This window comes from Ruminococcus sp. RTP21358st1_G6_RTP21358_211008, from assembly GCF_040908885.1.
Classification (GTDB): domain Bacteria; phylum Bacillota; class Clostridia; order Lachnospirales; family Lachnospiraceae; genus Blautia_A; species Blautia_A faecis.
In genome coordinates this window covers 1-57,671 of sequence record NZ_JBDGDM010000004.1, presented here as the reverse complement: position 1 = coordinate 57,671, position 57,671 = coordinate 1, and the positions used below count along the sequence as shown (strand labels likewise).

50 protein-coding genes and 1 riboswitch (1 of these 51 running past the window's edge) are annotated in these 57,671 nt (G+C 44.3%); of the genes, 45 read left to right on the top strand and 5 right to left on the bottom strand.

Annotated elements, in window-relative coordinates; translation table 11 throughout:
- The 3 genes from AB5Z12_RS02580 to AB5Z12_RS02570 form a co-directional block, all read right to left on the bottom strand.
- A protein-coding gene (locus AB5Z12_RS02580) for a type II secretion system F family protein (protein ID WP_173716505.1) crosses the window boundary here: on the bottom strand, positions 1-731 show its 5' portion. The gene continues 313 nt to the left of window position 1, outside the view; the window shows 731 of its 1,044 coding nt (coding positions 1-731); the start codon lies at positions 729-731; its stop codon lies off the left edge, out of view.
- 74 nt (positions 732-805) lie between these two features.
- A complete protein-coding gene (locus AB5Z12_RS02575; RefSeq protein WP_195589643.1) occupies positions 806-1,738 on the bottom strand; it encodes a transglutaminase family protein in 933 nt (310 codons plus the stop codon).
- Positions 1,739-1,773: 35 nt separating this feature from the next.
- Positions 1,774-2,547: a GntR family transcriptional regulator gene (locus tag AB5Z12_RS02570; protein WP_368356747.1), complete on the bottom strand. Its 774-nt coding sequence runs from the start codon at positions 2,545-2,547 to the stop codon at positions 1,774-1,776.
- A 229-nt stretch (positions 2,548-2,776) separates the two neighbouring features.
- Here AB5Z12_RS02570 and AB5Z12_RS02565 point away from each other — a divergent pair, with 229 nt between their 5' ends.
- From AB5Z12_RS02565 to AB5Z12_RS02480, 18 genes are all read left to right on the top strand, one after another.
- Positions 2,777-4,123 (top strand): glycosyl hydrolase family 28 protein, encoded by a 1,347-nt coding sequence (locus tag AB5Z12_RS02565; RefSeq protein ID WP_173736024.1) that lies wholly within the window; start codon positions 2,777-2,779, stop codon positions 4,121-4,123.
- A 30-nt stretch (positions 4,124-4,153) separates the two neighbouring features.
- Positions 4,154-5,197, top strand: a complete 1,044-nt coding sequence (locus AB5Z12_RS02560; RefSeq protein ID WP_215660332.1) for a beta-propeller fold lactonase family protein — start codon at positions 4,154-4,156, stop codon at positions 5,195-5,197.
- Between the two features lie 15 nt (positions 5,198-5,212).
- Positions 5,213-6,025: an SDR family NAD(P)-dependent oxidoreductase gene (locus AB5Z12_RS02555; RefSeq protein WP_207739504.1), complete on the top strand. Its 813-nt coding sequence runs from the start codon at positions 5,213-5,215 to the stop codon at positions 6,023-6,025.
- Positions 6,022-7,251, top strand: a complete 1,230-nt coding sequence (locus AB5Z12_RS02550) for an enolase C-terminal domain-like protein (protein ID WP_148461068.1) — start codon at positions 6,022-6,024, stop codon at positions 7,249-7,251. The genes AB5Z12_RS02555 and AB5Z12_RS02550 overlap by 4 nt, the downstream gene beginning before the upstream one ends.
- A 281-nt stretch (positions 7,252-7,532) precedes the next feature.
- Entirely contained in the window at positions 7,533-8,789 is a 1,257-nt protein-coding gene (locus AB5Z12_RS02545; RefSeq protein ID WP_256144590.1) for an ABC transporter substrate-binding protein, read from the top strand.
- A gap of 90 nt (positions 8,790-8,879) precedes the next feature.
- Positions 8,880-9,797: a carbohydrate ABC transporter permease gene (locus tag AB5Z12_RS02540; RefSeq protein ID WP_272111225.1), complete on the top strand. Its 918-nt coding sequence runs from the start codon at positions 8,880-8,882 to the stop codon at positions 9,795-9,797.
- Positions 9,797-10,615 (top strand): carbohydrate ABC transporter permease, encoded by an 819-nt coding sequence (locus tag AB5Z12_RS02535; protein ID WP_148461071.1) that lies wholly within the window; start codon positions 9,797-9,799, stop codon positions 10,613-10,615. Before AB5Z12_RS02540 ends, AB5Z12_RS02535 begins: the two co-directional genes overlap by 1 nt.
- A gap of 22 nt (positions 10,616-10,637) precedes the next feature.
- Entirely contained in the window at positions 10,638-11,465 is an 828-nt protein-coding gene (locus AB5Z12_RS02530) for an MBL fold metallo-hydrolase (protein WP_148461072.1), read from the top strand.
- Between the two features lie 98 nt (positions 11,466-11,563).
- Positions 11,564-12,595, top strand: coding sequence for a LacI family DNA-binding transcriptional regulator (locus tag AB5Z12_RS02525; protein WP_368356748.1), 1,032 nt, complete (start codon positions 11,564-11,566; stop codon positions 12,593-12,595).
- 188 nt (positions 12,596-12,783) lie between these two features.
- Positions 12,784-12,867: riboswitch (cyclic di-GMP riboswitch) on the top strand.
- A gap of 170 nt (positions 12,868-13,037) precedes the next feature.
- On the top strand, positions 13,038-14,054 hold the full coding sequence (locus AB5Z12_RS02520; protein ID WP_368356749.1) for a hypothetical protein: 1,017 nt from the start codon (positions 13,038-13,040) through the stop codon (positions 14,052-14,054).
- A gap of 645 nt (positions 14,055-14,699) precedes the next feature.
- Positions 14,700-16,367, top strand: a complete 1,668-nt coding sequence (rho, locus tag AB5Z12_RS02515; protein WP_368356750.1) for a transcription termination factor Rho — start codon at positions 14,700-14,702, stop codon at positions 16,365-16,367.
- Between the two features lie 168 nt (positions 16,368-16,535).
- Positions 16,536-16,739 carry a 50S ribosomal protein L31 gene (gene rpmE, locus AB5Z12_RS02510; protein WP_148461074.1) on the top strand — a complete coding sequence of 68 codons (204 nt, stop codon included), beginning with the start codon at positions 16,536-16,538 and terminating at the stop codon, positions 16,737-16,739.
- Between the two features lie 69 nt (positions 16,740-16,808).
- On the top strand, positions 16,809-17,879 hold the full coding sequence (locus AB5Z12_RS02505; RefSeq protein WP_148461075.1) for a DUF1385 domain-containing protein: 1,071 nt from the start codon (positions 16,809-16,811) through the stop codon (positions 17,877-17,879).
- Positions 17,876-18,745, top strand: coding sequence for a peptide chain release factor N(5)-glutamine methyltransferase (gene prmC, locus AB5Z12_RS02500; protein WP_368356751.1), 870 nt, complete (start codon positions 17,876-17,878; stop codon positions 18,743-18,745). The genes AB5Z12_RS02505 and prmC overlap by 4 nt, the downstream gene beginning before the upstream one ends.
- Positions 18,746-18,786: 41 nt before the next feature.
- The gene (gene prfA, locus AB5Z12_RS02495) at positions 18,787-19,860 is read left to right on the top strand and encodes a peptide chain release factor 1 (protein WP_118578120.1); all 1,074 of its coding nucleotides are present in this window, start codon (positions 18,787-18,789) and stop codon (positions 19,858-19,860) included.
- Between the two features lie 65 nt (positions 19,861-19,925).
- Positions 19,926-20,843 carry a sugar phosphate nucleotidyltransferase gene (locus AB5Z12_RS02490; protein ID WP_195699527.1) on the top strand — a complete coding sequence of 306 codons (918 nt, stop codon included), beginning with the start codon at positions 19,926-19,928 and terminating at the stop codon, positions 20,841-20,843.
- A 112-nt stretch (positions 20,844-20,955) separates the two neighbouring features.
- Positions 20,956-22,302 (top strand): phosphoglucosamine mutase, encoded by a 1,347-nt coding sequence (glmM, locus tag AB5Z12_RS02485; RefSeq protein ID WP_148461077.1) that lies wholly within the window; start codon positions 20,956-20,958, stop codon positions 22,300-22,302.
- Positions 22,303-22,304: 2 nt separating this feature from the next.
- Complete coding sequence (locus AB5Z12_RS02480) at positions 22,305-23,390, top strand: lipopolysaccharide assembly protein LapB (RefSeq protein ID WP_270413419.1); 1,086 nt, start codon at positions 22,305-22,307, stop codon at positions 23,388-23,390.
- Between the two features lie 102 nt (positions 23,391-23,492).
- Here the strand turns inward: AB5Z12_RS02480 and AB5Z12_RS02475 are convergent, their stop codons facing one another.
- Positions 23,493-24,377: a transglutaminase domain-containing protein gene (locus tag AB5Z12_RS02475; RefSeq protein WP_368356752.1), complete on the bottom strand. Its 885-nt coding sequence runs from the start codon at positions 24,375-24,377 to the stop codon at positions 23,493-23,495.
- A gap of 338 nt (positions 24,378-24,715) precedes the next feature.
- Between AB5Z12_RS02475 and hflX the strand changes: the two genes are divergently transcribed.
- From hflX to AB5Z12_RS02350, 25 genes are all read left to right on the top strand, one after another.
- Positions 24,716-25,951 (top strand): GTPase HflX, encoded by a 1,236-nt coding sequence (gene hflX, locus AB5Z12_RS02470; protein ID WP_195380137.1) that lies wholly within the window; start codon positions 24,716-24,718, stop codon positions 25,949-25,951.
- Positions 25,952-26,338: 387 nt separating this feature from the next.
- Positions 26,339-27,370, top strand: coding sequence for a M42 family metallopeptidase (locus AB5Z12_RS02465; RefSeq protein ID WP_173716016.1), 1,032 nt, complete (start codon positions 26,339-26,341; stop codon positions 27,368-27,370).
- A gap of 103 nt (positions 27,371-27,473) precedes the next feature.
- A complete protein-coding gene (locus AB5Z12_RS02460) occupies positions 27,474-28,142 on the top strand; it encodes a response regulator transcription factor (protein ID WP_118578126.1) in 669 nt (222 codons plus the stop codon).
- The gene (locus tag AB5Z12_RS02455; RefSeq protein ID WP_294432593.1) at positions 28,139-29,122 is read left to right on the top strand and encodes a sensor histidine kinase; all 984 of its coding nucleotides are present in this window, start codon (positions 28,139-28,141) and stop codon (positions 29,120-29,122) included. The genes AB5Z12_RS02460 and AB5Z12_RS02455 overlap by 4 nt, the downstream gene beginning before the upstream one ends.
- A gap of 113 nt (positions 29,123-29,235) precedes the next feature.
- Positions 29,236-30,306, top strand: a complete 1,071-nt coding sequence (locus AB5Z12_RS02450; RefSeq protein WP_368356753.1) for a PTS transporter subunit IIC — start codon at positions 29,236-29,238, stop codon at positions 30,304-30,306.
- Positions 30,307-30,373: 67 nt separating this feature from the next.
- The gene (locus AB5Z12_RS02445; protein ID WP_368368542.1) at positions 30,374-30,601 is read left to right on the top strand and encodes a FeoB-associated Cys-rich membrane protein; all 228 of its coding nucleotides are present in this window, start codon (positions 30,374-30,376) and stop codon (positions 30,599-30,601) included.
- 317 nt (positions 30,602-30,918) lie between these two features.
- Positions 30,919-31,863: a hypothetical protein gene (locus AB5Z12_RS02440; protein ID WP_368356754.1), complete on the top strand. Its 945-nt coding sequence runs from the start codon at positions 30,919-30,921 to the stop codon at positions 31,861-31,863.
- Positions 31,864-32,113: 250 nt separating this feature from the next.
- Positions 32,114-34,639 (top strand): glycyl radical protein, encoded by a 2,526-nt coding sequence (locus AB5Z12_RS02435; protein ID WP_195391965.1) that lies wholly within the window; start codon positions 32,114-32,116, stop codon positions 34,637-34,639.
- 173 nt (positions 34,640-34,812) lie between these two features.
- Positions 34,813-35,604 carry a glycyl-radical enzyme activating protein gene (locus tag AB5Z12_RS02430; RefSeq protein WP_173716021.1) on the top strand — a complete coding sequence of 264 codons (792 nt, stop codon included), beginning with the start codon at positions 34,813-34,815 and terminating at the stop codon, positions 35,602-35,604.
- A 363-nt stretch (positions 35,605-35,967) separates the two neighbouring features.
- A complete protein-coding gene (locus AB5Z12_RS02425; protein ID WP_148461086.1) occupies positions 35,968-37,479 on the top strand; it encodes a 4Fe-4S dicluster domain-containing protein in 1,512 nt (503 codons plus the stop codon).
- A gap of 57 nt (positions 37,480-37,536) precedes the next feature.
- Entirely contained in the window at positions 37,537-38,754 is a 1,218-nt protein-coding gene (gene pepT / locus AB5Z12_RS02420; RefSeq protein ID WP_148461087.1) for a peptidase T, read from the top strand.
- Between the two features lie 207 nt (positions 38,755-38,961).
- Positions 38,962-39,105, top strand: a complete 144-nt coding sequence (locus AB5Z12_RS02415) for a hypothetical protein (protein WP_178090555.1) — start codon at positions 38,962-38,964, stop codon at positions 39,103-39,105.
- Between the two features lie 385 nt (positions 39,106-39,490).
- Positions 39,491-40,438, top strand: a complete 948-nt coding sequence (locus tag AB5Z12_RS02410) for an L-lactate dehydrogenase (RefSeq protein ID WP_148461088.1) — start codon at positions 39,491-39,493, stop codon at positions 40,436-40,438.
- Positions 40,439-40,658: 220 nt separating this feature from the next.
- The gene (locus AB5Z12_RS02405; protein ID WP_118578136.1) at positions 40,659-41,453 is read left to right on the top strand and encodes a CoB--CoM heterodisulfide reductase iron-sulfur subunit B family protein; all 795 of its coding nucleotides are present in this window, start codon (positions 40,659-40,661) and stop codon (positions 41,451-41,453) included.
- Entirely contained in the window at positions 41,453-41,854 is a 402-nt protein-coding gene (locus AB5Z12_RS02400) for a 4Fe-4S dicluster domain-containing protein (RefSeq protein ID WP_118578137.1), read from the top strand. Before AB5Z12_RS02405 ends, AB5Z12_RS02400 begins: the two co-directional genes overlap by 1 nt.
- A gap of 7 nt (positions 41,855-41,861) precedes the next feature.
- Positions 41,862-43,850, top strand: a complete 1,989-nt coding sequence (locus tag AB5Z12_RS02395) for a CoB--CoM heterodisulfide reductase iron-sulfur subunit A family protein (protein WP_173718187.1) — start codon at positions 41,862-41,864, stop codon at positions 43,848-43,850.
- Complete coding sequence (locus tag AB5Z12_RS02390; RefSeq protein WP_118578139.1) at positions 43,841-44,284, top strand: hydrogenase iron-sulfur subunit; 444 nt, start codon at positions 43,841-43,843, stop codon at positions 44,282-44,284. The genes AB5Z12_RS02395 and AB5Z12_RS02390 overlap by 10 nt, the downstream gene beginning before the upstream one ends.
- Positions 44,272-45,246, top strand: a complete 975-nt coding sequence (locus AB5Z12_RS02385) for a 4Fe-4S dicluster domain-containing protein (RefSeq protein ID WP_148461090.1) — start codon at positions 44,272-44,274, stop codon at positions 45,244-45,246. Before AB5Z12_RS02390 ends, AB5Z12_RS02385 begins: the two co-directional genes overlap by 13 nt.
- A gap of 3 nt (positions 45,247-45,249) precedes the next feature.
- A complete protein-coding gene (locus AB5Z12_RS02380; RefSeq protein ID WP_148461091.1) occupies positions 45,250-46,311 on the top strand; it encodes a 4Fe-4S dicluster domain-containing protein in 1,062 nt (353 codons plus the stop codon).
- Positions 46,311-47,165, top strand: a complete 855-nt coding sequence (locus AB5Z12_RS02375) for an FAD/NAD(P)-binding protein (protein ID WP_148461092.1) — start codon at positions 46,311-46,313, stop codon at positions 47,163-47,165. The genes AB5Z12_RS02380 and AB5Z12_RS02375 overlap by 1 nt, the downstream gene beginning before the upstream one ends.
- Positions 47,166-47,436: 271 nt before the next feature.
- Complete coding sequence (locus AB5Z12_RS02370) at positions 47,437-48,111, top strand: 2Fe-2S iron-sulfur cluster-binding protein (protein WP_118578143.1); 675 nt, start codon at positions 47,437-47,439, stop codon at positions 48,109-48,111.
- 14 nt (positions 48,112-48,125) lie between these two features.
- Complete coding sequence (locus tag AB5Z12_RS02365; RefSeq protein ID WP_148461093.1) at positions 48,126-49,739, top strand: FAD-dependent oxidoreductase; 1,614 nt, start codon at positions 48,126-48,128, stop codon at positions 49,737-49,739.
- Positions 49,740-49,778: 39 nt separating this feature from the next.
- A complete protein-coding gene (locus tag AB5Z12_RS02360) occupies positions 49,779-50,621 on the top strand; it encodes a fumarate hydratase (RefSeq protein ID WP_148461094.1) in 843 nt (280 codons plus the stop codon).
- A gap of 2 nt (positions 50,622-50,623) precedes the next feature.
- Entirely contained in the window at positions 50,624-51,190 is a 567-nt protein-coding gene (locus AB5Z12_RS02355) for a Fe-S-containing hydro-lyase (protein ID WP_368356755.1), read from the top strand.
- A gap of 86 nt (positions 51,191-51,276) precedes the next feature.
- Complete coding sequence (locus tag AB5Z12_RS02350) at positions 51,277-52,005, top strand: YoaK family protein (RefSeq protein ID WP_368368541.1); 729 nt, start codon at positions 51,277-51,279, stop codon at positions 52,003-52,005.
- 158 nt (positions 52,006-52,163) lie between these two features.
- Here AB5Z12_RS02350 and AB5Z12_RS02345 read toward each other — a convergent pair whose 3' ends face one another.
- On the bottom strand, positions 52,164-53,555 hold the full coding sequence (locus AB5Z12_RS02345) for a sodium-dependent transporter (RefSeq protein WP_368356756.1): 1,392 nt from the start codon (positions 53,553-53,555) through the stop codon (positions 52,164-52,166).
- 492 nt (positions 53,556-54,047) lie between these two features.
- Here AB5Z12_RS02345 and pflB point away from each other — a divergent pair, with 492 nt between their 5' ends.
- Positions 54,048-56,303 carry a formate C-acetyltransferase gene (gene pflB / locus AB5Z12_RS02340; protein WP_368356757.1) on the top strand — a complete coding sequence of 752 codons (2,256 nt, stop codon included), beginning with the start codon at positions 54,048-54,050 and terminating at the stop codon, positions 56,301-56,303.
- Positions 56,304-56,408: 105 nt separating this feature from the next.
- A complete protein-coding gene (pflA, locus tag AB5Z12_RS02335) occupies positions 56,409-57,137 on the top strand; it encodes a pyruvate formate-lyase-activating protein (RefSeq protein WP_173716030.1) in 729 nt (242 codons plus the stop codon).
- Positions 57,138-57,671: the final 534 nt, after the last annotated feature.

The window sequence follows — 57,671 nt, the reverse complement described above, 5'->3', positions numbered from 1 at the left end:
TCAGTCTGGGTAACCACAGCCCCTGCCAGCTCCACACAAAGCTCAGGGGAAAGTCCGCTTCGGATTCCCAGGGAAATACATTGGCAAAGACGACTGTAATCCAGATTTACCGGAATTTCCTTCATGCCGGGAAAACGGCAGACGATTTTGCGGATCAGTTCCTGCCCCTTTGGGTGAAGAACCAGGAAAAGGATAAAGCCGATCATCGCGGCCAGAAGAACAAGGAAGGCAGTAGAATAGCGGCTAAGTGTTTCGCCGATTCCAAGAAGGGCACCGGAGATCCCGCTCATTTCCAGTCCAAGCTGGCGGAAAACCTGGCGGAAAACCGGGAGAACCTTTACAAGAAGAATTACAATAACCGCAGTCATCATGCCCAGCATAACAAGGGGATAGGCGACTGCACTCTGAATCTGGTCTGTGATCTGAATCTCCTTCGCATAGAAAGCAGACAGACCCTTCATAACCTCATCCAGACAGCCAGTCTCTTCGCCGGTGCGTACATAAGCAGCAGCAGAAGCAGGAAAAGCACCGGATTGCTCCATGGCGTGCGCCAGGGAGCCGGATTCCTCCATGTCTTTATAAAGAAAGGTCAAAATTTCTTTGCCCCGTTCTGTCTGGCTGTCGTCATTTAAGATGGCAAGTCCCTCAATGGCGGACATTCCGGAACGTAATATGATGGAAAACTGTTCACAGAATTGGAACAGCTCCCGATTGTTTAATTTGGTAATCATATAAAGTCCTCTCTGAAAAAACATCAGGCAGATCCTGAAAAAATCCATGAACCTGCGAGGCGTTTTTCGTTGTGCTATCGGGTAAACTGCAGCGTATAATTTGCGCTGTCACCGATATAGGAATTGATAAGCTCTTCATCTTCACTGTTGGCGGTAAAGGTTGGATCCATGCGGTTCCATTTCTCCCCGTCATAGGTAATCGCCTGTTCCACCCATCCTTTTCCACGTATGTAAACATCGATCCAGGCATGCTTGATGTCACCTGCATATCCGATCTGAAGCTTACAGGGAATATCCCTGCTTCGCAGCATTGCCGTCATCAGGGCAGCATAATCAAAACAGATTCCCTTTCCGGTAGAGAGGGTTTCGTCTATGTCAGGAAGATATCCTGTCTCAACGGTGGCTGCTTTGTCCTCGTCGTAGGTGACATGCTGGGTTACATACTGGAAAACGGTGTCAATGCTTTCCTGTTCCGTGGCATCCTCTGCCAGAAGAGAAAGAGCCAGCTTGCAAGCTTCTGAGTCCGGGGTAAAATTTACATACTGGTTCGGATACAAAAACGGGAGAAATTCATTCTCCAGGGAAACCTCCAGAGCCTGGGCAAAAAGTGCGGCATACTGACTGCCGTTTACCTGCTCATAACAGGATACCTGGTAGGTGCCGCTTCCACTGGTAAACGGAATGACAGCACTTTCGCCGGAGCTTACAAAATAAGAATAAACAACGCCGTCATCCGCGGAAAGCTGGATGTTTTTGGTGGTACCATTGCTGTCACTGACAGCAGTCAGATATCCCTGACTGATATTTGAAATATCCAGTATCAGAGGTGAATATCCTATGGTGTCTGTTCCCGGAGCTTCCGGAACCAGAACCTTCAGCGGGGAAAAAACAGGCGGTTCTTCGCCGGAACCGGAGCTGCTGTTCTGACCGCAGCCTGCAGCTGGGAAAACTATTAGCAGGCAAAATAGAAATAAGCAAAGCAGAAGGGCCGAAATGCGTTTAGACATAGCGCCGCTCCTTTTTATAAGTTGATCATTCATTTTCAAACACGTTCCAGGGATTTTTGAAATTCGGGAAGATCGTACCATGCTGGTGGTTCCTTCATACGAACCACGAAATGGCATAGATCAGGACGGATCCTGGCTTCCAGATATTCCATAGGACCCAGGGAACAGTGTGCTGTTCTGGTGTTGAAAAAAATAGGAGATCCCGGTTCAATGTTGAGAATCTGTGCATCAAGGAAATCAGCTGAGCTGATGTTGATGTGTTCTTCGCCAGTTTCAAATTTAATTCCGTAGTGCTTCTGAATAAAGTAATAGAGATCTACAAGCTGTTCGCGGTAGGTATCTAAATCCGGGAAAAAATCAATGCGGATATAATTTGTCTGGATTATCACAGGCTGTTCATTGGAGGAAACCACTCTTTGAAGGCGGAAGACTTCTGTTCCTTCATTAAGGTCCAACGCACTGGCGACCTGGCTGTTTGCAGGAATACGGTCAATCCAGGTTCCACTGATGGTCAGGGCAGCATCATCCGGAAACAGAGTGTGTATGTCTATTACGTTATGAAATTTTGAAAAATTGGTAAGCTCCCGTTCTTTGGGATTGATAACCTGTGTGCCGGCACCCTGCTTCACCTTTATGCGCTTGTCTTTAACCAGAAGGTCAATAGCATGGCGGACCGTCGTACGGCTTACCGAAAACATTTTTCCAAGCTCATCTTCTGTGGGAAGATAGGAACCTATGGGATAAACGTTATTATCTATATCGGATTTTAATTTGTTATAACATTTCTTATATGCAGGAATTTTTTCCATAATGTTTCCTTTCAAAATAAGGTTGTTTAGTAACCTATAGTATATATATATCAAACAAATAAGTCAAACAGTAATTGAAAAAACAGAGGGACTTATACAAAATGCATAAAAAAAAGCAAAGTATCTTGTTAAATAAAACACTTTACTAAAAAAGAAAAACATTGTATAGTAATGTTTGTAAACATAATTATGAATTTCAAAAATAAATGAAATATAAAGGAGAAACATAATGATGAAAAAACAGGAATTTGTACCGCGAAAGATAAGCGAGAAACCACTGTATGAACTGAAATCAGTGGAAGATATTCCGGTATCAGAGCTGTATCAGGTTAAGATAAACGGAAAGGAACAGCGAGTATATCATACGGAATTTTTTGATTTTGTTTCTTTCTTGGATGAAAATGAAAAGGCTGAGGTAGAAGTTACAGTAAACGAACCATTTCAGAAGGCTGTTATCCGTCCTGCAGCTGCACAGATACCGTTCGAAGAAGAGGGGAACAAAATCAGCATAAGCCTTCCTGCCGGAAAGAGAATTACTCTTGAACTGGACGATAAACTGGAGTCACCACTTTATGTTCTTCCTGGAAAATACATACCGAAGCCTGAGAATGCCACTTATGTATTTGAAAGTGGAAAAGCCTACAATGTGGGATGCCTTCAGCTTAATTCTGACGAAACTGTTTATATAGAGTACGGAGCAGTTGTAAGCGGAAGAATCTATTCCAGAATGGCAGACAGAGTCCGTATTCTGGGAAATGGAATCCTGTATGGAGGAAACTGGCATGCATGGGACGAAAATGGAGCAGAGCAGCTGATCGTTCCTGTATTGGGTGAGAACATTGAAATACGCGGAATCACACTTCTGGATGGTGGTTCCTGGCATATTGTTCCGGTTGCATGTAAAAATGTTCTGATTGAAGACGTAAATGTTCTGGGAAAAGTGATCACAGGAGATGGCGTCGATATAGTCGGATGTGAGAATGTAGTGCTTCGTAATTGCTTTATAAGGGCAAATGATGATTGTATATCTATTAAGGCTGTGGAATTCCAGGATCCGTCAGGCTGCACAGATGTGAAACATATCCTTGTTGAGGATTGCCTGTTCTGGAATGCAGAATTTGGAAACACACTTGAAATCGGATATGAAACCAGATGTGACGAAATTACAGATGTTGTTTTCAGAAATTGTGATGTTGTACATTGCCAGTATGAGGGCAATCAGTCAGGTGGCGTACTGACAATTCATAACGCTGACCGTGCCCATGTACATGATATTGTTTATGAAAACATCCGAATTGAAGATGCCCAGGAAAAATTTATTGATATTAAAACTCTTGATTCCAAGTATTCACGAGACAGGGAAAGAGGCATGGTAAATGATATTTTCTTTAAAAATATTGAAATTACAGAAGGCACTTTTCCAGTATCCATTATACGTGGCTTTGAGATGAAAAATGAAGTGTGCAGACCTCATGGCTTTTATTTTGACAATGTGGTAATTCATGGAGAAAAGGTGATGTCACCTGGTGAATTACACATGGTTGTGGAATTGTCAGATGAACTGAAATTCCAGTAAAAGGAATTAACAAAGGAGATGGAAGAAAGCATGGATATTTTGCTTGTCGGAACCTATACACAGCATGATGCCCCTGCTGTATTGGAGAAACAGGAGCTTGGAAAAGGTATCTATCTGATTCCGTATAATGAGATCCTGGGAGATGTTGCAGGAACTCCTCTTATCATACAAATGCAGAATCCTTCCTGGGTTTGTCTGATGAAGAACCGGCTTTTTGCGGTAAGTGAAAGTGAAGATGCTGCGGAAATTGTGGAATATGAAGTAGGGGTTCAGGAAGAAAGGCTTACAGCAGAGAAAAAGGCAGGTCTTCAGATGCCTGGAAAAGCATCCTGTCATATTGAAAAGGATGAAAAAGTACAAAGACTTTTTGTATCTGATTACGGAAGTGGAGATTTAAAGGTGATCGACATTTCAGAAGCCGGCAGCCCGAAGCTTTTACAGGAAATTTCTTTTACAGGAAAAGGGCTGGATCCGGAACGGCAGGAAGCATCTCATATTCACTCCTGCTTCCTTCATAGGGGAGATCTGTATGTAGCTGACTTAGGGTGTGATAAGATTTATTCTTTTGACATAGATAAGGGAAAGCTTCTGCAAAAAGAAACCATAGAGGTCAGACCTGGAGCCGGTCCAAGACATATGGAAGTACTGGATAAAAATGGAAAAACATATCTCTATGTATTAAATGAGCTGGATCTTACAATTTCTGTTTACTGTAATGGGAATCTGTGCCAGACCATATTCCTGGAAGAGAATTTGCCAGAGGGTGCGCTTGCAGCAGAACTGTGTATTGCAGAGGGAAAAATGCTTTACGCATCTGTGAGAGGAACCGGAGAAATCTTTGGATTTACAATAGAAGAAAATGGAATGTTAAATTTAAAACAAAAAGTTGTAGTTCCGGAAGGATGGTTTCGAAGTATCTGTCTGGACAGCAGTGAGAAGCATTTGCTTGCAGCAGATCAGAAAACAGGAAAAATATATATTTTTGACAGGCAATCAGAGGGAGAACTGGGAAATCAGCGGGTGCTTGTGGAAGTTCCCGTACCTGTGCAGGTATTGTCTGGGAAAATAGAATAAGAGAGGAAAACTGTGATGAGAAAAAAAGCAATCGTTACAGGTGCCAGTCGTGGAATTGGACGTGGAATTATCAGAGAACTGGCAGCAGCCGGATATGATATTGCCTTTTCCTATCGGACACGGGAAGATGAGGCAAAGGAAGCAGCTGAAGAAATAAGAAATATGGGTTCCTTTGCCTGGTATGCAAAGGCTGATATGGCACAGGCAGGAGAAGGAGAGAAGTTTTTTGACCAGGCTGTTAGGAAACTGGGCGGACTGGATCTGCTTGTAAATAATGCCGGAGTTACCGTGTTTCAGTCCATTCTGGACCTTGAAATGGAGGAAACCCAGAAAATGCTGAATCTGGATCTTTTGAATTACCTTGTACTTTCCAGTAAGGCGGCCAGATATATGAAGGCTCATGAGGTTAAAGGATGCATTATCAATATAACCTCTTCAAGAGCAGAAAGAGCATATCCGGGAGATTGTGTTTACGGCGGCATAAAGGCAGCAGTGAACCGGGCTTCACAGTCTATGGCACTGGATCTTGCACCATATGGGATCCGTGTGAACTGTGTGGCTCCGGGAGCTATCTGTATCCGTACGCCAGAGGAAATAAAAGCAGAAGGCAGGACAGAGCTGGAAGGCTTCTGGGAAAGTCTGGGAGAAAGAATTCCAATGGGCAGAAATGGAACACCCAAAGATATAGGAAGAGCGGTAGTATTCCTGGCAAGTGAGAATGCAGCTTATATAACCGGAGAAGTATTGCGGGTTGACGGAGGACTGATCCTGCCGGGAATGCCGGAAAAAGTAGAAAATGATAAAAATGCCTGGGGAGGAGAAAAATGAGAGTAACGATCAGAGATGTAAAAGTAATTTGCTGTGCGCCGCAGAAAATCAATCTGGTGACAGTAAAAGTGGAAACAAGTGAGCCGGGATTATATGGCGTGGGCTGCGCAACTTTTGCCCACAGACATCTGGCAGTGGTTGCCGCTGTGGAAAAATATCTGAAGCCGTACCTGATTGGCAGAGATGTTTCTGATATTGAAGATATCTGGCAGTCTATAAAAGGAATGAGCTACTGGAGAAACGGACCTGTTTTAAATAATGCCCTGTCAGGTGTGGATATGGCATTATGGGATATTAAAGGCAAAATGGCCGGTATGCCCCTGTATGACTTACTGGGAGGAAAATGCAGAACCGGAGTGCCGTGCTATACACATGCTGAAGGCACCACAATAGAGGATTGTGTGCAAAAAGTAGGCGCATTAAAGGAAAGAGGATATCGCTGTATCCGTGCGCAGGTTGGAGGCTATGGCGGAAAGGATATGCCTTACCAGCCACCGGAAGGATCCTTTGAAGGCTGCTATTATGATCCAAAAGCATACATGGCAAAAACAATACAGCTGTTTGAGCGCCTCAGGGAAACCTATGGCTGGGAACTGGAGCTTTGCCACGATGTACATGAGAGGCTGAGACCTTCTGATGCAGTGATATTTGCAAAAGATATGGAGAAATTCCGTCTGTTCTTTCTTGAGGACTGTCTTTCTCCGGAACAGAGCGGATGGTTTAAGCAGATCAGGCAGCATTGTACTACTCCGCTGGCTATGGGAGAGCTGTTTAACAATCCAAACGAATGGCTGAATCTTATCACAGAAAGAGAAATTGATTACATAAGAATCCATTTAAGCCAGATTGGAGGAATTACACCGGCCCGTAAACTGATTGCTCTTTGCGATGCATTTGGAATAAGAACTGCATGGCATGGACCAATAGACCTTACTCCGATTGGTCACGCAGTAAATATCCATCTGGATATGGCTTCTCCGAATTTTGGAATCCAGGAATGGGCTGACACCAATACCCTGTCTGAAGATGCAGGTGCAATTGCCTTACATCAGATTTTTACCGGAATTCCGGAAATGCGGGACGGATATCTGTATCTGAATGGGAAACCAGGAATTGGTGTGGATATTGATGAAAAAGCAGCAGCTGAGTATCCGTGCAGCGAAGAGGTTGTCACATGGGATTGGATGCTGCCAAGGCTTCCAGATGGAACAGCAGTAAGACCGTAAATACACTCGCTTTGTTACAGTATTTGTAGGCAGTGGAGGTTGATTGTCTACTCCTGCAAATATTGTGCAAATCGTATAAAAATACACAAAAAATATTGTGAATACATACGAAAGTAATAATAAATCGAAAAAAAAGTTGTAAATAATTGGTGAGTATGATATGATTCAAACATCACCGGAAACGTTACCGGTAACATTACCGGAAACGATACCAAAAACGAACCAGACAACTGAAATTGCTCAGTTGACGGAAAATAAAATTATACTAGGAGGTATAAGAAATGAAGAAAAAAATGTTGGCAGCAGTATTAGCTGGAACAATGGTTATGTCCCTTGGAACAAACCTTTGCTGGGCTGATGGAGAGAAGACCAAGGTCACTATGACTGTATGGAATGGTGATTGGGGCGATCAGCTGGATCGTACAATGGAGTCCTTCAACAGCAAACATGATGATATCGAGCTGGATATCACAATGCAGTCCGGAGATTACTCTGATTTCCTTGGAACTGCAGCTGCAACAAATGACTGGCCGGATATCTACATCCTTACACCATGGACACAGGTGCAGGATTTTGCAGAGGCAGGAAGACTTCAGGATTTAAGCGGAATGGATTTTACTGAGAAGGTTTACCCGTCAGCTCTTGAAGCTGCTACCTATGATGGAAAAATCTACGGATATCCTGCAAACGTTGAGTATCTTGGTGTATTCTACAACAAGCAGATGTTTAAGGATGCCGGAATCGAAGAAGTTCCGAAAACAAGAGATGAATTCGAAGCAGCATGCGAGAAGCTGGAAGAGTCCGGCGTAACACCAATCGCTTCCACATTCAAAGATTCCTGGACTCTGAAACACATGTTCAGTGTAATGATGTCAAACGTAGTACAGGATGATATGGAAGGCTTCCTGGATCAGTTAAATTCCGGTGAGGGAACCTTCAATGTAGATGGTATCGATGATGTATTTGCAACAGCTGATGTTATCAAAGCTCATTGCGGAAGCAATATGATGGATTGTGACTCTACATCCGGTTTCAACGCACTTGCAAACTCTGAAGCAGCTATGTTGATCAGCGGTGAGTTCAGCCAGAATGTAGTAGCAAGAATGGATAACCCGCCGGAAATCGGATACTTCGCATTACCAGTATCCAATGATGCTGAGAGAAACAAAGCAGCAGTTGACGTAGGAATCGTATATGGAGTAAGCACTCAGACAGAGCATATGGATGCCTGCAAAGAGGTTATCGACTTCTTAAGTGATGCTTCTCTTTCTGACGGATATATTGCAATTGTAACCGAGAAACCAGGTTCTGCACCAGCTTCCCAGGATTTCACAGTTAGTTATGATTCTGCATCTACAAACGATTATCTGGAATATGCAAACAGCGGAAACGTAATTCCGTGGGTATATCAGCAGTATGTAAACGGATTTGATGTTATCTCCGGAGATATCTTCCAGGGTTACATGGCAGACGCTGCTGACAAGGATGAGGTAATTTCCGAGCTTGACGCAGCATATCTTGAATATCTGGATCAGTAAATAAGAGGAAATGCTGACCTGCGATTCCCGGGGGGAGCACCCCCGGGAATCTTTTTAATGGAAGATTTATCGTGATATCTGTATAAGCAGATGAGCCTTTTAGAAAAAGAAAGAGAGGATAATATGTCATCTTTATATAAGAAAAACAAGAAATTTTATCTTCTGCTGATTCTGCCTGCCTTGCTTTTGTATTCCTTTGCAATGCTGGCACCTCTGTTTGGCGGAACCATTCCATATTCATTCCTGAAATGGAATCTGATGTCCGGGAAAAAAGCTTTTGTGGGATTTGACAATTATGTAAAATTGTTTTCCGATGCAAAATTCTGGACTTCTTTTGGATTTAACCTTTTTGTTGGTGTGTTCACCATTATTGGCAGCAATGTTTTTGGATTTATTCTTGCTTATTTCCTGGATGAGAACATTAAGGCTAAAGGCGTGGTCAGAGCTATGTTCTTCATTCCTAACATTGTCAGTGCCGTATTGGTATCCTTTATCTGGGTGTTTATTTTTACAAATGCAATGCCTGCACTTGGCGGAGTATTGGGCTGGGACTGGCTGGCAAATATAAGCTGGTTCGGAACTCCGTCAATGGCAACTGTGACGATCATTGTGGTTTCCATCTGGCAGAACATTGGTTTCCTGATGATCATTTATACCGCAGGTCTTCAGACTATTCCGAAGGATGTTATGGAGTCTGCTGAGCTGGATGGCTGCAGCGGTCTGAAAAAAGTTCTGAAAATCGAGCTTCCGCTGCTTATGCCAACTGTCACGATCAATCTGTTTGTTTCTATTTCAGGAGCATTTAAGTCATTCGATATTCCGAACGCAATGACAGGCGGTGGTCCTTATGGTTCCACAATGCCAGTTGCCATGAATATTTACCAGGAAGCTTTCACCAAGTACAACCTGGGCTATGGCTCAGCGAAATCTGTAATCCTGTTCCTTACAGTAGCAGCGGTTACTCTGATCCAGTTGTACTGCACTCGTAAGAAGGAGGTAGAATACTAATGAAAAAGAAAGTATGGCTTCCAACCATTATTATGTTTTTCTTTGGTGTCCTGTTCCTTATGCCGATCATCCTGCTTGTGATGAACGCATTCAAGACACATAACGATATGATCCAGAACTTCCTTTCTTTTCCGCATTATCTCTATACCGGAAACTTTACAGAAGCTATAGAACGTCTGAAATTCTGGAGAGTAGTTGGAAATTCAGCATATGTAACCCTGGGAACCATGCTGGTATGTACCATCATTTCCTTTATGGCTGCATATGGAATTGCGCACATCCCTGGAAAGCTTGGAAATGTTTTGTATCTGATTTTCACCCTTGGACAGATCATTCCGTTCCATTCCATTATGATCGCGCTTTCTGTACAGCTGACCAACGCAAACCTTTTGAATAACCTGACCGTACTTATTTTCCTGTATGCCGGCTTCCACGGAGCATTCGGTATTTTTACCTATGTTGGCTTTTTGAAGTCCATTCCGAAGGAATTGGAAGAGGCAGCAGCAATTGACGGCTGTGGCATGTTCCGCTGCATGTGGCAGGTAATTTTCCCATTGGTACGCTCCACAAGCATAACTCTTCTGGTGCTGTTTTTCCTGTGGACATGGAATGATTTCCTTATGCCAAACCTGTATGTTTCAGACAGTGGTTTGAGAACTCTGACAGTTGCTATTTATATGTTTAAGAGTACCTCCGGATCTGAGTGGAATCTGATGCTTGCCGGAATGACTCTGTCCATGGTTCCAATCATAATCATTTATATTGCAGCACAGAAATATATCACCAGCGGACTTACCGCAGGTGCAGTAAAAATGTAATTGAAAAGGAGAACGGCAGAAAATGGACAATATTAATTTACAGAGAATTGAAGGCTATACAGTTCAGCTGGTAGCAGAGGATGTCTGGGCAATCGATGAGTTCGGAGCAGACATTATTTATCTGGTAAAAGGTGAAAAAAGTGCAGCTGTGATTGATACCGGTTCAGGTTTTGGAAATCTGAAAAAGGTGATCGAAACCCTGACTGATTTGCCATATGTTGTATTAAATACACATGGACATCTGGATCATGTGGGCGGCAATCACGAGTTCGGAAAGGCATATCTGAGTGAAAAAGATTTCAAAATGGCAGATACAGAAAAACTTAGAAGCGGCTGGAAGCATTATGTTGAAAAAACAAAGAAGGAACCGGGATTTTATGGAACAGAGTACATAATTGAAGGTCGTGAGCCTGGAGATTTCCAGATGCTGCCGCTGAGCGAGCATCAGATCTTTGATCTGGGCGGCAGAAGCCTGGAAGTATTATTTACACCGGGACATACTCCTGGAAGTGTAGTTTTCCTGGATAGAAAAAATAAATTCCTGTTCGCCGGAGACAGTGTAGTGTCAACTCCAATCCTGATTTTTGATACCTATTCCTCAACAGTAAAGGAATATGCAGAGGGATTAAAGAAGCTAGATAAAGAAGATTTTGAGCTTATTTTCCCAGGACATTTTTTACGTCCGATCGGAAAAGCAATTCTTCACGATCTTATCACATGTGCTGATAAAATCGTAGAAGGAACTGCAAAACCGGAGCCTATTGACTTCAGCCATATGTCTTCAGAACCAGCTTTCCTTTTCAAATATGGAAAAGGAAACATCGCTTATAATGACAAGCATATTTGTTAATAAAAAATGATAAAAAAATCATTATAAATTTATTAAAAATCATTTGCCATAATATGCCGGGACATATATAATGAATACATTGTTGCAGGAGAGCGATTATGGAGCAGATAACAATTAAAGAGGTTGCGAAATTGTGCGGCGTAGGAGTCAGCACAGTGTCTAGGGCAATTAACAATCACCCGGACATTAATCCGGAAACGAAACAGAAGATTCTGGATACGATCAGAGAGTACAATTATGTACCGAATAATAGTGCCAGAAATCTGAAAAGAACTGATTCCAATACGATCGCAGTTATAGTAAGAGAAATCAGCAACCCATTTTGGGGTGTTATGCTGCATGTATTGGAGAGGGAAGTCCGTGACAGGAAATACTGCCTGGTATTGCAGAATGTAGCAAATGATGAAGATGAAGTTGAGCTTGCCCTTCAGCTGGAAAAAGAGAAAAAAGTCAAAGGAATCATATTCCTTGGCGGTATGTATGATTATGACGAGTCAAGGTTGAGAATGCTGGGAGTTCCGTATGTGATCAGCAGTTCTGGAAAAACAGTTCCGGAGGATACAGGAGCTTATCCTAAAAGTGCCCTTGTGACGACAGATACAGAGATTGAGAGTCAGAACATGATTGATTATCTGTGCAGCTGCGGTCATAAAAGGATCGCCTTTATTACTTCCAGAGATGAAGGTCTTGGAAGATGCCATCTCAATGGCTATAAAAGAGCACTGGAGAAAAATGGACTGGAGTACGATGAGAAGCTTATAATTCGTTTAAAACCAGCTAAAAGAATCTATACGATTGAGAATGGTTATAACTGTACCTGTGAGCTTTTGAAATCGGGAGTAGATTTTTCCTGTATTTATGCAATTTCAGATACTCTGGCCGTGGGAGCCTGCAGAGCAATTATTGACAGTGGCAAAAGAGTGCCGGAGGATTATTGTGTGGCAGGAGCAGATGGTCAGGATATTGCGGAATATTATCATCCATCCATTACCACATTGAAATATCCAAGAGTGGAAACTGCCCAGCAGAGCGTCCGTACCCTGTTTGATATGATCGACCGGAAAAAGGTAGTGAAACGGCAAATACTGGGCGGAACTCTTATAGAGCGGGAGTCTACGCGCAAGCTGTAAGGTGTAGCTGTTGCCATCCGGCCATCGAAAAGGAATCTGTGAAAATATTTGAGAAGGATTATCATGCGTTACGATCCGCTCAGATATTTTTACAGATTTTTTTGTTTTCGTACTTTTTAGACGGATTTTTGTAAGTTTTAACAAGGGAATTCCGTTGACAAAAGTGACAGTTTGCTTTATTATAAGAAATGAATAAAAGGCAAACCTGTTGAAAGACAGGGACGCAAAGCCAAGGGTCTAAGGTCTCAGTACTATGACAGCCGGTTGCCGCATTGATATTGATTAGGTAATGTAATATGACAGGAGACGTGGTTCTTCTATTTGTGGCGACCGTTTATTTAATCTGATAAACGGTTTTTTTATTTCCACAAACTGATGGGACTGATAGTTTCCAGATAGCGGCAAGTCAGTTACATTATAGTTCAAGAAAGGTGTGTTATTTATGAAAGGAAAGAAATTAACAGAGTGGCTCGCAAATAAAAAAGTTGTTTCCAGTTGTGCTGCTATAGCATTGGCAGCAGTGATCGGCGGCGTTTCATTATTCTCAGGAACAGGAGAAACACCTGAATTCCCCAGTTACACAGATCCAATCATGGAGGCTTCCATCATAGAAGATGAAACTCCACTGGCTTCCCAGCCGAAGACTACTGTGAAGACTACCTCCAGTACCAAGACAACCAGGAAGACTGTTAAATTAAAAAAGGCTTCCAAGAAGAGCTACACCAAGAAACTGAAAACCAAAACAAAAGTAACCAATAAAACAAATAAATCCGGTAATACAACAGTAGATACCAAGACAACCGTTGTTACCAAAGCAACAGCGAAATACACCAAGAAATCCAAAAAGAAAGTTGTTACATCCAAGATCACAACAACTGTTCAGACAACAACTACACAGCAGGTATCAATTGACAATGAGACCGCTGTAAGCACCACTTCTTCTGGTACTTCCGCTGCCCAGGTAACTGCAGCAGCAAGCTCTTCACAGAACCAGAGCAAACACGAGGAAAATGTAGCAAGTGTTGCAGGCAAGATGGACAATCGTGTAATTGCAGCATATCAGCAGCTGGGATTTAAGCTTGTTGTTGATCCATCCGTCAACTATTCCGGATATTTTGATGCAAGATCAAGATCTATTACAATGAAGCAGATTGATGATTCTGTTTATCATGAGCTGGGTCATTTCCTCGCATTCATCGCAGGAAATGTAGATAAGACAGCAAGCTTCCAGAGCATTTTTGCAGCTGAGAAGGCAAATGTTACAGCCTTCAATAAAGCCTATGTAACACAGAATGCTTCCGAATATTTTGCAGAATCTGTTAAGGATTACATCTTGAATAATGCTTCCCTGAAGAGCACCAGACCACAGACTTATGCAGCTGTTCAGAATGCATTGAATCAGATTACAGATGCACAGATCGCTAAGATTCAGAAGATTTATGGAGCGTTCTGGAACTAATGATTTTAAAGATGACCGGCACCCGGAGAAATATCTCCGGGTGTTTTACTGTGGATACCACAGGCGCGGGAAAATAGTGTTTTATAAAAAGGTAAGTGACAGATGGTACTTACCTTTTTGTCACCGGGAGAACCTTAATCTTATATATGTCGAGTTGCTGTTCACTGGTAACATTCCGCGAGGTGTTTTTTGTGAACAAAGTTCACAGAAAACCCGAGAATTAAGTTTGGGCAGCAAACGCTACTTCTTGTGCTTGTCACAAGAAGGTTCGTCTTTCTGTGCATCGCGAAGCGTGTTACTGGTCATGGAGTGAACAGTAACTATGTCGAAGAGTCTGGATATGTGTCGACAGAAAATTCTTGCAATGAAAAACCTTAGGTGTGTATAATACAAAACAAAGGTTATCACTTTCTTGCAGGCAGGGATAGATATATTGGGGTCACTGGTCCTAAGTGAACAGTAACATATATTGGGAATGGATGTAGACACGGCGCCTGAAATGTGTTAGAATCAACTTTAATAAGTTTTTTGAAGGATGTTTTTATAATTCAGTATATAGCTTCTGTCTAATCAGACATTTGTATCCCGTTAAATCAAAATTGAAATGTGTTTTAGAATTGTATTAGTCGAAGAGGTAGATGATTGATGAAAGAAAAGTATGAATCATTATCCCTGGCTACGCTGAAAGACTTGGCAAAAGCCAGAGGACTGAAGGGCATTTCTACTATGAGAAAGCCTGAATTAATTGAACGTATGCTGGAAGAGGACAGGAAAGAACAGACTGCAGAAAATGAGCAGACTATTTCCGGAACAGCAGAAGAGAATACCATACCTGCAAGACCAGAGCCTGTGGCAGCAGAAAAAACAGAAAATACGGGAAGTGTTTCTTCACCGGAGAGAAGAGAAGCACCAACCAGATCCCGTACCATTATACGGCGTAATCCTGAGTACCGCAGCAATAATTATGGCAGAAATGAAAATGCAGGACGTCAGAACAGTTATAATGGAGAAAACAGACCGGAGAACTTTGTGAAGCGCACTCCTGTAGCGAAACCTGTAGAAGTGGTTCCGCCAGCCGAATTAAGACCCGAGGAAACGGAACAGCCCCGTACAGGCGCAGCCAGTGAGAACCGTACAGAAGAGGGGGTAAGCAATGCTTACAATGTTCCGGCTGAAACGGTCCAGCTTGACAGTGGCGAAAAGGCCAATGGAATCCTGGAGGTTATGCCGGATGGTTTTGGATTTATTCGAAGTGAGAATTATCTTCCAGGAGAGAATGATATCTATGTTTCCCCGTCACAGATCCGCAGATTTAATTTGAAGACAGGGGATATTATTCAGGGAAATATCCGTATTAAAACACAGGGGGAGAAATTCAGTGCCCTTTTATATGTAACGTCTATCAATGGTTTCCATCCAAGTGAGGGACAGAAGAGATACAATTTTGAAAACATGACCCCAATCTTCCCAGATGAACGTCTGATCATGGAGCGTCCCGGCGGAACTACTGCCATGCGTATCGTAGATCTGATCAGCCCTATCGGAAAGGGACAACGTGGTATGATTGTTTCCCCGCCTAAGGCAGGTAAGACTACTTTGCTTAAGGATGTCGCGAAATCTATTCTTAAGAATAACAAGGATATGCATCTGATCATTCTTCTTATTGATGAACGTCCTGAGGAAGTTACCGATATCAGGGAAGCAATACAGGGACCGAACGTGGAAGTTATTTATTCCACATTTGATGAGCTTCCGGAGCATCATAAGCGTGTATCCGAGATGGTTGTAGAGCGTGCACGCCGCCTTGTAGAACATAAGCAGGATGTTGTGATCCTTTTGGATTCCATTACCAGACTGGCAAGAGCCTATAACCTGGTTGTTCCTCCAAGCGGAAGAACTCTGTCAGGAGGTCTTGATCCGGGAGCACTTCATATGCCGAAGCGCTTCTTTGGTGCAGCACGTAATATGCGTGAGGGAGGAAGCCTTACCATTCTTGCCACTGCACTGGTTGACACCGGAAGCAAAATGGACGACGTTATTTACGAAGAATTCAAGGGAACCGGCAATATGGAGCTTGTTCTTGACCGCAAGCTTCAGGAGAAACGGGTTTTCCCGGCCATCGACATTCAGAAATCCGGTACCAGACGAGAAGATCTGCTTCTGAGCAAAGACGAGCAGGAAGCTGTATATATTATGCGAAAGGCTCTTAACGGAATGAAGTCTGATGAGGCAGTGGAACAGATCCTGAACATGTTTGCACGTACTGCAAATAATGCTGAATTTGTGCAAATGGTAAAAAAACAGAAATTGTAATGTTCACAAAAAACACCGTGCAGAATATTATCTGGGATTAGTTTTAGAAATTTTTATAAATAACTTGCATTTCTCAGAACCCCATGCTATAATCAATAGGCTGTGTAAAGTGTGAATTCGTCAGATTCAACGCAAATAAAATAGAATAAATATAGAGAGGTGAAAATCATGAGAGAAGGAATCCATCCGAATTACTATCAGGCAACTGTAACCTGCAACTGCGGTAATACTTTTGTAACAGGATCTACCAAGCAGGACATCCACGTAGAAATCTGCTCCAAATGTCATCCGTTCTATACAGGACAGCAGAAAGCTAGTCAGGCTCGTGGACGTATCAATAAGTTCAATGAGAAATACGGTCTGAATAAATAATTTGAATATTACTGAATGAGAAGGTTGAGGTTGGGAAATCTCAACCTTTCTTTGTAACTGGAGGATAAAATGAAACCATCCAATATCGGTGGACAAGCTGTAATGGAAGGCATTATGATGCGCCATAAGGATAAATACTCCATTGCAGTACGACGTCCTGATAAAGAAATTGAAGTAAAAGTGGAAGATTATAAATGCATTTTCGGGAAAGCCAGGATCTGGCGGAAACCAATCATCCGCGGAATGGTAAGCTTTATTGATTCTCTGGTAACCGGAACGAAATGCCTTATGTATTCAGCTGAAATTGCAGGTGATGAGGAGGATGAGGAAGAGACCAGGAAGAATGCTGCTCTTTCTCCAGAAGAACTGAAAGCCAAGAAGAAAAAAGAGGACAAGGCATTTAAAGCCTTGCTCTATGTAACTGTGGCCGTTTCTATTGTAATTTCTGTTGCAGCCTTTATGCTGCTTCCTTATGCACTGGCCAGTCTTTGCCGTAAGGTAGGCGCTTCGGAAGTGGTGGTTACCATTGTGGAAGCATTTGTGAAGCTGGGTCTGTTTATGGGATACATGATTCTGATCTCCAGAATGAAGGATATTCAGAGAACCTTTATGTATCATGGTGCTGAACACAAATGTATCAACTGTGTGGAGAATGGTAAGCCGCTTACTGTGGAGAACGTGCTTGAGAGCTCCAGATTCCACAGACGATGCGGAACAAGCTTTCTGTTCCTGGTTATGATAGTAAGTATTTTCCTGCATTTTATTTTTGTACTGGTACCGTCTTACTGGTTCCGTCTTTTCGGCCGTCTGCTCATGGTACCTGTAGTATCTGGAATTTCATTTGAAATTATCCAGTGGGCAGGCAGGACAGACAGTAAATTTGCCTTGATGATGAGCAAACCTGGTATGGCAATGCAGAAATTTACCACAAAGGAACCTACAGCTGATATGGCAGAGGTTGCCATCAAGGCTGTGGAGGCTGTGTTTGACTGGAGAGCATATTTAAAGACAGAATTTAATCTGGATATTCCATATGAGAACAAAGAAAACGGTGATCTTTCCGCTGCTTCCGCGCAATCTGAAAGCGGGGACAGTGAAGAACGTACCGGGAATGTACCGGAAACGGGAGCTGCACAATGACTTCTCTGGAAACACTATTAAAAGAAGGAACCAAGGTTCTGGAGCAGCATAAGATCCAGGAAGCCAGGCTGGATGCCTGGCTTCTTCTGGAGTATGTGACCGGGATGAACAGAGCCTTTTATTTCGCTCATTCAGCTGACGGGATGGATGAGGAAAAAGCAGACAGATACCGGGAACTGATCCGGAAAAGAGCAGCTCATGTTCCATTGCAGCATATTACCCACCAGGCATATTTTATGGGATTTGAATTTTATGTAAATCAAAACGTACTGGTTCCGAGGCAGGATACGGAGACATTGGTGGAGAAGGCTCTGGAAGTCATGAAAGGGAAAAAGACACCAAGGATTCTGGATATGTGCACCGGATCGGGGTGTATTCTTTTAAGTCTTCTGGCACTTACCGGGGATGCATATGGTGTGGGTGCGGATGTTTCCCCACTTGCTCTTCAGGTGGCAGATAAGAATGCGGTAAGCCTGGAAGTGTCAGACAGAGCTGTTTTCGTGGAAAGCAACTTGTTTTCGTCAGCTTTTTTTCAACAAAACACTGGCAAAGATATGCCTCAGTATGATATCCTTATTTCGAATCCCCCCTATATCAGAAGTGCAGAGATTGAAAATCTTATGGAAGAAGTGCGGGATCACGATCCAAGACTTGCACTGGATGGCCATGAAGATGGTCTGTATTTTTACAGAAAAATCGTATCGGAGGGAAGGACTTTCCTGAAGGAAAATGGCTGGATGCTGTTTGAAATCGGATATGATCAGGGCGAAGCTGTGAAGAGTCTGATGCGGGAAAATGGCTTTTTTGATGTACAGATTGTTAAAGACCTGACGGGACTTGACAGAGTTGTGTTGGGCAGACGATAGTTTTATATAAGTAAAGAGAAGAACATAACAGGAGGAAAACCATGTTTGACAAGTTGGACGATTTGCTCATACGTTTCGAGGAAGTTCTGAATGAGCTGGGGGAGCCAGATGTAACATCTAATCCAGATCGTTTCCAGAAGCTTATGAAGGAACAGAGCGACCTGCAGCCAATTGTGGATACCTATAAGGAATATAAGAAAAATAAAGAAACAATTCAGGACAGCCTTTCCATGCTGGAAGAGGAGAAGGATGAGGATATGAGAGAAATGCTCAAGGAAGAGCTTTCTGATGCCAAGAAGCGTGTGGAAGAGCTGGAGCATGAACTGAAGATCCTTCTTCTGCCTAAGGACCCTAACGATAATAAGAACGTTATCGTGGAGATCCGCGCCGGTGCCGGTGGAGATGAGGCTGCTCTTTTTGCAGCTGAGATCTACAGAATGTATGTAAAATATGCAGAATCCAGGCGCTGGAAAACAGAGATGATGAGCTTAAACGAGAATGGAATCGGCGGATTCAAAGAGGTTACCTTTATGATAAACGGTGCCGGAGCTTATTCCAGACTGAAGTATGAGAGTGGCGTACACCGGGTACAGAGGGTTCCGGAGACGGAATCCGGCGGAAGAATCCATACATCCACCTGTACGGTTGCAATTATGCCGGAAGCTGAGGAGATTGATTTCCATCTGGATATGAACGACTGTAAATTCGACGTATTCCGTGCTTCCGGAAATGGCGGACAGTGCGTCAATACTACAGACTCCGCAGTACGACTGACCCATATTCCTACAGGAATCGTAATTTCCTGTCAGGATGAGAAGTCCCAGCTGAAGAATAAGGATAAGGCGTTAAAGGTTCTTCGCTCACGTCTGTATGAGATGGAGTTGGCCAAACAGCATGACGCAGAAGCAGAGGCGCGAAGAAGCCAGATCGGTACAGGTGATCGTTCCGAGAAGATCAGAACCTACAATTTTCCACAGGGACGTGTAACAGATCACCGTATCAAACTTACACTTCACAGACTGGATAACATTCTGAATGGAGATCTGGATGAAATCATCGACAGCCTGATCGCAGCAGACCAGGCAGCGAAATTGAGCAATCTGCAGGAACAGTAAACTTAGAGCCTTTTTCAAACACGCTCTAAAACAACAATCATATGAAAAATGGGAGGGTATTACCTATGAAAAAAACAGCTCTTGTAATTATGGCAGCCGGAGTTGGAAGCAGATTTGGAAATGGAATCAAGCAGCTTGCACCAGTTGGACCAAATGGTGAGATCATTATGGATTATTCCATCAGAGACGCATTGGAGGCTGGCTTCAATAAAATTGTATTTATTATCCGTAAGGATCTGGAAGAAGAATTTAAAAGCACCATTGGTGCAAGAGTAGAGAAGATCGCAGAAGTTGCGTATGCATATCAGGAAATGGAGAAGCTTCCGGAAGGCTTTGTGAAACCGGCAGACAGAACCAAACCATGGGGAACCGGCCATGCTGTTATCTGCGCAAGAGAGTTCCTTACAGAGCCATTTGCAGTTATCAATGCAGATGACTATTATGGAAAGGAAGCATACGTAAAAGTACATGATTATCTGGTTCGGGAGCAGCCAGCAGATGATGTTCTGCATATTTGCATGGCAGGTTTCCGTCTTGGAAACACCTTAAGTGATAATGGAAGTGTTACAAGAGGACTTTGCCACATTACAGACGGCAAGCTTACAGGTGTTACCGAGACACACAACATTTTTAAAACAGCAGATGGCGCTGAGAGCCGCGAAGATGGACAGCCGGCAGAGAAGCTTGATTTAAATGAGCTTGTTTCCATGAACATGTGGGGACTGACTCCTGCGTTTATGGATACTTTATACGATGGATTTGTAGAGTTTCTTCAGAATGTAAAAGCTGGTGATATCAAGGCAGAGTATCTTCTTCCGGTTATGATCGATACATTGATCCAGAAGGGAACTGCCCAGGTGGATGTGCTTGAGACAAAGGATACCTGGTTTGGTGTAACTTACCAGGAAGATAAAGAGGTTGTGATCAAAGCCTTTAAAGAGCTTACCGAGGCTGGCGTATATCCAAACGGACTTTACAAATAAGATTATCGGATACTGTATATTGTAATTGTTTGCAGTTTTGCCTGAAAATATGGAAAAGAATGTATGATTCATATATGCTTTCAGGTGTAATAAGCAAGGAGGATAATTAGATATGGGAAAATATTTTGGAACAGACGGATTTCGTGGTGAGGCGAATGTTCAGCTGACAGTTGATAATGCGTTTAAAGTAGGACGTTATGTAGGCTGGTATTATGGACGTGACCATAAGGCGAAGATCGTAATCGGAAAAGATACCAGACGAAGCAGCTATATGTTTGAGTATGCCCTTGTTGCAGGACTTACCGCTTCCGGAGCAGATGCTTATCTTCTGCATGTAACCACTACTCCAAGTGTATCCTTTGCGGTTCGTACAGAGGATTTTGACTGCGGTATTATGATTTCCGCAAGCCATAACCCATTCTATGATAATGGAATCAAGCTTCTGAATGGAAACGGACAGAAGATTGAGGCTGAGATCGAGGAGCGTATTGAGGCCTACATTGATGGCGAGATCGAGGAGCTTCCTCTTGCACGCAAAGAAGACATTGGACGTACTGTTGATTTTGCTTCCGGACGAAACCGCTATATCGGATATCTGATCTCCATTCCAAGCCGTGATTTCAAAAATGTAAAAGTCGGACTTGACTGTGCCAACGGAAGCTCATCCGCAATTGCAAAAAGTGTTTTCGAGGCACTTCAGGCGAAAACTTATGTGATCAACAATCAGCCGGATGGAACTAACATCAATACAAACTGTGGCTCCACCCATATCGAAGTCCTTCAGAAATATGTGATAGACAATGGCCTGGATATCGGATTTGCTTATGATGGAGATGCTGACCGTTGTATCGCAGTTGATCATCGTGGAAATATCATCGATGGTGACAAGATTATGTATGTCTGCGGTAAATATCTGAAAGAGCAGGGGAAACTGAATGGAAATACTGTTGTTACCACAGTGATGTCCAATATGGGACTTTACAAAGCTCTGGAGCGTGAAGGAATGCGTTATGAGCAGACTGCCGTTGGTGACAAATACGTTGCCGAGAATATGATGGCAAATAACTACAGCATTGGTGGAGAACAGTCCGGACATATTATTTTCAGCCGTTATGCAGCTACAGGTGATGGTATCCTTACTTCTCTTATGGTCATGGAAGCATGCGTAGATAAGAAGTCTACCTTATGTGATCTTGCCAAAGAGATGAAGGTTTATCCTCAGGTTCTTCGAAATGTACGTGTAGCAGATAAGAAGACTGCGCGTGAGAACCCGAAGGTGGTTGAAGCAGTCGAAGCAGCAGGAAAGGCACTTGGCGATTCCGGACGTATTCTGGTCCGCGAGAGTGGTACAGAGCCGCTGATCCGTGTTATGGTGGAGGCCGAGACAGATGAGCTCTGCCATCAGTATGTAGACAGTGTTGTGGAAGTAATGGAAGCCGAAGGACTGATCGTTGGTTGAGAATGAAAATCAGAAAAACAGCATTAATATTGACAGCGGTCATGGGGCTTTCCCTTCTGGCTGGCTGTGATAATGAAAAACAGCAGATTTTTAAGGAAGCAGAGAAAGATCTGGAGCAGGGCAGCTATGAGTATGCGCTGGATGAATTTACTACTTCTGTGAATAATGGTGTGAAGCCTGCAGTGTCTTACCGCGGGATTGGAATCTGTCAGCTGCGTCTGGGAAATTATGATGATGCCATTACTGCCTTTACCAGTGCTCTTGGCGAGGAGAAAGTAAGTAAAAGTATGGCCCGGGACCTGTATCTGTATCGCGCTACAGCACGTTTGCAGGCTGGGTATCTGGATGATGCCATGGCAGACTGTCAGGTGCTTGCCCAGAATTATGAGATGGATGCAGATGCCTGGTTTCTTACTGGAAAGGTTGCCCTGGAAATGGATGGCTATGATGAAGCTGCCTCTGATTTTGAGCAGGCATATGGGGAAGATTCCAGCTATGACCGGGCCATCCAGATCTACGAGACGTACCTGGATAAGGACATGGAAGCGGATGGAACCAGGTATCTGGAGGCTGTTTTGTCCACAGAGGCAAAGGGAGCAGAGGATCTTTGCAGCCGGGGAAGAATCTATTACTATATGGGAGATTATACCAATGCCCAGAAGGAGCTGACAGATGCTTCCAATCAGGGAAGTACAGAGGCACTTCTGGTTCTTGGAATGGTCTATGGCGCTCAGTCAGATTACGCAAATGCCCGGGCAATGTACCAGCAGTACATCAATCAGAAGCTGGATGATACGTCCGGGGATCAGACACAGACTGCCGCACAGGGATACAATGGACTGGCAGTGTGCGATATGGCAGAAGGAAATTATGATTCTGCTTTGGAAAATATCAGCAGCGGAATTTCCATTGCTTCCGATGATGAAATGCAGAGCTTGTTATTTAATGAAATTGTAGCTTATGAGAAAAAACTGGATTTTTCCACAGCGCAGGAGAAAGCTGTGTCTTATGTCGGAATGTATCCGGAGGATGAAGAAGCTGCGAAAGAGCTTGATTTCCTGAAATCCAGGACTGGAAGTAATGAATAGGAAACAGAGAAGGTTCTTGAAGCTATTTTTATAATCATAAAAGGATTTGAAATCTGAGGCAATATTGAATGCCGGATTTCAAATCCTTTTTTGGTAATATACTCAGATCTTTTTTACATAAAGGCGGTTGCCACGATACATGGGGCGGCCGTTCACGCCACTGAGATCGTAGGACATTGCAAAGTAGGAATCCACGCTGCTTACAAGCGCCCAGTCAGGATCATAGACCTTTCCACCAATTTCAGCCCAGCCGTGACCGCCGGAGCAGATTACATAAACTTTTTTCATGCCTACAGCGTTTGCGAGGTAGGCGAAAGCTGCTGCATAGGAAACACAGTCACCTCGTCCGCCGCGGAAAAACATATCTTCGGCGAAATCCTTTTCCCAGTCCTGTGTATTTCTGAATTCACGCCAGCAATAGTAGGTGTACTGCTTCTTGACGTAATCAAAGCTGGCACGGAGGCGCTGCATTTTGTTCATTCCTGGTCTGCTGATCTTTTCTACGATCTTGTTCGCTTCTGTCATTAGCTTCAGCTTGCGCAGGTTAGAATCGGATTTGCTGGCACGTCCGGAAGCATCAAGGGCGATACCGTTTATAGTGGTGGAGGTCAGCATGTATGCGCCGGTGGTTCCTGTGCTGATACGGAAAAAGTAGTAATTATTTTTGATTTTTTTCCAGCCGTAGCGCTGAATTCCATTTTTGTCAAAAAAGTAATAGCGGGATCCGATTTTGACTTTGCCTTTGACTTTCTTGCCGCGGGCATTGTAATAGTAGTGGCGGCCTTTGATGGTCTTCCAGGTACCAGAAGAGGAACTGGAAGCCTGTCCCTTACCGGAATTGGGCTTCTTATTGGTGTCAGTGGAAGAAGATTTCGCAGTTTGGGAAACAGATGTCCGGGCAGCTGCCTGGGTGGGAAGAGTACCTGTCAGGAGTGTACAGGACAGGCAAAGGCATGCTGCAAGAGTTTTGAGATTTTTCTTTTTCATAGGTTCCTCCTTTTTGGGTCTTTTACTATTATTATATACTATATGAGATCTGAACTGTAGTTGTTGTTTTCAGATCTGAAATATGTTACTGTTCACTCCGTTCACAGTAACGCGCTTCGCGATGCACAGAAATCATGCATTCGCATGATTTCGCGCCGCAATTCTCGGGTTTTCTGTGAACTTTGTTCACAAAAAACGCCTCGCGGAACGTTACCAGTGAACAGTAACTGAAATATACCTCTCCCAAAAGGAATGGGTTTGTGTTATACTCTAACAGATGATTTTCAGATAGAAAAGTAACTGAAAGTTAGTTTATGGATGATCCGGAAGGAGGATTTATGGAATATATTGAAGAAATACAGGAGCAGGTGATTCTGGTTGGCGTTCAGCTGGACGAGAACGACAATGTGAAAGAATCCCTGGATGAACTGGAGGAGCTTGCAGATACTGCCGGAGCCCAGACAGTGGGAAAAATTATCCAGAACCGTGAGACTGTACATCCTGGAACTTATATTGGAAAAGGAAAGATCGAGGAGGTACGTGCTCTTATGCTGGCCACGGATGCTACAGGAATCATCTGTGACGATGAGCTTTCCCCGGCACAGATGAACAATCTGGAGCATGAGCTGGAATGTAAGGTAATGGACAGAACTCTTCTGATTCTTGATATTTTTGCAAAACATGCCACCACAAGTGAGGGTAAGATCCAGGTAGAGCTGGCCCAGCTCCGTTACAGAGCATCCAGACTGGTAGGACTAGGTGCATCCTTGTCCAGACTTGGAGGAGGAATTGGAACCAGAGGACCTGGAGAGAAAAAGCTGGAGAGCGACCGACGTCTGATCCGAAAGAGAATCACAGCGCTGAAGGAAGAGCTTTCCCAGGTAGAGAAGCACAGAGAACTGCTCCGTACCGGACGTACCCGGGGAAAGATGAAGACTGTTGCTATTGTAGGTTATACCAATGCAGGTAAATCTACATTGTTAAATACCCTCACTGGAGCCGGAGTGCTTTCAGAGGATAAGCTGTTTGCCACATTGGATCCTACAACCAGAGCATTGACATTAGATGACGGACAGCAGATCCTGCTTACAGATACTGTTGGATTTATCCGTAAACTGCCGCATAATCTGGTTGAAGCTTTTAAGAGTACCCTGGAGGAAGCGAAATATGCAGATTATATTATTCATGTGGTAGACTGTTCGAATCCTCAGGCGGTACAGCAGATGGAGGTTGTTTATGATACCCTGCAGGAGCTTGGTGTCCAGGGCAAAAAGACGATTACTTTATTTAACAAGGTCGATGTGGGTGCAGCAATCCGCATGCGCGACAGTATGGCAGACCATACTCTTAAGGTTTCGGCCAAAACAGGGGAAGGTCTGGAGGATTTAAAGCAGCTTCTGGGGAAAATCCTTTCTGAAGAGCAGATTTATGTGGAAAAAATTTTTTCCTATCAGGAGGCTGGCAAGATCCAGCTGATCCGGGAATATGGGCAGCTGCTTTCGGAGGAGTACACAGATACTGGAATTCTGGTGAAAGCCAGAGTGCCGCAGGAAATTCATGGGAAGCTTATGTGACGCAGCCAGACCTGTGGAATTGGCAAAAAGTATGGGTTTATAAAGTTATCACATTTGAGGATAATAAGTAAATATAATGATATGAGTGTCAAAAGGTCTTTTGACACTCATTTGATACCCAGATTGCTACGCAGCTACGCTGCTCCCGCAATCCTCCAAATATTCGAAATCCGCTGATTTACTGCGTAAATCGCTACTTTCTCATATTTGGCGTGTCCCAAGTTCAAAAGCCTTATCGTGCAAGCACGAACAGCTTTTTGACCTTTTGACACTGGTATCATATAATGTTATCGCTTAAAAGTAATTTCTGTGAGGCGCATTGCTATACAGAAAGTGAAGAACGATAGGTAAGAAGACTAAAATTTGTAAAAAACAGGAGAGAATATCATGGGAAAATACACAGATTACATTATGAAAACAGCACAGGATCTGCTTTCAGTGCCAAGTCCAAGTGGTTTTACCCACATGGCAGCAGATTTTGTAAAAAAAGAATTTGAAAAGCTGGGCTATGAGCCGCAGATCACCCAGAAGGGGGCTGTGCTTGTAAAGCTTGGAGGAAAAGACGATGAGAATGCAGTGGTTCTGGCAGCTCACATGGATACTCTTGGCGGAATGGTCTGCCAGATCATGGACAACGGACATCTGAAACTGACTAATATCGGCGGTATGAATCCAAACAATGCAGAGGCTGAGAATTGTAAGGTTTATACAAAGTCCGGCAAAGTATATGATGCAACTTTCCAGCTGGAGAATGCGTCTGTTCATGTAAACGGCGAGTATAGCGATACCAAACGTACTTATGAGACGATGGAGGCCATTCTTGATGAGCCGGTGAAGAATAAAGAGGATGTGAAAAAACTTGGAATCATGACAGGCGATTTTGTCTGCTTTGATCCAAGGACAGTTGTGACTGAGAGCGGATACATCAAGAGCCGTTTCCTTGATGATAAATTCAGCACTGCTATTCTTCTCGGCTATGCTAAATATCTGAAAGAGAAAGAAATTCAGACAGAGCGTACCATTTATGTACTGATCACTTCTTATGAGGAAGTGGGACATGGTGGATGTGCCGCTATCCCAGATGGAGTGACAGAGATGATCTCCGTAGATATGGGATGTGTTGGAAAAGGCCTGGAATGTGATGAAACCATGGTTTCAATCTGCGCTAAGGACAGTATGGGACCATATGATTACCAGGTGGTTTCCGGTCTGATCAAGGCTGCACAGGAGAATGACATTGCGTTTGCTGTGGATGTGTATCCTCATTATGGCTCTGATGTGGATGCGGCACTGAAAGCAGGCTATGATATGAAGCATGGTCTGATCGGACCGGGAGTTTACGCATCTCATGGATACGAGCGGTCACACAGGGATGGAGCGAAGAATACACTGAAATTACTGAAGGCATATTTAGGATAAAAGTCCTGCGCGGTAGCGCTAAAGGCGCGGAACAATCGACTTTCATTTGGGGTGATGTCTGCGCAGGCAGACATGTCCGTTTAGAAGAAAAAATTGATTAAAAATGTATAAAATCTTAATAATAGAAGATGACGAAATTATTGTGCAGATAGTAAAGCGACATTTGGAATCCTGGGGATATGAGGTCTTTCAGATCGAAGATTTCACTCATGTGATTCAGGAGTTTGTGCAAAAAGATCCACAGCTGGTGCTGCTGGATTTGAAACTGCCGTTTTTTAACGGTTTTCATTGGTGTGAGGAAATCCGCAAAATTTCACAGGTACCAGTGATGTTTCTGTCTTCAGCGGCTGACAATATGAATATGGTAATGGCCATGAGCCGGGGCGCAGATGATTTTATCGCGAAACCTTTTGATCTGGATGTGTTAACTGCGAAGGTGCAGGCTGTGCTTCGCAGAACCTATGCCTTTGGTCAGAACAACAGTCTTCTGGAAAGGGGCGGCGTAGTGCTGAATCCTGGAAATGGGACAATTTCAGTGGATGGAAAGCTTGCAGACTTGACGAAAAACGAATTGAAGATATTGCAGATACTATTTGAACATCAGGGGCATGTTGTATCCAGAGAGTCGATTATGACAAAACTGTGGGAGAGCGACAGCTTTGTGGATGACAATACTTTGACAGTAAACATCACAAGAATCCGTCGGAAGCTGGAAGGTCTGGGTGTAGAGAACTTCATTATCACCAAAAAAGGCCTGGGGTACATGGTATGATTAAATATCTGAAAACCAGATGGAAAATAGGTGTTTTGGCTTTACTTATGGTAGCGGTAACGGCTGGAATCCTTTTTCTGTATGATATTCCGCTGGAGCCTGTAGGTTATGTGGCGATTTTTGAAATGCTGCTGACAGGCCTGGGACTTATGTGGGATTACCATAAATACCGGAAAAAGCAGGAAAGTCTGCTTTACATAAGAGACTGCGGCAATTTTTCAGAAGAATATCTGGAGGCTCCGGAGAATGAAAATGAGGCTATTTACCGGGAAATCTGCCGTAGTCTGGATGAGAAGAGAATAGAGGCTGAAAATCAGAGAAGTGCTTTTGGTACAGAATTGACAGACTTTTATACGCTGTGGGTCCACCAGATCAAAACACCTATTGCTGCAGCAAGATTGCTTCTTCAGGAAGAGAAGCCCAGACCTCAGGAGATTCAGAATGAGCTTTTTAAGGTGGAGCAGTATGTGGAGATGGTGCTGGGGTATCTTCGAACGGAGGATATGGCTTCAGACATCCGCTTTGAGGAAGTGGATATGGATTCTCTGATTCGTGAGCAGATTCACAAATTTGCCAGAATATTTATTGGGAAAAAGCTTTCTCTGGAGTATCAAGAGGTATCGGAAACGGTGCTTACAGATGAAAAATGGCTTGGCTTTGTGTTGGGACAAATTTTATCAAATGCACTGAAATACACAAAAAAAGGAAAAATATCCATCTATATGAGCAAATCCAGGCCGCATACGCTGGTGATCGAAGATACTGGAATCGGAATCCGTGCCGAAGATTTGCCCCGGGTTTTTGAAAAGGGGTTTACTGGCTATAATGGACGTGAAGAGAACAGGTCTACTGGAATTGGGCTTTATCTTTGCGGAAAGATTATGAAAAGACTGGATCACGGAATCAGGATAGAGTCGGAGCTTGGAAAAGGGACGAAGGTATTTCTTGAACTGGAAAGAAAGAAGATGGATCTATATTAGAGCGTGTTCGGAAAAACAATCTCGCAGTCTGCACGCCCCACTTTTCGGTGTATTTTGCAGATTGCAAGATTAATTTTTTTACATGCTTTAGATGGTGGGGACAAGGAGAGAGTATGAAAGCGATAAAGAAGGTTTTAAACAATATTTTTATTGATGGTTTAAGTGGAATGGCTTTGGGGTTGTTTTCTACTTTGATCATCGGAACTATTTTGAAACAGATCGGTGATTTGATGGGCGGTACATATGGCACTTATTTAAGTGCATTTGCAGTGGTTGCCCAGAGGCTTACAGGTGCCGGAATCGGCATCGGTGTTGCGTATAAATTCCGGGAATCTACTTATGTGCTGTTGTCGGCTGCGGCAGCAGGAATGATTGGGGCTTATGCATCAAACCTTATTGCAGGAACCCTGTTGTCTGATACAGGGGCATTAGTGTTATCCGGTCCTGGCGAGCCTCTTGGAGCGTTTGTGGCTGCATATGTGGGAATTACGATTGGGAGGCTGGTTGCCGGAAAAACAAAACTGGATCTTCTTATTACACCAGCAATCACCATCCTTTCCGGTGGTGCTGTAGGGATACTGGTAGGACCGGGAGTATCAAGCTTCATGACATGGCTTGGCAACCTGGTAAACTGGGGAACTGAGCAGCAGCCAATCCTGATGGGAATTGTGGTTTCTGCCATCATGGGAATGGTACTGACTTTGCCCATTAGCTCTGCAGCTCTTGGAATTATTCTGGGGCTGAATGGCGTGGCAGCGGGTGCGGCAACGATCGGATGCTGCTGTCAGATGATTGGATTTGCAGTGACAAGTTTTAAGGATAATGGCGTGGGCGGTCTTTTTGCCCAGGGAATCGGAACCTCCATGCTGCAGATCCCTAATATTATGAAGCGTCCGCTGATCTGGCTGCCGCCTACGCTGGCATCCGCTATTTTAGGCCCAATTGCCATTATCGGGCCTTTCCATATGACAAATAATGCAACTGGTTCAGGAATGGGAACTTCCGGTCTGGTTGGACAGATCATGACTTATCAGACCATGGTGGCAACCGAATCCCCAGTTCTGGTTATTCTGAAAATCGTAGTCTTTCATTTCCTGCTTCCAGGACTTTTGTCTTATGTGATCTATCGTGGAATGCGGAATATGGGATATATTAAAGATGGACAGATGAAGCTGAATGTATAAAAAAAGTTGCTAACACAAAAAAATATTGACATCTAATAGATGTTAGAATATACTAACAATATAAATCATGATTATGTTTGTTGGTGAAATTTTGTACAGCGTTTGTAAAAGGAGACAGAAGTCTCTGGCAAATGCGTTTCGAGTAACCGGAAAGGAGTATAGTATGGGAACAGTAGTTGTAGGCGCTATCGTAGTTGCAATCGCAGGTCTTGCAATCAGAAGCATTGTAAAAGATAAAAAAAGCGGAAAAGGCTGCAATGGTAACTGTGGAAGCTGCGGCGGACACTGCCATTGAGCTGTGAATGAGGTACAGGTATTTTTACATAGCTGTTAATAAGAAGATGAGGAAGCTGCTGTATTGGAGAAATCTGATATGGCAGTTTTTGCGTAATGGGAAATTAAGAACACAGTTTAATTATTCACTCTTCCAAAAAGTACGAGGATATGTTAGTATAAACACAAAGCATATTTCTTCTAATTATCAAGGCGTTTCCAGCGCCATCTATTTTCATCTAATACGTTCAGAAATCAATGCTTTCAAATCCAGAACAAATAAGAGCAGGAGATCTCTGAAACGTACGGGTCGAGTCTCCTGGGAAGGGAGAATTGAATATGGTGAAACAGAATGCGGCGAATGCAAAAGGTCAGGATATACAGCAGACAGATGAGGGGACAATGGCTGTTAACGTGAAATATAAGGACACGATTTTTCGGATGCTTTTTTCCGATAAGAAGAATCTTTTGTCTTTATATAATGCACTAAATGGAAAGGATTATCATGACCCGGATTTGTTGGAAATTGTTACATTGGATAGTGCGATTTATATGGGAGTGAAGAATGACCTGGCATTTATCCTGGATTGTAATATGTTCTTGTGGGAACACCAGTCCACGTATAATCCCAATATTCCGCTGAGAGATCTTATTTATATTGCCAGGGAATATCAGAAATACGTTAAGCAGAAGAAAATTTCTTTATATTCCACCAGACAGCAGAAGCTGCCAGCACCCAGGTTTATCGTATTTTATAATGGTAAGTCTGAGGCAGAAGAACGGTTTGAGCACCGTTTGTCGGATGCATATGAGAATTTTAGCGGTGAACCGGAATTGGAATTGAAAGTCACAGTTCTTAATATAAATGAAGGTCACAATCAGAAACTAATGGAACAGTGCCAGATTCTGAAGGAATATGCAAGTTTCGTAGCAAGGGTAAGGAAACATCAAAAGACATTGCCTGTGGAAACAGCAATAGAACAGGCTGTGAAGGAATGTATTCAGGAAGGGATTCTCAGGGAATTTCTGCTAAAAAATCGAGCGGAGGTTATTGAAATGAGCATATTTGAGTATAACCAGAAAGAGGAAGAGGAACTGATACGAAGGGAAGAAATGGAAATCGGAATCAAGATCGGAGAGGAAAGGGAACGGAAGAATACGGAGAGGGAACGCAGGAGGGCGGATGATGCTGAAAATGAAGCTAAAATTATGAGAAAAGAAATTGCCAGACTGCAAAGCCTGTTGAACGAAAAAAACACTTTTCAAACAAACTCTGAAAAATAAACAAATACCATATTTCGTGGTTCCTCAACAAAAACAACGAAAAACCACAAAAAGCAACTCGGGAAACCAACTAAAGCAACAAAAAACAGTGTTGAATCATGTTGACACCGCATAGCGAATGACGTATAATGAGCATAGAAAACTATGTCATGGAACAACGGACATTTATGTTGCCGACAAAGAGAATATTGCGTTTTGGCGATACAGAATACTATTTTATATGCCGGGACATCCATGAGAAAGGAGAACCATGGAAAAATACAATTCAAGTGAGATTCCGAAATCTTCCAGAATTACCCGTCTGGTAGATCATCTCTATGCCAAGATGCCGGAGATCGAATCTTACAGAGCGAAGCTGATCACAGAGTCCTATAAGGAGACGGAAGACCAGCCGATCATTACCAGAAGAGCGAAAGCTTTTTCCCACATTTTACATAATATTCCGATCATCATCCGTGATGAGGAACTGATCGTGGGAAGTAACTCCATTGCACCGAGAGGATGCCAGACATTCCCGGAATTCTCATTCCAGTGGCTGGAAGACGAGCTGGATACGGTTGCCACCAGAACTGCTGATCCATTCTATATTTCAGAGCAGGCCAAAGCAGATCTTCGCGAGGTACACAAATACTGGAAAGGCAAGACTACCAGTGAGCTTGCCACAGCATATATGGCACCAGAAGCCATTCGTGCAATTGATCACAATATTTTTACACCGGGAAACTATTTCTATAATGGTGTAGGACATGTTACCGTAAAATACTGGGAAGTTCTTGAAATCGGATACGAAGGCATTATGGCGAAAGCACAGGCTGAGCTGGATAAATGCAATGTGGGGGATGGAGATTACGCAGAGCGTTCCCGTTTCCTGGAAGCAGTTATCATAAGCTGCCAGGCAGTGATTGATTATGCAGACAGATATGCAAAGCTTGCCCTTGAAATGGCAGAGAAATGTACAGATCCACAGCGTAAAGCAGAGCTTCTTGTGATTGCATCCAATTGCAGCAAGGTTCCGGCGAAGGGAGCTACCAATTTCTGGGAGGCGTGTCAGTCCTTCTGGTTTGTGCAGCAGCTTCTCCAGATGGAGTCTAGCGGACATTCCATTTCCCCAGGACGTTTCGACCAGTATATGTATCCTTATTATAAGAAGGATATTGAGAGCGGCGCGATTACCAGAACAGCAGCCCAGGAGCTTCTTGATTGCATCTGGGTAAAATTAAATGACCTGAATAAAGTCCGTGATGCTGCTTCCGCAGAAGGATTCGCAGGCTACAGTCTGTTCCAGAACCTGATCGTAGGAGGTCAGGATAAAGATGGCAATGATGTGACCAATGACCTTTCCTTTATGTGTATTGAGGCATCCATGCATGTACATCTTCCGGCTCCGTCCCTTTCCATCCGTGTATGGAATGGTTCTCCTCATGACCTTCTGATCAAGGCAGCAGAGCTTACCAGAACGGGTATCGGACTTCCGGCTTATTATAACGACGAGGTAATCATCCCGGCACTGCAGAACAGAGGACTTTCCCTTGCAGATGCCCGTGAGTATAATATCATCGGTTGCGTAGAGCCACAGAAAGCAGGTAAGACAGAGGGATGGCATGATGCAGCATTCTTTAATATGTGCCGTCCGCTGGAGCTTGTATTTGCCAATGGTATGGATCAGGGCGAGATGGTCGGAATTCCTACCGGCGATGTAACCCAGATGGCTACATTCGATGAATTCTATGATGCATACAGGAAACAGATGGAGTACTGCATTTCCCTTCTTGTAAATGCAGATAATGCCATCGACGTAGCACATGCAAAGCGTTGCCCGCTTCCATTCCTTTCCAGTATGATCGATAACTGTATCGCCCGTGGAAAGACTGTACAGGAAGGCGGCGCAGTTTATAACTTTACCGGTCCCCAGGGATTTGGTATTGCAAACATGGCAGATTCCCTCTATGCGATTCGCCAGCTGGTTTACCAGGAGAAGAAGTTTACAATGGAGGAGCTGAAAGAAGCTCTTGCATGGAACTATGGTAAAGGCCTGGATGAGCAGTCTGTGAAAGAGATCACAACCGGCATCCTAAGAGAGATGACCGAGAGCGGTGCCAAGGTTGATGCGGATACAGCAGCTGCAGTTTTGAAATCTGTTATGAATGCCCAGATGGCACCTGAGAAGATGGCAAGATATCAGGAAATCCACGATATGATCGCAGAAGTTCCGAAATTCGGAAATGACATTCCGGAGGTTGACTACTTCGCAAGAGACGTAGCTTACACATACACAAGACCGTTACAGAATTTTAAGAACCCAAGAGGCGGACAGTACCAGGCAGGACTTTATCCGGTATCTGCAAACGTACCCCTTGGCGGACAGACTGGTGCTACACCAGATGGAAGATATGCACATACTCCGGTTGCAGATGGTGTTTCCCCATCCGCAGGCAAGGATGTGAACGGACCTACTGCAGCAGCAAGCTCTGTTGCGAAACTGGATCACTTTATCGTATCCAATGGTACTTTGTTCAATCAGAAATTCCATCCGTCAGCACTTTCCGGACGTGAGGGCCTTGAGAAATTTGTTGCACTGATTCGTTCCTATTTCGATCAGAAGGGAATGCATATGCAGTTCAATGTTGTAAGCAGAGAGACCCTGCTTGATGCACAGGCACATCCGGAGAACTATAAGCATCTGGTTGTACGTGTGGCTGGTTACAGTGCACTGTTTACCACACTTTCCAAATCTCTGCAGGATGACATTATCAGAAGAACTGAGCAGGGATTCTAAAACGAAAGTCAGCAGACTCTTATGCAGGAGAGTTATAATTGCCCCATAGCTCACTTCTTAGCGAGATGATAAGTGTGGCTGTGAATGGAAACTTTCTGCGAAAAATATAAATGGAATTGCTGGTGGCTTCGTTAAGAGAAGTCTGCTGACACTTCCGTATAATGGAGATATCTATGGAATATTTAGACACTACAGGGCGTATTTTCGACGTCCAGCGTTATTCCATCCATGACGGTCCTGGAATCCGTACCATTGTGTTTTTGAAAGGCTGTGTGCTCAGATGCCAGTGGTGCTGCAATCCGGAATCCCAGGAATATAAGATCCAGACAATGAAAACTCCAGACGGCGTGAAGACCATGGGACGAGACGTAACTGTCCGCGAGATGATCGAACTGGTAGAGAAGGATCGTCCATATTACTACCGCTCCGGCGGTGGAATGACACTTTCCGGTGGCGAATGTCTTTGCCAGCCGGAATTTGCCCGTGACCTTCTTCGCGCAGCGAAAGAGCGTGGAATTAATACAGCTATCGAGAGTATGGCATGTGTTCCCTGGAAAAATATCGAGATGGTATTGCCTTATCTGGATACTTACCTGATGGATATCAAGCATACCAATCAGGAGAAGCATAAGCAGTTTACAGGCAAGCCCAATGGACTGGCTCTGGAGAACGCCAGAAAGGTAGCTCTTTCTGGCCAGACCAATCTGGTGATTCGTGTACCTGTCGTTCCAACGTTCAATGACAGTGTGGAGGAAATCAAGTCTATTGCTTCCTTTGCATCTACATTGCCAGGTGTGAAGAAGATTCACCTTCTTCCATATCACCGTCTGGGACAGGATAAGTACGACTGGCTTGGAAGAGAATACAAGCTGCCGGAGATACTTCCTCCAGAACCGGAGCATATGGAACTTTTAAAAAAAGCAGTGCATTCCGTCTGTGATCTGGATTGCCAGATAGGTGGATGAAATACTATTTTATGTGAAAATTTTGAAGAAAGACATTGTGTGGAGAAATCTGTACAGTGTCTTTTTTTGCGTGCATTTCTTATTTAATGTGTTGGGCGGGTGAAAAGTTCTTCAGGAGGGACACATTTGAACAACTTTCAACACACTAAAAGAAAGCCTTTTTCATACATGCTCCAGGAAAAGAAATTGGAAAAAGATTTGCTTAAATTATAATTTTTTTGTATGATAGGTGGTATAATAAATACTTGATGAATTTATATCAACTATTAAAAAAAGCGGAGAAAGAAAACTTTATAAAGACAGTTAGATTGATTGCGGTAAAATCTGGCTGGTGCAAAATACTACAGCATAAGGAGAAAAAGAATGAGAGGACTATACTCATCAAAGACAAAAATCAGACACCAGATTTTTACTGAAATTGCCCGGCTTGCCTATGAGGGCGACATTGAGAAAGAGATGGATGATCTTCCGTACAAAATTCTTCCAGGAGAGATTGCAACATATCGTGACAGTATTTTTCTGGAGAGAGCTATCGTAGGAGAGAGATTGCGTGTGGCAATGGGACTGCCTCTTCGAAACATTTCCGAGCATGCGCCAATTTCCAAGGGCGTAGAAGCCAGCTTGATCGAAGAGAAATATTATGAGCCGCCCCTTATCAATATTATTAAATTCGCCTGCAACTCCTGTCCGGAGAAGCGTGTGATTGTCACAGAGGGCTGCCAGGGCTGTCTGGAACATCCTTGTCAGGAGGTCTGTCCCAAGCAGGCTATCCACATGGAAAACGGGCGGTCTGTGATCGATCAGGAGAAATGCATCAAATGTGGAAAGTGTCTGGAATCCTGTCCATATAATGCCATTATCAAGCAGGAGCGTCCGTGTGCCAAGGCCTGTGGAATGAATGCCATCCATTCAGACGAGTATGGCAGAGCAGAGATCGACTATGACAAGTGTGTTTCCTGTGGAATGTGCCTGGTAAGCTGTCCGTTCAGTGCCATTGTAGATAAGGGACAGATTTATCAGACCATTATGGCATTAAAAAGTGATACACCAGTTTATGCCATTGTAGCGCCGGCTGTGGCAGGTCAGTTTGAACCGGAATTGAAGAATACCCAGCTTCGGGGAGCTTTTAAGGCGCTTGGATTTACGGATATTAAGGAAGTGGCTGTGGGTGCAGATCTTTGCACCATTGAGGAGGCTAAGGACTTCATGAAGGAAGTGCCGGAGAAAATTCCGTTTATGGGAACCTCCTGTTGCCCGGCATGGTCTGTTATGGCAAAAAAGACGGTTCCACAGCTTGCCAACTGCATTTCCATGGCGCTTACTCCCATGGTACTGACTGCCAGACTTCTGAAGCAGGAAGAGCCAGACTGCAAGATCGTGTTTGTAGGACCATGTGCAGCCAAGAAGCTGGAGGCAAGCCGTAAGTCGGTTCGAAGCTATGTGGACTTCGTTCTCACCTTTGAAGAGGTGAAAGGCATGTTTGATGCCAAGGATGTTGATTTTGCCAGCCTTCCGGAGGAAGAGCCTCTTACCCAGGCCAGTAGTGACGGTCGTGGCTTTGCTGTTAGCGGCGGTGTGGCAGCCGCAGTTGTGAAAGCTGTAAAGCGTATGGATCCGGATCGCGAGGTGAAGGTAGTCAGTGCTAACGGACTTCAGGAGTGTAAAAAGATGCTGATGGCAGCCAAAGCAGGGAAATACAACGGATATCTGCTGGAAGGCATGGCGTGTCCTGGCGGCTGCATAGCAGGTGCCGGAACGGTGCAGACTGTAAAGAAGGCGGGAGTGGCACTGGAGAAGATGAAGAAGGAAGCGTCTTTTGAAGAATGTATGGATACTTCATTTGGCGGGGAACTGGAGAAACTGGAAGAGCTGTAAAATTATTTAGCCGAGCTGCTTGAAAATAAAGAATACATGAGAAGGAGAAAAGCAAAAATGCGTGCATACGAACGTTTATTAAATTATGTGAAAGTATATACCACAAGCGAGGATGAGCAGGAGAACGTGCCATCCACCAGCCGTCAGTTTGACCTGGGAAACCAGCTGGCAGAGGAACTGAAAAAAATAGGGGTTCAGGACGTGCGCATTGATGACAAGTGCTATGTTTATGGCGTGATCCCGGCTACAGAAGGCTTGGAAGAGAAACCAGCCATCGGCTTTATCGCACATATGGACACAGCACCTGATTTCTCCGGAGAAAACGTAAATCCACAGATCATCCCGGAGTACGACGGCGGTGATGTAAAGTTGGGAGACAGTGAATATGCTCTTACCTTGAAAGATTTCCCACATCTGGCATCTTTAAAAGGAAGAACCCTGATCACCACCGACGGAAGCACCCTTCTTGGTGCAGATGACAAGGCTGGTGTGGCTGAGATCATGACTATGGCAGAGCAGGTGATCACAGAGAACATTCCTCATGGAAAAATCTGTATCGGCTTTACCCCGGATGAAGAAGTGGGCCGCGGCGCAGACTTCTTCGATGTAGAAGACTTTGGAGCAGATTTTGCCTATACTGTAGATGGCGGTGCGGAGAATGAGATCGAGTATGAGAACTTCAATGCCGCAGGTGCGAAAGTAAAGATCAAAGGCTTTTCTGTACACCCGGGCAGCAGTAAGAACACCATGATCAATGCAGCCCTGGTTGCCATGGAGTTCAATAACATGCTTCCGGCAGGAGATACCCCAGCGAACACAGAAGAGTATGAGGGATTTTTCCATCTCTGTGAAATGAGCGGAGATGTGTCTTCTGCAAGCCTTGACTACATTATCCGTGACCACGACAGCGCCATGTTCGCCTGCCGCCAGGAGCTGATGAGACATATCGTCAAGCTTCTCAACGAGAAATACGGCGAAGGTACCGTAACCCTCATCATCAAAGAACAGTACCGCAACATGAAAGAGAAGATCGAGCCTTGCATGCACCTGATCGATAACGCCAAGAAAGCCGTCCAGCAGTCCGGGCTGAATCCTAAGACAGTTGCAATCCGCGGCGGCACAGATGGCGCAAGGCTTTCCTTCATGGGACTGCCCTGTCCGAACCTTGGAACCGGCGGCTATGCCTTCCACGGACCATGCGAACACATTACCGTTGAAGGAATGGATTATGCTGTGGAGAATCTGAAGAATATTGTGAAGCTGTACGCCTGCTGATTCGGGTAGGAAAAAAGCATTGGTGAGATATATAATTTTTCAAACATGCTTTAGAAAAAAGCATCTGTCGAATTGTAACCGACAGGTGCTTTCTTCTTCTCAAAATTTAAACAAAATTTTACATGGCTAAGACAACAACATGCTTTTTTCCCCTTATAATTATCCTGAGAAAAAAGCTAAAAAGGATAAAAAGGAGAACTGATCTACTTGAAGTACCAGGAAATTGTAAATAATAAGGAAATTAATGCATATCTGAAAAAGGGAGACGCCAATCTGGGGACAATGGGATTTACAGAAGTAATCTACATAAAATCATACAAAACAGAGCTCCTATATTTATGCAATATGTAAAAGCCCCAAAATAATGATAAAAATTTCAAAAAACAGTTGTTAAAAGATTGTCATTATGGTATCTTAATGAGAGCGGAGAAAACCAATATTTTATGCGGAGACGAAGAGGGAAAAGTCCTTTTGTTGAGAATTGTTTGTCAAGAAACACATAGTGACATGACTTGAACCAGGAAAACAGGAAGAAAATTCTCTGTGTTTCTGGTTTAGGCCATGTCACAAGGCAGAAAATAAAGTTTTTACCCGCTTTTTTTCTAACTGTGATTGTTAAAAAATAAACAAGAAACAAAGGACATCACACAGGGAAAACCAACCAATCCCACGAAAAAGTGACAAAACAGAGGGAGAAGTTGACAAAATCCCACAACCCCCATGAAAGGAGTTTTTTATGAGCAGCAAAATTACCATTATCGGAGCTGGAAGCGTTGGCTCCACTATCGCTTACACACTGGCACACGATGAGATCGCTTCCGAGATTGTTCTGATCGACATCAACAAGGAGAAGGTTGAAGGAGAGGTTATGGACATTGAGCAGGGAACCTGCTTCAGAAGCCCTGTATCTCTGGTGGCCGGAGATTACGCAGATGCCAAAGATTCAGACATCGTGATCATTACTTCCGGAATCGCCCGTAAACCAGGACAGACACGAATTGAGCTTACTCAGACAAACGTAAACATTCTGAAGAGCATCACTCCTCAGATCGTAAAAGAAGCTCCAGACGCAAAGTATATTATCGTAAGCAACCCGGTAGACATTATGACCTATGTATTTACTAAGATTTCCGGTCTTCCGGAGAATCAGATCATGGGATCAGGAACTATTCTTGATACAGCAAGACTTCGCTATGGACTTTCCGAGCACTTCAAAGTAGCCCAGGGAAATATCCACGCTTACGTTTTTGGCGAGCACGGCGACACATCCTTCATTCCATGGACAGGCGCTTACATTTCCGGTCTCAGCACAGATGAGTATTATGAAGAAATGAAAGCTCACGGCAAGGATGTGAAACCTCTGGATAAAGAAGCCATGCTGGAATATGTACAGAAATCCGGCGGAAAAGTTATTGCAAAGAAAGGTGCAACCTTCTATGCAGTATCTGCTACCGTTTGCCAGCTGGTAGGTCTGATCCTGGCAGCTTCCGATTCCCTTGCAACTGTATCCTCCATGCTTCACGGTGAGTATGGAATCGAAGATGTGTGCCTGAGTACCCTTACTCTTGTAGGACCAAATGGAATCCAGGGAAAAGTTCAGATGCGTATGAATAAAGAAGAAGTTGCACTGCTGAAAAAGAGTGCTGATGCCCTGAAAGAAGTAATCGCACAGATCGAACTGTAAGGACCAGGTTTTGTTGTCTGCATTTTACCGGAAAAATCAATTCCCAGTGCAGAGCACAAGACTTTATATTTAACTATACCAGCAAAGACATCCCGGCTTCTATCGTGGAAAGCGGTAAGTCGGGTTCCACTTTGCGAAAGCAACCCAAATAGCTGCTGTTTACATATGTGAATTTAGAAAAGCATATTTTGTGAACAGTAACAAGAAAGGAACAAGAAGCATGAAGTACAGTTATTATCCAGGATGTACCCTGAAGAATAAGGCAAAAGATCTGGATGCCTATGCCAGAGCTTCTGCAAAAGCACTGGGCTTCGAAATGGAAGAGATAGAAGACTGGCAGTGCTGCGGCGGCGTATATCCTCTTGGCAGCGATGAGATTGCCACCAAACTTTCTTCCGTCCGGGCTTTAAATGACGCAAAAGAAAAAGGACAGGATCTGATCACAGTCTGTTCAGCCTGTCATCATGTGCTCAAACGTGTGAACGACGACATGAAAAACGTGGACGACATCCGCACCAGAGCAAATAATTATCTGAAACTGGATACTCCATATGAAGGAGAGACAAATGTCCTTCATTATCTGGAAGTACTCCGTGATGAAGTTGGATTTGATGAGATCAAAAAGAAAGTGGTAAATCCTTTAACTGGCAAAAAAATCGGTGCATATTATGGCTGCCTTCTTTTAAGACCAGGAAAGATCATGGCATTTGATAATCCGGAGAATCCCACCATTATGGAAGACTTCATCCGTGCCCTTGGCGCAGAGCCTGTGGTATACCCATACCGCAATGAGTGCTGCGGCGGCTACATTTCCCTGAAAGAAAAAGAAATGGCACAGAATATGTGTGAAAAGATCATGGACAGTGCAAAGGGCTTTGAAGCAGATATGCTGATCACAGCCTGTCCACTTTGCATGTATAACCTGAAAAAGAACGGAAACGGCGATCTTCCTGTTTACTATTTTACAGAACTTCTTGCAGAAGCTCTCGGAGTAAAAGAGGAGGTGGCGAAGTAATGGCTTATACATATGGAAATACCCAGAATGCAGCAGAGCGAATCAAAGAAATTTCCGGAGTAAATCCCCTGAAATGTATGAAATGCGGCAAATGCTCCGCAACCTGTCCTGCATTTAACGAGATGGATATCAAGCCTCACCAGTTTGTAACTTATGTACAGAACGGCGACATTGAAGCTCTTGCACAGTCAAAATCCTTATGGAAATGCCTCTCCTGCTTTGCATGTGTAGAACGCTGTCCAAGAGATGTTAAACCGGGAAAACTGATCGATGCAGCCAGACAGCTGGTTGTCCGCGAGCGTGGGCAGAACTATCTGACCGCAGACGAAATTCCGGAGCTGCTTGATGAAGACACACCGCAGCAGCTGCTGGTAAGTGCATTCAGAAGATACAGGAGGTGAGAAACAGGTGCAGAGAATAGGTGTATTCGTATGTCATTGTGGTACAAACATTGCAGCCACAGTTGATGTGAAAAAAGTAGTAGAGATGGCAGCAAAAGAGCCAGGTGTTGTTCATGCGGAAGATTATCAGTACATGTGCTCCGAAGCAGGACAGGCCAAGATCATCAACGCCATCCATGAAAAAAATCTGACAGGAATCGTAGTCTGTTCCTGTTCCCCGCGTATGCATGAGGCTACCTTTAGAAAGGCAGCACAGAAAGCGGGATTAAACCCATATATGGTAGAGATTGCCAATATCCGTGAGCATTGCTCCTGGATCCACAAGGATATGGAAGAGGCTACCTTAAAGGCAGTGATCCTTGCAAGAGCCGCAATCGCAAAAGTAAATCTGGATGCTCCTCTTCAGCCAGGCGAGAGCCTTGTAACCAAACGTGCTCTTGTAATCGGCGGAGGTATTGCCGGAATCCAGTCAGCCCTTGACATTGCAGAGGCTGGTTACGAGGTTGATATTGTGGAGAAGCTTCCAAGTATCGGTGGAAGAATGTCCCAGCTGGACAAGACCTTCCCAACTCTGGACTGCTCCGCGTGTATCCTTACACCGAAGATGGTAGAGGCAGCAGCACACGAGAAAATCAACATCTATACATACAGTGAAGTTGAGAAGGTAAGCGGCTTTGTAGGTGACTTCACCGTTGATATCCGCAAGAAAGCAAGAAGCGTGGATATGAGCAAATGTACCGGATGCGGTGTCTGTTCTGAGAAATGTCCGTCCAAGAAAAATCCAAACGAATTTAACCGCGGTCTGAACAACAGAAGTGCTATCTACATTCCGTTCGCTCAGGCTATCCCAAATGTTCCGGTAATCGACCGCGAGCATTGTACCAAGTTTAAAACCGGAAAATGCGGTGTCTGCTCCAAGGTTTGTGCCGCAGGTGCAATTGATTATGAGCAGAAGGATGAGATCGTTACGCAGAAATACGGTGCAATCGTGGTTGCAACCGGTTTTGACGTGATTCCGCTGGATAAATATGATGAGTACGCTTACAGCCAGAGTAAGGACGTTATCACCTCTCTTGAGCTTGAGCGTATCATGAATGCAGCAGGACCTACAAAGGGGCATCTTGAGAGACTTTCCGATGGAAAAGCTCCGAAAAACATTGTATTTGTACAGTGTGTGGGAAGCCGTTGCTCTGATGAAAGAGGAAAGAGCTACTGCTCCAAGATCTGCTGTATGTACACTGCAAAACATGCAATGCTGATCCGTGACAAATACCCGGATACAAATGTAACTGTTTTCTACATTGACGTTCGTACTCCCGGTAAAAACTTCGATGAGTTCTACAGAAGAGCTGTTGAAGACTACGGTGTAAATTATGTAAAAGGCCAGGTTGGAAAGGTAATCCCACAGCCGGATGGAACTCTTATGGTTCAGGCTTCTGACCTGCTTGAAAATAAACAGATCCTTATGGAGGCTGATATGGTGGTTCTTGCAGCTGCCATCGAGCCAAATAAGGATGTAAGAAAAATTGCAACTATGCTTACCGCAAGTATTGATACCAACAATTTCCTCACAGAAGCACATGCAAAGCTTCGTCCGGTAGAGTCCCCTACAGCTGGTATTTTCCTTTCCGGTGTCTGCCAGGGACCAAAGGATATTCCGGAGACAGTTGCACAGGCTGGCGCAGCAGCAGTGAAGGCAATCGGCCTTCTTGCAAAAGACAAGCTGACCACCAACCCATGTACCGCACATTCTGACGAGCTTCTTTGCAACGGATGCTCCCAGTGTGCAAATGTGTGTCCGTATGGTGCGATTTCCTATGAGGAAAAACAGGTAAATGACCACGGAATCCGTGAGACAAGAAGAATTGCTGTTGTAAACAATGCTCTTTGCCAGGGCTGTGGTGCATGTACCGTAACCTGCCCGTCCGGAGCAATGGATCTCCAGGGATTCTCCAACAGACAGATTTTAGCGGAGGTAGATGCAATATGTCGATAGAAGCAAAAGAAGAATTCAGACCGAAGATCGTGGCATTCTGCTGTAACTGGTGCAGCTACGCAGGTGCAGACCTTGCAGGAAGCAGCCGTCTTTCTTATCCGGCTGATGTAAAGATCATCCGCGTACCATGCTCCTGCCGTGTAAATCCAATGTTCATCCTCCGTGCCTTTGAAAAAGGTGCTGACGGCGTGATCATGTGCGGCTGCCATCCGGGAGACTGCCACTACACAACCGGAAACTATTATGCGAGAAGACGTATGACACTTCTTTTCTCCATGCTGGACTTCATTGGTGTGGAAAATGGCCGTACCCGTGTTGAGTGGGTATCTGCCGCAGAAGGTGTAAAATTCTCCCAGACCATGAATGAATTTGTGGAAAAAATCCATTCTCTGGGTAAAAACGTCAGATTGGAGGATTTAAGATGCAGGAACTGATCGCTCGTGCAAAAGAACTGCTGGCTGATGGAACCGTAACACGTGTTCTTGGCTGGAAAGCCGGAGACCTGCCTTACAATCCGGAAGCAGCATATTTCGAAACAGCAGAAAGCCTGGACGAATTTGTCTATAATGGTTTCTGCGGACAAAACTTAAGTAAAATGATGATCGAGGCTTCCAAATTAGAGGGAAAAACTCTTGTCTGTCTGAAGCCTTGTGATACCTACAGCTTCAACCAGCTGATCAAGGAACACCGTGTAGACCGTGAAAAAGCCTACATTATCGGTGTTGGCTGTAAAGGCAAGCTGGATGTGGAGAAGCTTCGTAAAATGGGCATCAAGGGAATCCAGAGCATTTCCGGCGCTGAGCTTACCGATGATTGTGAAATACTTAACGTTTCCACAATCTACGGTGACAAAACAGTTGCTTACAAGGATGCAATGCTGGAGCGCTGCCATGTATGCAAAGGAAAAGAGCATATGATCTATGATGAGATCATCGGCGAATCCAAGGATACAAAGGATGCAGACCGTTTCGCAGAAGTGGAGAAAATTGAGAAAATGAGCCCGGAAGAGCGTTTCGCATTTTTCCAGAAGGAGCTCAGTAAATGTATCCGCTGTAATGCATGCCGTAATGCATGTCCAGCCTGCAGCTGTCGTAAATGTGTATTCGACAGCACCAAGTTTGACAGTGCGCAGAAGGCAAATGTGGATTCCTTTGAAGAAAAAATGTTCCACATTATCCGTGCATTCCACGTTGCAGGAAGATGTACAGACTGCGGTGAGTGCAGCCGTGTCTGCCCACAGGGGATTCCGCTTCATCTGTTTAACCGTAAGTTCATCAAGGATATTGATACCTTCTACGGCGAATATCAGGCAGGAGCAGATGCTGAGTCAAAAGGCCCGCTGACCAGCTTTACATTTGATGATGTAGAGCCAGGTGTAGTGGCAGAAAGGGGATAATGTATGTATAAGATTGAAAAAGAAAATCTGGAAGCATTATTCCGGAAAATCGCAGAAAGCCAGGATCTGATCCTTCCGGTCAAAAAGGCAGGACAGACCAACTTCGGCCTTTGGAATGAAGGAGAAGAGGCAGACCTTGAGACATTGAAAACCGTAAAATCCGGCAAAGATGCCTTTTTCCCACAGAGCGAAACACTTTACACCTGTGTTCGTGCTGGAAAGAAGCTGACCGTAGAGCCGGAAGAGCTGAGAAGCCGTCCGTTCGTTGTATTTGGCATGAAGGCCTGCGATGTAAAAGGGGTTGCAGTTCTGGATAAGGTTTTTCTTGCTGATCCTGTTGATACTTTCTATGCAGCAAGAAGAGACCATGGAACTATCGTTGCCCTGGCTTGTCATGAGCCGGAGGAATCCTGTTTCTGTAAGGTTTTTGGAACAGATGCAGCAGATCCGGAAGCAGACGCCGATGGAAAAGGAATTGCCGATGTAGCAGCCTGGATGGTGGAGGGAAGCCTTTACTGGAAAGCCCTTACGGAAAAAGGAGAGGCTCTTACAGAAGCTGTAAAAGAACTTCTTACCCCGGCTGACGGCGATCAGGCAAAAGTGGATGCTGAAAAAGAAGCAATCCATAACATTGTAGAAAAGCTTCCATATACACATCTTTCTCTGGAAGGATGGGATGGAAATGCTACAGATGCGAAGTTTAATTCTCCTGTCTGGGAGACTTTATATAAACCATGCCTGGCATGCGGAACCTGTACCTTTGTATGTCCGACCTGCCAGTGCTATGACATCAAGGATTACGACACAGGACACGGTGTAAAGCGTTACCGCTGCTGGGATTCCTGTATGTATTCCGATTTCACAATGATGGCTCACGGAAACAACCGTACCAGCCAGTTGCAGAGATTCCGTCAGAGATTTATGCACAAGCTTGTATATTTCCCTGCTAATAACAACGGTATGTACTCCTGTGTAGGCTGTGGCCGCTGCGTGGAAAAATGTCCGTCATCTTTAAATATCGTGAAGGTGATTAAGGCTTTTGAAAAGCATGGAGGTGAAAAGTAATGAGCGAGTGTACTTGTCATAAAAATTATACTCTGGATACTCTGATTCCACAGGTTGGTGTGATCACAAATATTCATGAGGAGACTCCGGATGTAAAAACATTCTGTGTAACAGCACCGGATGGAGGAAAGCTTTTTGAGCATATGCCAGGCCAGTGCGCTATGGTCTGCGCCCCAGGTGTAAGCGAAGGTATGTTTTCCATTACTTCCTCTCCTACAAATAAAGAGTATCAGGAATTCAGTATTAAGAAATGTGGTGAGCTGACCTCTTATCTTCACAGCCTTCAGGTGGGAGATGAGATCACAGTACGTGGACCATATGGTAACCATTTTCCGGTAGAGGATAAGCTGAAAGGCAAAAATCTTCTGTTTATTGCCGGTGGTATCGGTCTTGCACCACTTCGTTCCGTAATCAACTACGTTCTTGACAATCGCGATGACTATGGCACTGTAGATATTCTCTACGGTTCCCGTTCCGCAGATGATCTTGTAAAATTAAAAGAGATCCAGGAAGTGTGGATGAATGCAAAAGACGTAAACGTCTACCTGACCATCGACCGTGAGCAGGAAGGCTGGGACGGACATGTAGGTTTCGTACCGACTTATTTAAAAGAAATCGGCTTTGATACCAACAAAGTCGCATTAGTCTGTGGACCGCCGATCATGATCAAATTCGTACTTCAGGGCCTTGAGGAGCTTGGATTTACAAGAACTCAGGTTTATACAACACTGGAGCTTCGTATGAAGTGCGGTATTGGTAAATGCGGACGTTGTAATATCGGATCTAAGTACGTATGTAAAGATGGTCCGGTTTTTAGAATGGACGAGATCGATCAATTACCTGACGAGTACTAAACTTTTTAATCTTAAGAAACTTTCGAATAAATGAATCAGTTATTGCCAGTACACAGACTTGGGGAATGGGTATCTCGCTAAGATGCCCATTTCAGGAGCGGTTTTAGCGGCGCTGAAATCCAGCGCTTACGAAGACTTAGGAGTGAAGGCTCTCCTGAACTCCTTAGTCGCAGTTAGCGATTAGTTCAGCAGAGCGTTGCGACGGGCACGTGCGGGATACCCATTTCACAAGTCGTACGGGTTGAATAAGTAGAAGAAAGGACCCCACAACATGGAAAATATGGTAAACGTATATTTCTTCGGTAAAAAATACACCGTACCAGCTGACCTGACCATTATGACGGCCATGGAATACGCCGGATACACTTTAAAACGCGGCTGCGGCTGCCGTCACGGCTTCTGCGGCGCCTGCGCCACAATCTACAGAATCAAAGGCGACAATGAACTGAAAACCTGTCTTGCCTGTCAGACACAGGTACAGGAAGGCATGTATGTAGCAAGCATCCCGTTCTTCCCTACAGACAAGAGACTCTACAATATCGAAGACCTTCAGCCAAACCAGCAGGTCATGATGGAGCTCTACCCGGAAATTTACAGCTGCATCGGCTGTAACGCGTGTACAAAAGCATGTACCCAGGGCTTAAATGTAATGCAGTACATCGCATATGCGCAGAGAGGTGAGCTTGAGAAATGCGCAGAAGAATCCTTTGACTGCGTAAGCTGCGGATGCTGTTCCGTAAGATGTCCGGCAGGTATCTCTCACCCGATGGTAGGTCTTCTTGCAAGACGTCTCACAGGAAAATACATTGCACCTAAGAGTGAACATCTTGAAAAACGTGTAGAAGAGATTCATGAAGGCAAATATGATGACCTGATCGAGCAGATTATGCAGAAACCGATCACAGACATGGAAGAACTTTACAACAACAGAGAAATCGAGAAATAAGGAGGGCATAAAACATGTACGCACCATATCCAGAAAATATGATGGAATCCATCAAAAAGGTAGAGGCTACAAGAGCACAGCGTATGACAACAGAGCCAAGACGTCTGAGCGCTGATGAGAAAGATGCTCTTCTTAAGAAATTCCATCCAGATTATAACCCGGATGCATTTGCAGAAATCAAAGTAGGACCAAACAAAGGACAGAAGGCACCACTGGAACTGGCAGAAATGCTTCACTCCGAAAGCCGTCTTCTGAATGAAAAAATTGACCTTAACAAAATTGATTATGATGTAGATGTACTTGTAATCGGCGGCGGCGGCGCAGGCTCCTCCTGTGCCATCGAAGCACACAATGCAGGTGCCAACGTTATGATCGTGACCAAACTTCGTATCGGTGATGCCAACACCATGATGGCAGAAGGTGGAATCCAGGCAGCTGACAAAGAAAATGATTCCCCTGTACAGCATTATCTGGACTGCTTCGGCGGCGGACATTTTGCTGCAAAGCCAGAGCTGGTAAAGAGACTTGTAATGGAAGCTCCGGATGCAATTAAATGGCTGAATGATCTTGGCGTTGAGTTCGACAAAGAAGACGATGGAACCATGATCACCACGCACGGTGGTGGAACCTCCAGAAAGAGAATGCATGCTGCAAAGGATTATTCCGGATCTGAAATTATGCGTACTATCCGTGACGAGGTTCTGAACCTTGGCATTCCGGTAGTAGAATTTACTTCCGCTGTAGAACTTCTGAAAGATGAAAAAGGACAGACTGCAGGTGCTGTTCTTCTTAACATGGAAACCGGCGATTACTCCGTTGCAAGAGCAAAAACAGTTGTCATTGCAACCGGCGGAGCAGGAAGAATGCACTATCAGGGATTCCCTACCTCTAACCACTACGGCGCAACCGCAGATGGTCTTGTACTTGGTTACAGAGCAGGTGCTTCCCTTCTTTATCAGGATTCCATCCAGTACCATCCAACTGGTGCCATTTATCCGTCCCAGATCCTTGGCGCACTGGTAACAGAGAAAGTTCGTTCCGTTGGCGCGCAGCTTGTAAATGCAAACGGAGAAGCCTATATTCACCCTCTGGAAACCCGTGACGTCAATGCTTCCGGTGTTATCCGTGAGTGTGAGGAAGGCCGTGGCGTAGAGGTTCCTGGCGGACTGAAAGGTGTATGGCTGGATACTCCGATGATTGAGATCCTTGGAGGAGAGGGAACTATTGAGAAGAGAATCCCGGCAATGTTCCGTATGTACATGAACTATGGCATTGATATGAGAAAAGTGCCGATCGTAATCTACCCTACTCTGCACTACCAGAATGGTGGTCTGGAAATTGATGGAGATGGATTTACAAAAGAAATCCCGAACCTTCTGGTTGCAGGAGAAGCTGCAGGCGGAATCCATGGAAGAAACAGACTGATGGGCAACTCTCTTCTGGATGTAATCGTATTCGGAAGAAATGCCGGTAAAAAGGCAGCTGCAAAATGCAAAGAGGTAGAGCTTGGGGAAATGAACCTGGATCATATTTACGCATATGAGAAAGAGTTAAAAGCAGCAGGGGCAGAGACCGATAAAGTATCTCCATTACTGCTTCCAAACTACGCCCGTCACGAGCAGAGATAAAAATGAAATAAATATTATGAAAGAAGGGAGCTTACCAAAATGCGTGAAGTAGAAGTAAGCAGACTTACAGATGTCATCGAAAAACTCTGTATCGAAGCAAACGAACATCTTCCGGAAGACGTAAAATGCGCTATCAAAACATGCCGCGCATGCGAAGACGGAGAGATTGCCAAGGGTATTCTTGACAATATTATTGAGAATTTTGATATTGCAGATAACGAAAATGTACCGATCTGTCAGGATACAGGAATGGCATGTGTGTTCCTGGAAATCGGACAGGATGTGCACTTTGTTGGCGGAGATCTTACTGATGCAATCAATGAAGGTGTACGCCGCGGATATACAAACGGATATCTTCGCAAATCTGTTGTAAAAGATCCTGTACGCCGTGGAAACACAGGCGACAATACACCGGCTATGATTTATACAGAAATCGTTCCTGGCGATAAAGTGAAGATCACAGTGGGCCCGAAAGGCTTCGGAAGTGAGAATATGAGTATGATCCGTATGTTCAAGCCATCTGCAGGACTTCAGGGAATCAAAGATTTCATTCTGGAAGTCGTTGAGACAGCAGGCCCGAATCCATGCCCTCCGATGGTTGTAGGGGTTGGAATCGGTGGAACCTTTGACAAATGTGCTCTTCTTGCAAAGAAGGCACTGATGCGTCCTCTGGATTCCCACAATCCGGATCCATTCTATGCAGAGCTGGAAGATGAAATGCTGGAGAAAGTAAACAAGCTTGGAATCGGACCACAGGGCTTTGGCGGAAAGACCACAGCCATCGGTCTGAATATTGAGACAATGCCTACTCACATTGCGGGAATGCCATGTGCAGTCAACATCAACTGCCATGTTACCCGACACAAAACGGAGGTGATCTGATCATGGAAAGAAAACATATTACACTGCCTCTGACGGAAGAACTGGCAAAAACCCTTCACGCAGGAGATCAGGTTCTCCTTACCGGAACCATCTACACATCCCGTGACGCAGGTCACAAACGTATGTGTGAGGCTCTTGCAAAAGGCGAAAAGATTCCTTTTGATCCAACAGATGCAACTATTTATTATGTAGGACCAACTCCTGCAAAACCAGGTCAGGTCATCGGATCTGCCGGACCAACTACCAGCGGCCGTATGGATGCCTACGCACCAACCATGATGTCTGTAGGAGCCCGCGGAATGATCGGCAAAGGAGCGCGTCTGCCTGAAGTAGTAGAAGCCATGAAAAAATATCACGGTGTTTACTTCGGAGCCATCGGCGGTGCCGGCGCCCTTCTTGCCAAATGTATCAAAAAAGCGGAGCTTATCGCATACGAGGATCTGGGCGCAGAAGCTCTCCGTAAGCTTTACGTAGAAGATATGCCCCTTGTAGTCATTATTGACAGCGAAGGCAACAATCTTTATGAAGAGGGAAGAAAAGAGTATCTGGAAGCGCATAAAGAAATCTGATCTTAGACATATAAGATATATATACTCTACATATCAAAATAGATGTTTACAGAAAGCATTATTTATTCTATAATCTGAAAATATGTATGTATACGAAAGATAAAAGACGAAAGAAGGAGCTTATTATGGACCATCATAAAAGGGTACAGACCTCAGAAGCATTCATAAACAGTGCATTCCTTGCAGTGTCAGGAGGATTTCAGGATGCCTATACCTATTTTACCCGCGATGGCGTTTTCTCCAACGCCCAGACCGGAAACGTGGTACTGATGAGTGAGCGGTTTATGAATGGCGAAGTGAAAGCAGGATTGCATTATCTCATTCCCCTGACCGCGTTCTTCCTTGGAGTTCTGTTAGCGGAACGCATTCAGGAAAAATTCCGCTATGCCAGACGCCTTCACTGGCGCCAGGGAATCCTTCTGGTAGAGATCATCCTGCTGTTTCTGGTTGGCTTCATCCCAGGGAATCTGAACGTGCTTGCCACCACCCTGGTATCCTTTTCCTGCGCCCTTCAGGTGCAGACCTTCCGAAAGGTTGAAGGAAATGCCTACGCAAGCACCATGTGTATCGGAAATCTGAGAAGCGGCACTGCAGCCCTTTCCGCTTACATGCGTGAAAGAAAGCCCCGCCTGCTTCATCAGGCCTTATGCTATTTCGCCATTATTTTTCTGTTTGCTATTGGCGCAGGAATTGGCGGCAGACTTTCAATGGCTTACGGCGAAAGAGCCATCTGGATATCCAGCATCCTGCTTCTCATCAGCTTCCTTTTAATGTTTATTGAGGAAATCGAAGAGGCAGAACACCGCTGGCAGTGAGAAACTAATAAAGCTTCAGTATCTAAACAATTACAAATTATAAAAAACATCCAGTCTCCATACAACGATGGCAGGCTGGATGTTTTTTGCGCAATATAAGCTTTCCAAAATTGTGAGGCACATCTTGCAAAAAGCCTTCCTCAAACATGCTTTACAGTTTAAGATAAAATCCCTGTAGATTGTAAAAACAGAATAAACATCATAACCGGTGCAACAAAGCGGATCATGACGCGGTACAATTTTTTCCTACGGAACTTATCCCCGCTTCTTTCCATTTCGTCAATCACATAATCTGGCGTTACGATCCAGCCGATGAGAATCGTGGAAAGTAGTGCTATAAATGGCATCATAACACTGTTACTGATGTAATCCATAATATCAAGAAGCTGTCCCACAGAACCATTTGGAAGCTTCACTTCCACATAGAAAATACTGTATCCCAAAGCGATAACTGCGGAAGCTGCAAGGTAGATCACAGATAAAACAAGAACTGTTTTTTTACGGCTGGTATGAAAAATTTCCATGCAGTTTGCAGTAATAGATTCCAGTACAGAAATACAGGAAGACAAGGTTGCAAAAATAGCAGTTACGAAAAAAAGGATTCCTACGAAGGTACCAGCTTTTCCCATTGCAGAAAATACCTTTGGCAGGGAAATAAACATCAGGCTTGGTCCGGCACCCATTCCCTCAGTGCCGGAAAACACATATACAGCCGGGATGATCATGGCACCTGCAAGAAAGGCAACACCTGTGTCAAAAATTTCAATCTGATTGATCGCTTTGTTCAGGTTCACTTCAGGTTTTACATAGGAGCCGTAGGTGATCATAATTCCCATGGATACACTAAGTGAAAAGAACAGCTGGCTCATGGCATCCAGCAGAATTTGCAGGAAACGCTGCACAGTCAGTCCTTCAAGGTCAGGCGTCAGGTAGTAAAGAAATCCCTGTAAGCCGGTGCGAAGCTGACCGGAAGCATCCGTATGTGAAATCGTAAGAGAATACACTGCAATCACTACGACCAGAACCAGCAGGACCGGCATCATCCATTTGGATACTTTTTCAATCCCCTTTTCCACGCCATTGTATACAATGAAAGCAGTAACACCCATGAAAAGCAGTGCGAAGATCACCGGTGAAGTGGAAGAGGTGATAAAAGCTGTAAAATAGTCATCTGCGGCGGCTGCCTGTGACTGACCGGTTATGTATACCACCGCATATTTGGTGATCCATCCGCCAATTACCGCGTAATAGGTCATAATAAGCACTGGTACAAGGAATGTAAGGATTCCCAGGAACTTCCATCTGGGATGCATCTGGGTATAGGCTCCGATGGCACTCTTCTGTGTACGCCGTCCAATCGCAATATCCGAGGTGAGAAGGGTAAATCCGAAGGTAAGTACCAGAATCAGATAGATAATTAAAAATAAGCCGCCTCCGTCTTTTGCGGCAAGGTATGGGAATCTCCACAAATTTCCCACTCCTACAGCACTTCCGGCAGCAGCCAGGACAAAACCAAGCTGTCCTGAAAAATGGTTTGATTTCTTTTCCATTACATTTGTTTCCCCCTTAATGTTGTAAGAATAGGATAACATATGACAAGATAATAGTAAAACAAATACTTAAATTTTAAGCAAGCAGAAAGGAGTATAAGTTATTGTCCACTCCGTTCACAGTAACACGCTCCGTGATGGGATTGAACATGGCGATGCAGATAAGACCATCGAGAGCTTCACGAAAATTCATTCGTTAAGCGATAGCCCCCTTCAATTAAGTTGATAAAATTTAACAAAGTATATCGAGAATATTTCTCTGTATTTACTACAGTGAAAATGGGACTTACAAATGGAAAAATGAATTAAAGTACAGAATATAGGACTTATATATAGGGAAATCCATTTTTTACCAGATAAATTGTACTTTATTAAAAGCATGGACCAAACTGATTGACGGCGAAAAAACAATCCCGTATACTACAATCGTTAAACCAATAACAATTCTTCAATATACGCGGAGAACTATAAAATAAAGAAAGAGGTACAAGAATGAAAGATTTTGCACAGTGGGAAGGCTTCGAAGGAAGTCGTTGGAAAGAACAAATTAACGTTCGTGATTTTATCCGTCACAATTATACCCCTTATGACGGAGACGATTCTTTCCTGGAAGGACCGACCGAGGCTACCGACAAACTGTGGGGAAAGCTGCAGGAGCTGCAGAAAGCTGAGCGTGCCAACAATGGTGTGCTTGACATGGAGACAAAGGTTGTCACAGGCCTGACCGCATACGGACCAGGATATATTGCTGAAGACCTGAAGGATCTTGAGAAGGTTGTAGGACTTCAGACAGACAAGCCTCTGAAACGTGCATTTATGCCATACGGCGGAATCAAAATGGCTGAGCAGGCATGCGAAATGTACGGCTACAAGGTAGATCCTCAGATCCACGATATGTTTACAAAATATGAGTTCAAAACACATAACCAGGGCGTTTTTGACATTTATACACCAGAAATGAAAAGAGCACGTCACAGCCACATCCTTACCGGACTTCCGGATACTTATGGACGTGGACGTATCGTTGGCGATTACAGACGTGTGGCTCTGTACGGTATTGACGCTCTGATCGCAGGCAAGGAGAAAGACTTTGCAGACAGCGACCGCCAGGGTATGAGACGTTATGATTTCCAGCTTCGTGAGGAAATCGCAGATCAGATCCGCGCTCTTAAGGGAATGAAAGAGATGGCAAAGATCTATGGTTATGATATTTCAGAGCCGGCAAAGAATGCTCATGAGGCATTCCAGTGGCTGTACTTTGGATATCTTGCAGCAATCAAGACTCAGAACGGTGCTGCAATGAGTGTTGGACGTATTTCCACATTCCTTGATATCTATATTGAAAGAGACCTTAAAAATGGCGTGATCACTGAGAAAGAGGCACAGGAGCTTGTTGACCACATGGTAATGAAATTCCGTATGGTTAAATTTGCGAGAATTGAGTCCTACAACCAGCTGTTCTCCGGTGACCCGGTATGGGCAACTCTTGAGGTTGCAGGTATTGGTGTTGACGGACGCCACATGGTTACCAAGAATGACTATCGTTTCCTTCATACTCTTGAGGATATGGGACCGGCTCCGGAGCCAAACCTTACTGTTCTTTATTCTTCCAGACTGCCGGAGAACTTCAAGAAATATGCTGCTAATATTTCTGTTACAACAAGTTCTATCCAGTATGAGAACGATGATGTTATGCGTCCGGTATGGGGCGATGATTATTCCATCTGCTGCTGTGTATCTGCTACTGAGACTGGTAAGGAAATGCAGTTCTTTGGAGCTCGTGCAAACCTTGCAAAATGCCTCCTTTACGCGATCAACGGTGGTGTAGATGAGAAGTTAAAAACTCAGGTAGGACCGGAGTACAAGCCGATCACTTCCGAGTATCTTGATTATGATGAGGTTATGCAGAAATATGACCAGATGATGGACTGGCTGGCTCATCTGTATGTAGGAACCCTGAACATGATCCACTATATGCATGATAAATATTACTATGAGGCAGCTGAGATGGCGCTTATCGATACCAAGGTTGAGCGTTCTTTTGCAACAGGTATTGCTGGATTTTCACATGTAGTAGATTCTCTGTCTGCTATTAAGTATGCGAAGGTAAAAGCTATCCGTGATGAGGATGGAATTACCACTGATTTCCAGGTTGAGGGTGATTTCCCACGCTACGGTAATGATGATGACAGAGCAGATGAGATTGCAAGAAATCTGCTTTCCACCTTCATGGATAAACTGAAACACATCCATACTTACCGTGATTCCAAGCCAACCACTTCTATTCTTACCATTACTTCTAACGTTGTTTATGGTAAAGCTACCGGAGCTCTTCCGGATGGAAGAAAGGCTGGAGAGCCTCTGGCACCTGGAGCAAATCCATCTTACGGCGCAGAGCAGAACGGACTTCTTGCTTCACTGAACTCTGTTGCAAAGCTTGACTATGAGGATGCACTGGATGGAATTTCCAATACACAGACCATTAATCCGGAAGCTCTTGGACATAGTGATGAAGAGCGTACAGATAATCTGGTACATGTACTGGATGGATATTTCAACCAGGGTGCACATCACCTGAACGTAAATGTATTTGGCAAAGAGAAACTGATCGATGCTATGGAGCATCCGGAAAAAGAGGAGTATGCAAACTTCACTATCCGTGTTTCCGGTTATGCAGTTAAGTTTATCGATCTGACAAGAGAGCAGCAGCTGGATGTTATTGCCAGAACCTGCCACGACAGAATGTAAGTCTGATATTGTAAAATAGTATCGGCGAAACAAAAGGGCATGCAATATAATATATGTCAAAGGTTGCATGTCCTTTTTATGAATATGAATGTAAAGGAATTAGAAATGTTAAAAGGCTATGTTCATTCTCTGGAGAGCTTCGGGTCTGTGGACGGACCTGGAGTGAGATATGTGATTTTTCTTTCTGGCTGTGCTATGCGTTGCCAGTTCTGCCATAATCCGGATACCTGGAATATGACAGATGGAAAAGAGTACACTACGGATCAGCTTTTGAAGACGGCACTTCGGTTTAAGTCTTACTGGGGAGATAAGGGTGGTATCACGGTGAGCGGCGGGGAACCACTTTTGCAGATGGATTTTCTCACAGAGCTTTTCCGTAAGGCAAAGGAAGCGGGAGTCCATACTACTTTGGATACCAGCGGAAATCCTTATACAACTAAGGAGCCGTGGCATTCTAAGTGGCTGGAGCTGATGAAGTATACAGATCTTCTGCTTCTGGATATCAAGCAGATCAATGAGCAGGAGCATGTGAAGCTTACCGGGCAGACCAATACGAATATTCTTGCCATGGCCCGTGAGCTTTCGGATATGGGTAAGCCTGTTTGGATCCGGCATGTGTTAGTACCGGGGGGCAGTGACAAGGATGAGTATCTGCACCAGCTGGCGGATTTTATCCATACACTGAAAAACGTTGAGCGCGTGGAAGTTCTTCCGTATCATACTCTTGGCATTTTTAAATGGGAAAAGCTGGGGATTCCTTATCCGCTGGAGGGCGTGAAACCTCCTACGCAGGAGAGGATTGATAATGCCAGACGGATTCTTGGGGCGATTTAAGAGCGTGGGAGAAAGTAAATAAAACTCCTTAAGGGGAGGCCGTTGCGGACTGGAAATGAGTTCGCAATGGCCTCTTTTAAGTTGCTATTTAGTGGATTAAAAGTTCTTCAATGCGGACGCATTTGGACAATGTGTATTACTCACTCGCCGGCGCAACGCTCCGATGAACTAATCGCTAACTGCGACTAATGCGTTCGGGAGAGCCCTCACGCATAAGTCTCCGTAAGCGCTGGATTTCATCTGCGCTAAGAACGCGCCTGAAATGGCTCGCTGGAGTAATACACATTGCCCAAATGCTGTGTACTGGCTGGGACTTGCTGGTTGGTAAGAACTTTTAACGAAGGGAGAGGGGAGTGATTGGTTTCCCGATACTTTCTTGACAACGATAGATTAGAAAAAGAACAATAAAGTTGCGGGATACCAACTACGTCACCCCATCCCCGTTGTTGTCGTTATAGTTTCTTTCTTCCCTTTCCAGTAACCAGCGATTTTGCAATGTATATTCGCAAGCCGCGCATTTCAGGAGCGGTTTTA

Bases quoted from the DNA above. Each gene is read 5' to 3' on its own strand.
- AB5Z12_RS02575 (WP_195589643.1), bottom strand. From the start codon at position 1,738: ATGTCTAAACGCATTTCGGCCCTTCTGCTTTGCTTATTTCTATTTTGC.
- AB5Z12_RS02570 (WP_368356747.1), bottom strand. From the start codon at position 2,547: ATGGAAAAAATTCCTGCATATAAGAAATGTTATAACAAATTAAAATCC.
- AB5Z12_RS02565 (WP_173736024.1), top strand. From the start codon at position 2,777: ATGATGAAAAAACAGGAATTTGTACCGCGAAAGATAAGCGAGAAACCA.
- AB5Z12_RS02560 (WP_215660332.1), top strand. From the start codon at position 4,154: ATGGATATTTTGCTTGTCGGAACCTATACACAGCATGATGCCCCTGCT.
- AB5Z12_RS02555 (WP_207739504.1), top strand. From the start codon at position 5,213: ATGAGAAAAAAAGCAATCGTTACAGGTGCCAGTCGTGGAATTGGACGT.
- AB5Z12_RS02550 (WP_148461068.1), top strand. From the start codon at position 6,022: ATGAGAGTAACGATCAGAGATGTAAAAGTAATTTGCTGTGCGCCGCAG.
- AB5Z12_RS02545 (WP_256144590.1), top strand. From the start codon at position 7,533: ATGAAGAAAAAAATGTTGGCAGCAGTATTAGCTGGAACAATGGTTATG.
- AB5Z12_RS02540 (WP_272111225.1), top strand. From the start codon at position 8,880: ATGAGCCTTTTAGAAAAAGAAAGAGAGGATAATATGTCATCTTTATAT.
- AB5Z12_RS02535 (WP_148461071.1), top strand. From the start codon at position 9,797: ATGAAAAAGAAAGTATGGCTTCCAACCATTATTATGTTTTTCTTTGGT.
- AB5Z12_RS02530 (WP_148461072.1), top strand. From the start codon at position 10,638: ATGGACAATATTAATTTACAGAGAATTGAAGGCTATACAGTTCAGCTG.
- AB5Z12_RS02525 (WP_368356748.1), top strand. From the start codon at position 11,564: ATGGAGCAGATAACAATTAAAGAGGTTGCGAAATTGTGCGGCGTAGGA.
- AB5Z12_RS02520 (WP_368356749.1), top strand. From the start codon at position 13,038: ATGAAAGGAAAGAAATTAACAGAGTGGCTCGCAAATAAAAAAGTTGTT.
- rho (WP_368356750.1), top strand. From the start codon at position 14,700: ATGAAAGAAAAGTATGAATCATTATCCCTGGCTACGCTGAAAGACTTG.
- rpmE (WP_148461074.1), top strand. From the start codon at position 16,536: ATGAGAGAAGGAATCCATCCGAATTACTATCAGGCAACTGTAACCTGC.
- AB5Z12_RS02505 (WP_148461075.1), top strand. From the start codon at position 16,809: ATGAAACCATCCAATATCGGTGGACAAGCTGTAATGGAAGGCATTATG.
- prmC (WP_368356751.1), top strand. From the start codon at position 17,876: ATGACTTCTCTGGAAACACTATTAAAAGAAGGAACCAAGGTTCTGGAG.
- prfA (WP_118578120.1), top strand. From the start codon at position 18,787: ATGTTTGACAAGTTGGACGATTTGCTCATACGTTTCGAGGAAGTTCTG.
- AB5Z12_RS02490 (WP_195699527.1), top strand. From the start codon at position 19,926: ATGAAAAAAACAGCTCTTGTAATTATGGCAGCCGGAGTTGGAAGCAGA.
- glmM (WP_148461077.1), top strand. From the start codon at position 20,956: ATGGGAAAATATTTTGGAACAGACGGATTTCGTGGTGAGGCGAATGTT.
- AB5Z12_RS02480 (WP_270413419.1), top strand. From the start codon at position 22,305: ATGAAAATCAGAAAAACAGCATTAATATTGACAGCGGTCATGGGGCTT.
- AB5Z12_RS02475 (WP_368356752.1), bottom strand. From the start codon at position 24,377: ATGAAAAAGAAAAATCTCAAAACTCTTGCAGCATGCCTTTGCCTGTCC.
- hflX (WP_195380137.1), top strand. From the start codon at position 24,716: ATGGAATATATTGAAGAAATACAGGAGCAGGTGATTCTGGTTGGCGTT.
- AB5Z12_RS02465 (WP_173716016.1), top strand. From the start codon at position 26,339: ATGGGAAAATACACAGATTACATTATGAAAACAGCACAGGATCTGCTT.
- AB5Z12_RS02460 (WP_118578126.1), top strand. From the start codon at position 27,474: ATGTATAAAATCTTAATAATAGAAGATGACGAAATTATTGTGCAGATA.
- AB5Z12_RS02455 (WP_294432593.1), top strand. From the start codon at position 28,139: ATGATTAAATATCTGAAAACCAGATGGAAAATAGGTGTTTTGGCTTTA.
- AB5Z12_RS02450 (WP_368356753.1), top strand. From the start codon at position 29,236: ATGAAAGCGATAAAGAAGGTTTTAAACAATATTTTTATTGATGGTTTA.
- AB5Z12_RS02445 (WP_368368542.1), top strand. From the start codon at position 30,374: ATGATTATGTTTGTTGGTGAAATTTTGTACAGCGTTTGTAAAAGGAGA.
- AB5Z12_RS02440 (WP_368356754.1), top strand. From the start codon at position 30,919: ATGGTGAAACAGAATGCGGCGAATGCAAAAGGTCAGGATATACAGCAG.
- AB5Z12_RS02435 (WP_195391965.1), top strand. From the start codon at position 32,114: ATGGAAAAATACAATTCAAGTGAGATTCCGAAATCTTCCAGAATTACC.
- AB5Z12_RS02430 (WP_173716021.1), top strand. From the start codon at position 34,813: ATGGAATATTTAGACACTACAGGGCGTATTTTCGACGTCCAGCGTTAT.
- AB5Z12_RS02425 (WP_148461086.1), top strand. From the start codon at position 35,968: ATGAGAGGACTATACTCATCAAAGACAAAAATCAGACACCAGATTTTT.
- pepT (WP_148461087.1), top strand. From the start codon at position 37,537: ATGCGTGCATACGAACGTTTATTAAATTATGTGAAAGTATATACCACA.
- AB5Z12_RS02410 (WP_148461088.1), top strand. From the start codon at position 39,491: ATGAGCAGCAAAATTACCATTATCGGAGCTGGAAGCGTTGGCTCCACT.
- AB5Z12_RS02405 (WP_118578136.1), top strand. From the start codon at position 40,659: ATGAAGTACAGTTATTATCCAGGATGTACCCTGAAGAATAAGGCAAAA.
- AB5Z12_RS02400 (WP_118578137.1), top strand. From the start codon at position 41,453: ATGGCTTATACATATGGAAATACCCAGAATGCAGCAGAGCGAATCAAA.
- AB5Z12_RS02390 (WP_118578139.1), top strand. From the start codon at position 43,841: ATGTCGATAGAAGCAAAAGAAGAATTCAGACCGAAGATCGTGGCATTC.
- AB5Z12_RS02385 (WP_148461090.1), top strand. From the start codon at position 44,272: ATGCAGGAACTGATCGCTCGTGCAAAAGAACTGCTGGCTGATGGAACC.
- AB5Z12_RS02380 (WP_148461091.1), top strand. From the start codon at position 45,250: ATGTATAAGATTGAAAAAGAAAATCTGGAAGCATTATTCCGGAAAATC.
- AB5Z12_RS02375 (WP_148461092.1), top strand. From the start codon at position 46,311: ATGAGCGAGTGTACTTGTCATAAAAATTATACTCTGGATACTCTGATT.
- AB5Z12_RS02370 (WP_118578143.1), top strand. From the start codon at position 47,437: ATGGAAAATATGGTAAACGTATATTTCTTCGGTAAAAAATACACCGTA.
- AB5Z12_RS02365 (WP_148461093.1), top strand. From the start codon at position 48,126: ATGTACGCACCATATCCAGAAAATATGATGGAATCCATCAAAAAGGTA.
- AB5Z12_RS02360 (WP_148461094.1), top strand. From the start codon at position 49,779: ATGCGTGAAGTAGAAGTAAGCAGACTTACAGATGTCATCGAAAAACTC.
- AB5Z12_RS02355 (WP_368356755.1), top strand. From the start codon at position 50,624: ATGGAAAGAAAACATATTACACTGCCTCTGACGGAAGAACTGGCAAAA.
- AB5Z12_RS02350 (WP_368368541.1), top strand. From the start codon at position 51,277: ATGTATACGAAAGATAAAAGACGAAAGAAGGAGCTTATTATGGACCAT.
- AB5Z12_RS02345 (WP_368356756.1), bottom strand. From the start codon at position 53,555: ATGGAAAAGAAATCAAACCATTTTTCAGGACAGCTTGGTTTTGTCCTG.
- pflB (WP_368356757.1), top strand. From the start codon at position 54,048: ATGAAAGATTTTGCACAGTGGGAAGGCTTCGAAGGAAGTCGTTGGAAA.
- pflA (WP_173716030.1), top strand. From the start codon at position 56,409: ATGTTAAAAGGCTATGTTCATTCTCTGGAGAGCTTCGGGTCTGTGGAC.